Origin of the sequence: Microbacterium sp. NPDC076895, assembly GCF_040687115.1 — a bacterium.
In the GTDB taxonomy this organism is placed as follows: domain Bacteria; phylum Actinomycetota; class Actinomycetes; order Actinomycetales; family Microbacteriaceae; genus Microbacterium.
Genome location: NZ_JBFBMQ010000007.1, coordinates 138212 through 195882 on the forward strand (window position 1 = coordinate 138212; position 57671 = coordinate 195882).

The 57671-nt window shown below is 66.6% G+C and carries 54 protein-coding genes (2 of these 54 running past the window's edge); 34 read left to right on the forward strand and 20 right to left on the reverse strand.

All coding sequences use genetic code 11. The annotated features are described in order from the left end of the window. Together epsC and cysK are read right to left on the reverse strand one after the other, a co-directional pair. Window positions 1–473, reverse strand: the 5' portion of a protein-coding gene (gene epsC / locus AB0O89_RS08135) for a serine O-acetyltransferase EpsC (protein WP_363496076.1). The gene continues 106 nt to the left of window position 1, outside the view; 473 of the gene's 579 nt are visible here — the first part of the coding sequence; it begins with the start codon at window positions 471–473; its stop codon lies beyond the left edge, outside the window. 2 nt (window positions 474–475) lie between these two features. Next, window positions 476–1414, reverse strand: a complete 939-nt coding sequence (gene cysK / locus AB0O89_RS08140; RefSeq protein WP_292711906.1) for a cysteine synthase A — start codon at window positions 1412–1414, stop codon at window positions 476–478. A 111-nt stretch (window positions 1415–1525) separates the two neighbouring features. Here cysK and prmC point away from each other — a divergent pair, with 111 nt between their 5' ends. The 18 genes from prmC (at window position 1526) to AB0O89_RS08230 (ending at window position 21197) form a co-directional block, all read left to right on the forward strand. Further along, window positions 1526–2422, forward strand: a complete 897-nt coding sequence (gene prmC, locus AB0O89_RS08145) for a peptide chain release factor N(5)-glutamine methyltransferase (RefSeq protein ID WP_363496079.1) — start codon at window positions 1526–1528, stop codon at window positions 2420–2422. 69 nt (window positions 2423–2491) lie between these two features. Further along, window positions 2492–3202 carry an L-threonylcarbamoyladenylate synthase gene (locus tag AB0O89_RS08150; protein WP_363496082.1) on the forward strand — a complete coding sequence of 237 codons (711 nt, stop codon included), beginning with the start codon at window positions 2492–2494 and terminating at the stop codon, window positions 3200–3202. Further along, window positions 3199–4353, forward strand: coding sequence for an MraY family glycosyltransferase (locus AB0O89_RS08155; protein ID WP_363496085.1), 1155 nt, complete (start codon window positions 3199–3201; stop codon window positions 4351–4353). Before AB0O89_RS08150 ends, AB0O89_RS08155 begins: the two co-directional genes overlap by 4 nt. Continuing rightward, window positions 4350–4817, forward strand: a complete 468-nt coding sequence (locus AB0O89_RS08160) for a hypothetical protein (protein ID WP_363496088.1) — start codon at window positions 4350–4352, stop codon at window positions 4815–4817. The genes AB0O89_RS08155 and AB0O89_RS08160 overlap by 4 nt, the downstream gene beginning before the upstream one ends. A 166-nt stretch (window positions 4818–4983) precedes the next feature. After that, entirely contained in the window at window positions 4984–5775 is a 792-nt protein-coding gene (atpB, locus tag AB0O89_RS08165) for a F0F1 ATP synthase subunit A (protein ID WP_292711923.1), read from the forward strand. A gap of 43 nt (window positions 5776–5818) precedes the next feature. Then, on the forward strand, window positions 5819–6052 hold the full coding sequence (gene atpE, locus AB0O89_RS08170; protein ID WP_292711925.1) for an ATP synthase F0 subunit C: 234 nt from the start codon (window positions 5819–5821) through the stop codon (window positions 6050–6052). A gap of 28 nt (window positions 6053–6080) precedes the next feature. After that, window positions 6081–6635, forward strand: coding sequence for a F0F1 ATP synthase subunit B (locus tag AB0O89_RS08175; RefSeq protein ID WP_292711927.1), 555 nt, complete (start codon window positions 6081–6083; stop codon window positions 6633–6635). Beyond that, window positions 6635–7423, forward strand: coding sequence for a F0F1 ATP synthase subunit delta (locus AB0O89_RS08180; protein WP_292711929.1), 789 nt, complete (start codon window positions 6635–6637; stop codon window positions 7421–7423). The genes AB0O89_RS08175 and AB0O89_RS08180 overlap by 1 nt, the downstream gene beginning before the upstream one ends. 72 nt (window positions 7424–7495) lie before the next feature. Next, a complete protein-coding gene (atpA, locus tag AB0O89_RS08185) occupies window positions 7496–9133 on the forward strand; it encodes a F0F1 ATP synthase subunit alpha (protein ID WP_363496093.1) in 1638 nt (545 codons plus the stop codon). A 22-nt stretch (window positions 9134–9155) separates the two neighbouring features. Continuing rightward, on the forward strand, window positions 9156–10052 hold the full coding sequence (locus tag AB0O89_RS08190) for a F0F1 ATP synthase subunit gamma (RefSeq protein ID WP_292711933.1): 897 nt from the start codon (window positions 9156–9158) through the stop codon (window positions 10050–10052). A 23-nt stretch (window positions 10053–10075) separates the two neighbouring features. Further along, window positions 10076–11524, forward strand: coding sequence for a F0F1 ATP synthase subunit beta (atpD, locus tag AB0O89_RS08195; RefSeq protein ID WP_292711935.1), 1449 nt, complete (start codon window positions 10076–10078; stop codon window positions 11522–11524). Between the two features lie 2 nt (window positions 11525–11526). After that, window positions 11527–11787, forward strand: coding sequence for a F0F1 ATP synthase subunit epsilon (locus AB0O89_RS08200; RefSeq protein ID WP_228177666.1), 261 nt, complete (start codon window positions 11527–11529; stop codon window positions 11785–11787). Between the two features lie 127 nt (window positions 11788–11914). After that, window positions 11915–12667 carry a peroxide stress protein YaaA gene (locus AB0O89_RS08205; RefSeq protein ID WP_363496098.1) on the forward strand — a complete coding sequence of 251 codons (753 nt, stop codon included), beginning with the start codon at window positions 11915–11917 and terminating at the stop codon, window positions 12665–12667. A 110-nt stretch (window positions 12668–12777) separates the two neighbouring features. Beyond that, window positions 12778–13479 (forward strand): large exoprotein, encoded by a 702-nt coding sequence (locus AB0O89_RS08210; protein WP_347424130.1) that lies wholly within the window; start codon window positions 12778–12780, stop codon window positions 13477–13479. 183 nt (window positions 13480–13662) lie between these two features. Beyond that, the gene (locus AB0O89_RS08215; RefSeq protein WP_363496101.1) at window positions 13663–15396 is read left to right on the forward strand and encodes an ABC transporter ATP-binding protein; all 1734 of its coding nucleotides are present in this window, start codon (window positions 13663–13665) and stop codon (window positions 15394–15396) included. Further along, window positions 15393–17414 (forward strand): ABC transporter ATP-binding protein, encoded by a 2022-nt coding sequence (locus tag AB0O89_RS08220; RefSeq protein ID WP_363496104.1) that lies wholly within the window; start codon window positions 15393–15395, stop codon window positions 17412–17414. Before AB0O89_RS08215 ends, AB0O89_RS08220 begins: the two co-directional genes overlap by 4 nt. Before the next feature lie 106 nt (window positions 17415–17520). Then, window positions 17521–18297, forward strand: a complete 777-nt coding sequence (locus AB0O89_RS08225; protein WP_363496107.1) for a protein phosphatase 2C domain-containing protein — start codon at window positions 17521–17523, stop codon at window positions 18295–18297. A gap of 95 nt (window positions 18298–18392) precedes the next feature. Then, window positions 18393–21197 (forward strand): FtsK/SpoIIIE domain-containing protein, encoded by a 2805-nt coding sequence (locus AB0O89_RS08230; RefSeq protein ID WP_363496110.1) that lies wholly within the window; start codon window positions 18393–18395, stop codon window positions 21195–21197. 12 nt (window positions 21198–21209) lie between these two features. Here AB0O89_RS08230 and AB0O89_RS08235 read toward each other — a convergent pair whose 3' ends face one another. Further along, window positions 21210–22199 carry an asparaginase gene (locus AB0O89_RS08235; RefSeq protein ID WP_363496113.1) on the reverse strand — a complete coding sequence of 330 codons (990 nt, stop codon included), beginning with the start codon at window positions 22197–22199 and terminating at the stop codon, window positions 21210–21212. Window positions 22200–22252: 53 nt separating this feature from the next. Between AB0O89_RS08235 and AB0O89_RS08240 the strand changes: the two genes are divergently transcribed. Next, a complete protein-coding gene (locus AB0O89_RS08240; RefSeq protein WP_363496116.1) occupies window positions 22253–22735 on the forward strand; it encodes an OsmC family protein in 483 nt (160 codons plus the stop codon). A 9-nt stretch (window positions 22736–22744) separates the two neighbouring features. Here AB0O89_RS08240 and AB0O89_RS08245 read toward each other — a convergent pair whose 3' ends face one another. After that, window positions 22745–23461, reverse strand: a complete 717-nt coding sequence (locus AB0O89_RS08245; RefSeq protein ID WP_363496229.1) for a lysophospholipid acyltransferase family protein — start codon at window positions 23459–23461, stop codon at window positions 22745–22747. Between the two features lie 188 nt (window positions 23462–23649). Here AB0O89_RS08245 and AB0O89_RS08250 point away from each other — a divergent pair, with 188 nt between their 5' ends. After that, window positions 23650–24600 carry an FKBP-type peptidyl-prolyl cis-trans isomerase gene (locus tag AB0O89_RS08250; RefSeq protein WP_363496119.1) on the forward strand — a complete coding sequence of 317 codons (951 nt, stop codon included), beginning with the start codon at window positions 23650–23652 and terminating at the stop codon, window positions 24598–24600. 47 nt (window positions 24601–24647) lie between these two features. Continuing rightward, window positions 24648–25733: a 1-deoxy-D-xylulose-5-phosphate reductoisomerase gene (gene dxr / locus AB0O89_RS08255; protein ID WP_363496122.1), complete on the forward strand. Its 1086-nt coding sequence runs from the start codon at window positions 24648–24650 to the stop codon at window positions 25731–25733. On the opposite strand, the gene pflA is transcribed toward dxr, so the two are convergent. From pflA to AB0O89_RS08275, 4 genes are all read right to left on the reverse strand, one after another. Further along, window positions 25727–26539, reverse strand: a complete 813-nt coding sequence (pflA, locus tag AB0O89_RS08260) for a pyruvate formate-lyase-activating protein (protein WP_300591475.1) — start codon at window positions 26537–26539, stop codon at window positions 25727–25729. The two genes, dxr and pflA, sit on opposite strands and share 7 nt — an antisense overlap. Before the next feature lies 1 nt (window position 26540). Then, window positions 26541–28811: a formate C-acetyltransferase gene (gene pflB / locus AB0O89_RS08265; RefSeq protein WP_363496125.1), complete on the reverse strand. Its 2271-nt coding sequence runs from the start codon at window positions 28809–28811 to the stop codon at window positions 26541–26543. Between the two features lie 184 nt (window positions 28812–28995). Further along, window positions 28996–29259: a GlsB/YeaQ/YmgE family stress response membrane protein gene (locus tag AB0O89_RS08270; protein WP_228177678.1), complete on the reverse strand. Its 264-nt coding sequence runs from the start codon at window positions 29257–29259 to the stop codon at window positions 28996–28998. 33 nt (window positions 29260–29292) lie between these two features. Continuing rightward, on the reverse strand, window positions 29293–30939 hold the full coding sequence (locus AB0O89_RS08275; protein ID WP_363496129.1) for a UDP-N-acetylmuramoyl-L-alanyl-D-glutamate--2,6-diaminopimelate ligase: 1647 nt from the start codon (window positions 30937–30939) through the stop codon (window positions 29293–29295). A 64-nt stretch (window positions 30940–31003) separates the two neighbouring features. On the opposite strand from AB0O89_RS08275, the gene AB0O89_RS08280 reads away from it, so the two are divergent. Beyond that, entirely contained in the window at window positions 31004–32323 is a 1320-nt protein-coding gene (locus tag AB0O89_RS08280; RefSeq protein ID WP_363496132.1) for a site-2 protease family protein, read from the forward strand. A gap of 30 nt (window positions 32324–32353) precedes the next feature. Here AB0O89_RS08280 and AB0O89_RS08285 read toward each other — a convergent pair whose 3' ends face one another. Beyond that, window positions 32354–34279 carry a chorismate-binding protein gene (locus tag AB0O89_RS08285; protein ID WP_363496135.1) on the reverse strand — a complete coding sequence of 642 codons (1926 nt, stop codon included), beginning with the start codon at window positions 34277–34279 and terminating at the stop codon, window positions 32354–32356. A 196-nt stretch (window positions 34280–34475) separates the two neighbouring features. On the opposite strand from AB0O89_RS08285, the gene AB0O89_RS08290 reads away from it, so the two are divergent. Next, window positions 34476–34760, forward strand: coding sequence for a 2TM domain-containing protein (locus AB0O89_RS08290; protein ID WP_363496138.1), 285 nt, complete (start codon window positions 34476–34478; stop codon window positions 34758–34760). 80 nt (window positions 34761–34840) lie between these two features. After that, complete coding sequence (ispG, locus tag AB0O89_RS08295; RefSeq protein ID WP_363496232.1) at window positions 34841–35971, forward strand: flavodoxin-dependent (E)-4-hydroxy-3-methylbut-2-enyl-diphosphate synthase; 1131 nt, start codon at window positions 34841–34843, stop codon at window positions 35969–35971. Window positions 35972–35979: 8 nt separating this feature from the next. Here the strand turns inward: ispG and AB0O89_RS08300 are convergent, their stop codons facing one another. From AB0O89_RS08300 to pcp, 5 genes are all read right to left on the reverse strand, one after another. Continuing rightward, window positions 35980–37425, reverse strand: a complete 1446-nt coding sequence (locus AB0O89_RS08300; protein WP_363496141.1) for a phosphotransferase — start codon at window positions 37423–37425, stop codon at window positions 35980–35982. Beyond that, entirely contained in the window at window positions 37422–39188 is a 1767-nt protein-coding gene (gene treS / locus AB0O89_RS08305) for a maltose alpha-D-glucosyltransferase (RefSeq protein ID WP_363496144.1), read from the reverse strand. Before treS ends, AB0O89_RS08300 begins: the two co-directional genes overlap by 4 nt. Before the next feature lie 103 nt (window positions 39189–39291). After that, on the reverse strand, window positions 39292–40311 hold the full coding sequence (locus tag AB0O89_RS08310) for a 1-aminocyclopropane-1-carboxylate deaminase (protein WP_363496147.1): 1020 nt from the start codon (window positions 40309–40311) through the stop codon (window positions 39292–39294). Continuing rightward, window positions 40298–41011, reverse strand: coding sequence for a GntR family transcriptional regulator (locus tag AB0O89_RS08315; protein ID WP_363496150.1), 714 nt, complete (start codon window positions 41009–41011; stop codon window positions 40298–40300). The genes AB0O89_RS08310 and AB0O89_RS08315 overlap by 14 nt, the downstream gene beginning before the upstream one ends. 53 nt (window positions 41012–41064) lie before the next feature. Continuing rightward, window positions 41065–41703, reverse strand: a complete 639-nt coding sequence (gene pcp / locus AB0O89_RS08320; protein ID WP_363496153.1) for a pyroglutamyl-peptidase I — start codon at window positions 41701–41703, stop codon at window positions 41065–41067. 103 nt (window positions 41704–41806) lie between these two features. Here pcp and gtfA point away from each other — a divergent pair, with 103 nt between their 5' ends. Together gtfA and AB0O89_RS08330 are read left to right on the forward strand one after the other, a co-directional pair. After that, window positions 41807–43294 carry a sucrose phosphorylase gene (gene gtfA / locus AB0O89_RS08325; RefSeq protein WP_363496156.1) on the forward strand — a complete coding sequence of 496 codons (1488 nt, stop codon included), beginning with the start codon at window positions 41807–41809 and terminating at the stop codon, window positions 43292–43294. Between the two features lie 66 nt (window positions 43295–43360). Continuing rightward, entirely contained in the window at window positions 43361–45157 is a 1797-nt protein-coding gene (locus AB0O89_RS08330; protein ID WP_363496159.1) for a proline--tRNA ligase, read from the forward strand. Window positions 45158–45163: 6 nt separating this feature from the next. Here the strand turns inward: AB0O89_RS08330 and AB0O89_RS08335 are convergent, their stop codons facing one another. From AB0O89_RS08335 to AB0O89_RS08350, 4 genes are all read right to left on the reverse strand, one after another. Beyond that, window positions 45164–45667: a pyridoxamine 5'-phosphate oxidase family protein gene (locus tag AB0O89_RS08335; RefSeq protein ID WP_363496162.1), complete on the reverse strand. Its 504-nt coding sequence runs from the start codon at window positions 45665–45667 to the stop codon at window positions 45164–45166. A 50-nt stretch (window positions 45668–45717) separates the two neighbouring features. Next, window positions 45718–46527 carry a DUF1206 domain-containing protein gene (locus AB0O89_RS08340; protein ID WP_363496165.1) on the reverse strand — a complete coding sequence of 270 codons (810 nt, stop codon included), beginning with the start codon at window positions 46525–46527 and terminating at the stop codon, window positions 45718–45720. A gap of 88 nt (window positions 46528–46615) precedes the next feature. Beyond that, entirely contained in the window at window positions 46616–47449 is an 834-nt protein-coding gene (locus AB0O89_RS08345; protein WP_363496168.1) for an NADH:ubiquinone oxidoreductase subunit 4 (chain M), read from the reverse strand. Further along, the gene (locus AB0O89_RS08350; protein WP_363496171.1) at window positions 47446–48951 is read right to left on the reverse strand and encodes an alanine/glycine:cation symporter family protein; all 1506 of its coding nucleotides are present in this window, start codon (window positions 48949–48951) and stop codon (window positions 47446–47448) included. The genes AB0O89_RS08345 and AB0O89_RS08350 overlap by 4 nt, the downstream gene beginning before the upstream one ends. Window positions 48952–49081: 130 nt before the next feature. Between AB0O89_RS08350 and nusA the strand changes: the two genes are divergently transcribed. From nusA to rbfA, 4 genes are all read left to right on the forward strand, one after another. Beyond that, window positions 49082–50071: a transcription termination factor NusA gene (gene nusA, locus AB0O89_RS08355; RefSeq protein ID WP_363496174.1), complete on the forward strand. Its 990-nt coding sequence runs from the start codon at window positions 49082–49084 to the stop codon at window positions 50069–50071. Between the two features lie 45 nt (window positions 50072–50116). Next, window positions 50117–50404, forward strand: a complete 288-nt coding sequence (locus AB0O89_RS08360) for a YlxR family protein (RefSeq protein WP_363496177.1) — start codon at window positions 50117–50119, stop codon at window positions 50402–50404. 57 nt (window positions 50405–50461) lie between these two features. Then, a complete protein-coding gene (gene infB, locus AB0O89_RS08365) occupies window positions 50462–53245 on the forward strand; it encodes a translation initiation factor IF-2 (protein ID WP_363496180.1) in 2784 nt (927 codons plus the stop codon). A gap of 92 nt (window positions 53246–53337) precedes the next feature. Then, window positions 53338–53775 (forward strand): 30S ribosome-binding factor RbfA, encoded by a 438-nt coding sequence (rbfA, locus tag AB0O89_RS08370; protein ID WP_300594926.1) that lies wholly within the window; start codon window positions 53338–53340, stop codon window positions 53773–53775. Between the two features lie 19 nt (window positions 53776–53794). Here the strand turns inward: rbfA and AB0O89_RS08375 are convergent, their stop codons facing one another. Next, window positions 53795–54304: a flavodoxin family protein gene (locus AB0O89_RS08375; protein WP_363496183.1), complete on the reverse strand. Its 510-nt coding sequence runs from the start codon at window positions 54302–54304 to the stop codon at window positions 53795–53797. Window positions 54305–54315: 11 nt separating this feature from the next. After that, window positions 54316–55218 (reverse strand): A/G-specific adenine glycosylase, encoded by a 903-nt coding sequence (locus AB0O89_RS08380; RefSeq protein ID WP_363496186.1) that lies wholly within the window; start codon window positions 55216–55218, stop codon window positions 54316–54318. A 96-nt stretch (window positions 55219–55314) separates the two neighbouring features. Between AB0O89_RS08380 and AB0O89_RS08385 the strand changes: the two genes are divergently transcribed. The 4 genes from AB0O89_RS08385 to AB0O89_RS08400 form a co-directional block, all read left to right on the forward strand. Continuing rightward, the gene (locus AB0O89_RS08385) at window positions 55315–55989 is read left to right on the forward strand and encodes a uridine kinase (RefSeq protein ID WP_363496189.1); all 675 of its coding nucleotides are present in this window, start codon (window positions 55315–55317) and stop codon (window positions 55987–55989) included. Next, window positions 55986–56891: a tRNA pseudouridine(55) synthase TruB gene (truB, locus tag AB0O89_RS08390; RefSeq protein WP_363496192.1), complete on the forward strand. Its 906-nt coding sequence runs from the start codon at window positions 55986–55988 to the stop codon at window positions 56889–56891. Before AB0O89_RS08385 ends, truB begins: the two co-directional genes overlap by 4 nt. Continuing rightward, the gene (locus AB0O89_RS08395; RefSeq protein ID WP_363496195.1) at window positions 56888–57256 is read left to right on the forward strand and encodes a hypothetical protein; all 369 of its coding nucleotides are present in this window, start codon (window positions 56888–56890) and stop codon (window positions 57254–57256) included. Before truB ends, AB0O89_RS08395 begins: the two co-directional genes overlap by 4 nt. Before the next feature lie 88 nt (window positions 57257–57344). Next, on the forward strand, window positions 57345–57671 hold the 5' portion of the coding sequence (locus tag AB0O89_RS08400) for a hypothetical protein (RefSeq protein WP_363496198.1). It continues 111 nt past the right edge of the window; the window shows 327 of its 438 coding nt (coding positions 1–327); the start codon lies at window positions 57345–57347; its stop codon lies beyond the right edge, outside the window.

Consider the following 57671-nt stretch of genomic DNA (forward strand, 5'->3'; position numbering starts at 1 on the left):
TCGCGGGTGACCACGGCGTTCGCGCCCACGACCGAGCGGTCGCCGATCGTGATCGGGCCCAGGATCTTCGCGCCGGCGCCGACAGCAACCTCGTTGCCGATCGTCGGGTGACGCTTGCCACCCTCCCGTTGCCGGCCGCCCAGGGTCACCTGGTGATAGAGCAGGACGTCATCGCCGATCTCGACGGTCTCGCCGATGACGACCCCCATGCCGTGGTCGATGAAGAACCGGCGCCCGATCTGCGCTCCGGGATGGATCTCGATGCCGGTGAGCCAGCGCGCCAGCTGCGACCCCGCCCGTGCGAGGAAGCGCACGTTGTGGGTCCACAGCCAGTGGTTGACCCGGTGCGCCCAGATCGCGTGCAGGCCCGAGTAGAGCACCGCGATCTCCAGACCGCTGCGGGCAGCAGGGTCTCGAAGCTTTGCTGCGGCAATGTCCTCACGGACCCGGCCGAGGACGTGGAGGACCCCCACGCTCAGTCCTCGCGCAGGTGCTCGAACAGTGCCGTTGAGAGGTAGCGCTCGCCGTTGGAGGGGATGACCACAACGATGTTCTTGCCCGCGGCCTCGGGTCGCGCGGCGACCTGAAGAGCAGCCCACACTGCCGCGCCGCTGGAGATGCCGACGAGGATGCCGTCCTTCGTGCCCACCGCGCGCGCGGTGGTGATCGCGTCGTCGAACTCGACGTCGATGACCTCGTCGATAACGCCCTGATCGAGGATCTCGGGGATGAAGTTCGGGCCGATGCCCTGGATCTTGTGGGGACCGGGGCGGCCCTCGGTCAGCAGCGGGGAGTCCTTAGGCTCGACGGCGACGACCTTGACGCCGGGGACGCGCTCCTTGAGCACCTGGCCGACGCCGGTGATCGTGCCGCCCGTGCCGATCCCGGCCACGAAGTAGTCCACCTTGCCGTCGGTGTCGCGCAGGATCTCTTCAGCGGTGGTCTTGCGATGGATCGCAGGGTTCGCCTCGTTGGCGAACTGCTTGGCAAGGACCGCTCCGGGCGTGGACGCAGCGATCTCCTCTGCCTTCGCGACGGCACCCTTCATACCCAACGCCGGGTCGGTGAGCACGAGTTCGGCGCCGTAGCCCTTCAGGAGTAGCTTGCGCTCGGTCGACATCGATGAGGGCATGGCCAGGATGACCTTGTAGCCACGAGCGGCGCCGACCATGGCCAGCGCGATGCCGGTGTTGCCGCTGGTGGCCTCGACGATCGTGCCGCCCGGCGGGAGTTCGCCTGAGGCTTCGGCGGCATCCACGATCGCGATGCCGAGGCGGTCCTTCACGCTGGACGCGGGGTTGTAGAACTCGAGCTTTGCCAGCACGGTGCCATCGACGCCCTCGGCGACCCGGTTCAACCGGACGAGGGGAGTGTTGCCGAACGCGCTCGTGATGTCGTTGTGGATACCGGTCATTGCGGGGCCTTTCGGGCGACGTGGGTGACAGCAATTCAGCTTAGGCGAGCCTCATTGCTCCGGCCCCGATTGTGACGAAGAACGTCCCGGGGTCCTAGGCTTGGGGCGCCCATGCCTGCCCACAGTGTCCCTGATGACATCCGCCCCGCCGAGACGATCGCAACGTCCGTCGCTGCCGCGGCCGAGACGTTGATCGCGGCCGGAATCGCCGATGCCCGCGTAGATGCCGAACTCCTTCTGGCGCACGTGCTGGGTGCAAGTCGCGGCGAGCTGCAGGCCGCGGCACTTCGCGGCGACGCCATGGATGCGACATCCGACGCGCACTATCGGGAGCTGGTGGCGCGGCGCGCGGCCCGCGAGCCGCTGCAGCACATCACGGGAAGCGCACCGTTCCGCCACCTTGAACTGCGTGTCGGTCCGGGCGTCTTCGTACCGAGACCAGAGACGGAGACGCTCGTACAGATCGCGCTGGATGCGCTGCTTGCCGCGGCGTCTCCCTCGCCGATCGCCATCGACCTCGGCACTGGGTCGGGCGCGATCGCTCTCGCGCTGGCGACCGAGGCTCCGCACGCCCGCATCTTCGCCGCCGAGAACGCTGTCGATGCCTTCGTGTGGGCCAAAGAGAACTTCGCTCAGGTCGGTGCCCAGAACGCCACCCTCGCCTTCATCGATCTGGCGCATGCCTTTCCCGACCTCGACGGGACGGCTTCCGTGGTCGTGAGTAATCCGCCGTACGTTCCGGATGCCGCGGTGCCGCGTGACCCCGAGGTGCGGTGGTTCGATCCGCCGAGCGCCCTCTACGGCGGGGAGGACGGGCTGGATGTCGTCAGGCAGGTCAGTGCGACGGCGCTGCGATTGGCTCACCCCGGCGCGCTCGTAGCCATCGAGCACGGCGAGAGTCAGGGTGCGGCTATCCGGGAACTGCTGGTGGCTGACGGATGGCGAGCACCCGCGACCCACATGGATCTCACGCGCCGCGATCGGGTCACCACCGCGCTGCATCCGTAACCGCTCCCGCTGCCTGCAACGGTCGCCGCTTCCCGGAACGGCCCGTGGCTTCCGTAGACTGAGCAGGCCATGTCCGACATCTTCGACTGCCGTGACGATGCCCAGCTCTTGCCCGGCATGCGACAGGCGCGCCAAGCGATCGGCCGGGGTGCCCTTGTCGTCATCCCTACCGACACCGTCTACGGTGTAGCCGCCGACGCGTTCAGCGCTGCCGCCGTGCAGCGGTTGCTGGATGCCAAGGGCCGTACGCGTGAATCGCCGCCGCCCGTGCTCGTGGCGGGAACCACCATGGTGCGCGCACTCGTTGCCGACCTACCCGAGCCGGTCGAGCGACTCATCGAGAGGTTCTGGCCCGGCGGATTGACGATCGTCCTTCCCGCTCAGCCCTCGTTGACGTGGGACCTGGGGGAGACCCGCGGCACGGTCGCGGTTCGGATGCCCGATCACCGCATCGCGCTCGAACTCATCGAAGAGACCGGTCCGCTCGCGGTCTCGAGCGCGAACCTGACCGGTGAGGCCGCTGCCGTCGACGTGCTCAGCGCCCACCAGATGCTCGGTGACCGGATCGATGTCTACTTGGATTCGGGTCCCGTCGCCACGGGAGTTCCCTCGACGATCCTCGACGCCACGGGACTCGCTCGGCGCGAGCCGGGAACGGCGCGCATTCTTCGTGTCGGCGCGGTGACGGCTGATGAGATCCGTGAGGTGATCGGCGATCTGCTCGATGACCCCGCTGCGCCGCCCGTCGACACGGATGCCGACGACACCGGATCCGCGTGAAGCAATACCTGTTCGTCGTCATCCTGACCGCGACCATCACGCTCGTGCTGGCGTGGGCGGTGTGGCAGTTGAGCATGCGCTACAAGCTTTACCCCGGCATCCGGGAGCGCGACGTCCACAAGACGCCGACGCCGCGCCTAGGCGGGGTCGCCATGTATCTCGGTATCGTCGCTGCATTCCTCGCATCGTCGCAGCATCCCTTCTTCTCGATTTTCTGGGCGGACCCCGCGGCGGTGTGGGCGATCCTCGGCGCCACGACACTCATCGTGCTCGTCGGTGTCGCCGACGACATCTGGGACCTCGACTGGATGATCAAACTCGGCGCGCAGTTCGCGGCCGCGGGAATCATCGCGTGGTTCGGCAAGCTGCAGATCCTCTCGCTTCCGATCGGCGGGCTGACGGTCGGCTCGAGTTGGATGAGCTTCGTACTCACGGTCTTGTCGATCGTGATCGTCATGAACGCGGTCAACTTCATCGACGGACTCGATGGTCTTGTCGCCGGTGTCGCCCTCATCGCCAATGGCGTCTTCTTCGCGTACTCGTACCTGCTCGTCCGTGACGCCGGAGCAACCACCTACTTCAACCTGGCATCCTTCATCGCGGCAGCGCTCATCGGGGCGTGTATCGGATTTCTTCCACTGAACTGGACGCCCGCGAAGCTCTTCATGGGAGACAGCGGAGCACTCATGCTGGGCCTGCTGATGGCTGTGTCGGCGATCGCGATCACCGGTCAGATCACCCCGTCGCAACTCGATCCCGACAACTTCGGCAGGTCCCAGCTGCTCGGTGCATTCATCCCGATCCTGCTGCCGATCACGATCGTGCTGCTACCGCTGCTCGATTTCGGTCTCGCGATCATCCGTCGTGTCGGGGCCGGGAAGTCGCCGTTCTCGCCGGACCGCAAGCACCTGCACCACCGGATGCTCGACATGGGCCACAGCGATCGCACTGCCGTCCTGATTTTCTATGCGTGGACCGCGATCATCGGCCTGGCCATGCTGCTGATGTACATCGGAACCGCATCCGACTGGCCGGGGGAGTACCTCCTCGGCGTCGGGTTCGGCGTCGTCGGCGCTATCGCCTGCCTCGTCGTCACCCTCATGCCCCCGGGGCGTCGCCCCGACCCCGTCATCGCCCAGGAGGCCTCGTGAGCACCGTGTCAAGCACCCCGATCCTGCGTACGACGGTGATCTGGTCGGCGATCGTGACCGGAGCGCTCGCCGTCGTCGGTGCCCTCGTCGGCTACCTCGCCGCCGGCGAGTCGGGGCTCTGGAGCGCCCTGCTCGGTGTGCTGCTTGCCGCGGTTTTCCTCGGGATCACGAGTATCAGCATCCTGATCGCCAACCGGTGGTTCGGAACCGACCTGTATGTGCCGATCTTCTTCGGCATCGTGCTGGGCGGCTGGCTGCTGAAGTTCATCGTGTTTCTGGTCGTACTGTTCGTCGTGCGTGACCAGCCCTGGGTCAACGAGATGGTGTTCTTCCTCGCCATGGTTGCGGGCATCCTCGCCTCGCTCGCCGTTGATGTCATCGTGCTGACCCGGATGCGGTTGCCCTACGCGAGCGACACGAAACTGCCCACCGCGGATCCCGACGACACCTCCGTAAGGGAGTGACGCGGCGCCGGCACCCCTCCGGGTTTGCTAATGTGGTCTTGCGCCCGCCCGTTCGCCTGACGAGCGCTGCCGGGATCGCCAAACTCATCGCCCATCGTCGCAACGGCTTATCCCCGGTGCCCCGAAGCTGGAGCCAGCGCTGTTTACTCAAGCTGCGAGCCTTATCGTGTCCACTGCCGAAGATGGCGGGGGATTCCACGGACCATCCGTCGATGAGTTCTTCCCGGAGCCGATCTTCCACCTGTTCGGGATCGAGGCGCTCGCGGTTACGCGAATCACCCTGATCCAGTTCGCTGCGACGATCGCGATCGTCCTGATCTTCTGGCTGGGCACGCGCCGCATGCGGGTCGTGCCGGGTCGCTTCCAGAGCCTGGTCGAGATGGGCCTGGACTTCGTACGGGTGAACATCGCCGAGGATCTGCTGGGCAAGAAGGACGGCCAGCGGTTCCTGCCGATCCTCACGACGATGTTCTTCATGATCCTGTTCATGAACATCACGGGAATCATTCCGTTCATGAACATCGCGGGGACGAGCGTGATCGCCGTGCCGCTGGTTCTCGCGATCATCAGCTACGTGACGTTCATCTACGCCGGCATTCGCAAGAGCCCGAAGAACTTCTTCAAGAACTCGCTGTTCCCCTCGGGCGTGCCGTGGCCGATCTACATCATCGTCACCCCGATCGAGCTGATCTCGACCTTCATCATCCGTCCGGTGACGCTGACTCTTCGACTCCTCATGAACATGATGGTCGGTCACCTGCTGCTCGTCCTCTTCTTCGCGGCGACGCAGTTCTTCCTCTTCGACCTCGGCGGCTGGTGGTCGGCTCTGGCAGCTGGCAGCCTCGCCTTCGGGTTCGTCTTCACTCTGTTCGAAATCCTGGTGGCCGTCCTCCAGGCCTACGTCTTCGCCCTCCTCACCGCGGTTTACATCCAGCTCGCGGTGGCGGAAGAGCACTAAGCGGGTCGGCCCGAAAGCCGCCCTCAACCGAAAGGAAAAATCCGTGGACGCAACTACGGTTCTCGCCCAGGTATCCGGCAACGTCGCGACGATGGGCTACGGCCTTGCCGCCATCGGCCCGGCCATCGGCGTGGGCATCGTCGTCGGCAAGACGATCGAGGGCGTTGCCCGCCAGCCCGAGCTGGCCGGTCGTCTGCAGGTGCTGATGTGGATCGGTATCGCCTTCACCGAGGCGCTGGCGTTCATCGGTATCGCCACTTACTTCATCTTCGTCTGATCCGACTCACCAGCCTTAAGGAGACAGGATGCTCACGGCTCTTGTCACGTACGCCGCCGAAGAGGGGGCTGCGCACAACCCCCTCATCCCGGCGTGGTACGACATCATCTGGTCGTCGGTGTGCTTCATCGTCATCCTCGTGCTGTTCTGGCTGTACGCCCTCCCGCGGATGAAGAAGCTGCTCGACGAGCGATCCGCGGCGATCGAAGGCAACATTGCGAAGGCCGACGAGGCACAGCGCAAGGCGGAGGCTGCCCTCGAGGAGTACACCGCGCAGCTGGCTGATGCCCGCCGCGAGGCCGGCGAGATCCGCGACGCCGCCCGCGAGGACGGTAAGAAGATCGTCGCCGAAGCCAAGGAGACCGCGTCTGCCGAGGCCACGCGCCTTACGGCTGCCGCGCACGCGCAGATCGACGCCGAGCGCCAGACGGCGTTCGTGTCGCTGCGCAGCGAAGTGGGCACCCTCGCCCTCGACCTCGCCGGCGGAGTGATCGGTGAGACGCTGTCGGATGACGCCAAGGCCAAGGCCGTGGTCGACCGGTTCCTTGCTGACCTCGAGGCATCCGAGACGGCGGCCAAGTAATGGGCAGCGCGACGAATCAGGCGCTCGCGGAAACGACCGCGGCGCTGGCTGCGGCTCGTGGCGTCGACCTGACCGTCGCCCGCGAGCTGTTCGTTGCCGCGCGTGAGCTCGGCCAGACCTCGCAGCTCAGCGGTGCGCTGGCCGACTCGGCAGCTGCTCCCGCGGCTCGCGCGAAGGTGATCACTGATGTCTTCGGTCCGTCGATGGCACCGGCGACTGTCGGCTTGCTCACCAACGCCGTAACACAGCGGTGGTCGTCGGCATCCGATCTCATCGATGGCATCGAGGAGCTCGCCGTCCGCGCCGCCACCATCGCGTCGGACGCTGACGTCGAGTCCGAGCTGTTCGAGTTCTCCCGCACGGTCGCGGCGAACCCCGAACTCGAACTCGCGCTCGGGAGCCGCCTCGGTGATGCCGCAGCGAAGGGTGACCTGGTCGCGAAGCTCCTGACCGGGCGGGCGAGCGAAGCGACGGTCCTGGTCGCATCCTCGCTCGTGCAGCAGCCGCGCGAACGCCGCGTACGTCAGCTGTTGTCGCGTGCGATCCGCATCGTCGCCGACGAACGCGGCCGCGCTGTCGCCACCGTCACCGCAGCGGCAGCGCTGAGCACGGAACAGGCGAGCCGCCTCACCGAGCTGCTCAGCCGTCGCTACGGCACCAAGATCTCCCTGAACACCGTGATCGACCCGACGGTGGTCGGTGGCCTGCGTGTGCAGATCGCCGATGACGTCATCGACATGAGCGTTTCCTCCCGGCTCGCAGACCTCCGTCAGCGACTGGCCGGCTAACGACACCGCCGACAGGCGCAGACTTCGGGTCCGACGCACGGAACCCGAGAAAGACCTTAACGAAGGAAGACCATGGCAGAACTCTCCATCAGCCCCGACGTCATCCGTGACGCGCTGAAAGACTTCGTCGCGGCCTACGAGCCCTCCGGGGCAGCGGCCAACGAGGTCGGCACCGTCATCGACGCCGCCGACGGCATCGCCCATGTCGAGGGTCTCCCCGGCGTGATGGCCAACGAGCTGGTGACCTTCGCTGACGGCACCGCGGGCCTGGCCCTGAACCTCGACGAGCACGAGATCGGTGTCGTCGTCCTCGGCGATTTCGCCGGCATCGAGGCGGGTCAACAGGTCACGCGTACCGGCGAGGTGCTCTCGGTTCCCGTCGGCGACGGCTACCTCGGCCGGGTCGTCGACCCGCTCGGCAACCCGATCGACGGTCTCGGCGAGGTTGCCACCGAAGGCCGCCGCGCTCTGGAGCTGCAGGCGCCGGGCGTCATGCAGCGCAAGAGCGTGCACGAGCCCATGCAGACCGGCATCAAGGCGATCGACGCGATGATCCCTGTCGGCCGCGGTCAGCGCCAGCTCATCATCGGCGACCGCCAGACCGGCAAGACGGCGATTGCGATCGACACGATCATCAACCAGAAGGACAACTGGGCGTCGGGCGACGTGAACAAGCAGGTGCGATGCATCTACGTCGCCATCGGCCAGAAGGGCTCGACGATCGCCGCCGTGAAGGGTGCGCTCGAGGATGCCGGTGCCATGGAGTACACGACCATCGTCGCCGCTCCCGCATCCGACCCCGCGGGCTTCAAGTACCTGGCTCCCTACACCGGTTCCGCCATCGGCCAGCACTGGATGTACGGCGGCAAGCACGTCCTGATCATCTTCGATGACCTCTCGAAGCAGGCCGAGGCCTATCGTGCGGTGTCGCTGCTGCTTCGCCGCCCGCCGGGCCGCGAGGCCTACCCCGGCGACGTCTTCTACCTGCACTCGCGTCTGCTCGAGCGTTGCGCGAAGCTCTCCGATGAGCTGGGCGCAGGCTCCATGACGGGTCTTCCGATCATCGAGACCAAGGCCAACGACGTGTCGGCGTACATCCCGACGAACGTGATCTCGATCACCGACGGCCAGATCTTCCTGCAGTCCGACCTCTTCAACGCCAACCAGCGTCCCGCTGTCGACGTGGGTATCTCGGTCTCGCGCGTTGGTGGTGACGCTCAGGTCAAGTCCATCAAGAAGGTCTCGGGAACGCTCAAGCTCGAGCTTGCCCAGTACCGCTCACTCGAGGCATTCGCGATGTTCGCGAGCGACCTGGATGCGGCATCCCGTCGCCAGCTCGCCCGCGGTGCGCGTCTGACCGAGCTGCTCAAGCAGCCGCAGTACTCGCCGTACCCCGTTGAGGAGCAGGTCGTCTCGATCTGGGCCGGCACCAACGGCAAGCTCGACACGATCGAGGTCGAGGACGTGCTGCCGTTCGAGCGCGAGCTGCTGGACTTCCTGCGCCGCAACACGACGATCCTCGACCGTCTTCGCGAGACCAACGTGCTGGATGACGACACCGTCGCCGAGCTCGAGAAGGTCGTCGATGACTTCGTGCTGGAGTTCCGCTCCGGCAAGGGGCAGGCGATCTCCAAGCCCGGCCACGAAGAGGTCGGCGCCGCACAGGCCGAGGACGTCAACCAGGAGAAGATCGTCAAGGGCCGCCACTAAGGGCGCGCGAGGGCGATAAACCATGGGCGCACAACTCCGGGTCTACAAGCAGAAGATTTCTTCTGCCCAGACGACCAAGAAGATCACGAAGGCGATGGAACTCATCGCGGCTTCGCGCATTCAGAAGGCGATGGGTCGCGTGCGGGCGTCAGCTCCGTTCGCTCGTGCGGTAACGCGCGCGGTGTCGGCGGTTGCCACGCACTCGAACGTTGATCACCCGCTCACCACCGAGCGTGAGGTCATCCGGCGCTCTGCCGTGGTGATCTTCGCCTCCGACCGTGGACTTGCCGGCGCGTTCAACTCGCAGATCCTTCGCGAGGGTCTCGAGCTCGCGCAGCTACTGCGTGAGCAGGGCAAGGAGCCGGTGTTCTATCTCGTCGGACGCAAGGCCGTCGGGTACTTCCAGTTCCGCAAGATGGCAAGCGCCGGACAGTGGACGGGCGACACCGACACGCCGCACTTCCACACCGCGGAAGAGATTGCGGCAGCCCTGCTGGATGCGTACGACCGTGGCGGCAACGAGGGCGGCGTCGATGAGATCCACCTCGTCTACAACCGCTTCGTCAGCATGATGACCCAGAGCCCCGAGCAGGTTCGCCTGCTGCCGCTCGAGGTCGTCGAGGCCGAGGAGTCGGCATCCGCTCAGGTGTACCCGCTGTACGAGTTCGAGCCGGATGCCGAAACGGTGCTCAACCAGCTGCTGCCGGTGTACATCCAGAGCCGCGTCTTCAACGCCCTCCTGCAGTCGTCCGCCGCCAAGCATGCCGCGACGCAGAAGGCGATGAAGTCCGCGAGCGACAACGCCGACAAGCTCATCACCGACTACACCCGCCTGCGCAACAACGCGCGACAGGCCGAGATCACGCAGCAGATCGCCGAGATCGTCGGCGGCGCCGACGCTCTGGCGTCGGGCAAGTAGACCTGACACGAAAGAGAATGACCATGACTCCCACCGCAACCGCCGAGAAGACCGCGGTCGTCGGCCGCGTCGCGCGCGTGACCGGCCCTGTCGTCGACATCGAGTTCCCGCATGACTCGATTCCCGACATCTACAACGCGCTGACCACCACGATCACGATCGATGGCGAGTCCAGCGAGTTGACCCTCGAGGTCGCACAGCACCTGGGTGACGACCTCATCCGCGCCATCGCACTCAAGCCCACCGACGGTGTCGTTCGTGGTCAGGAAGTCCGTGACACGGGCGGCCCGATCTCGGTGCCGGTGGGCGACGTGACCAAGGGCCACGTGTTCAACGTCACCGGCGAGGTCCTCAACGCCGAGCCGGGCGAGAAGATCGAGATCACCGAGCGGTGGGGCATCCACCGCAAGGCTCCGGCCTTCGACCAGCTCGAGTCCAAGACGACGATGTTCGAGACCGGCATCAAGGTCATCGACCTGCTGACCCCCTACGTGCAGGGTGGAAAGATCGGCCTCTTCGGTGGTGCCGGCGTCGGCAAGACCGTCCTCATCCAGGAGATGATCCAGCGCGTCGCGCAGGACCACGGTGGTGTGTCGGTGTTCGCCGGTGTCGGTGAGCGTACCCGTGAGGGCAACGACCTCATCCACGAGATGGAGGACGCCGGGGTCTTCGACAAGACCGCGCTCGTGTTCGGTCAGATGGACGAGCCGCCGGGGACCCGCCTTCGCGTGGCGCTGTCGGCCCTGACGATGGCCGAGTACTTCCGTGACGTCCAGAAGCAGGACGTGCTGCTGTTCATCGACAACATCTTCCGCTTCACGCAGGCAGGTTCCGAGGTCTCGACGCTGCTCGGCCGTATGCCCTCCGCCGTGGGTTACCAGCCGAACCTCGCCGACGAGATGGGTGTGCTCCAGGAGCGCATCACCTCGACGCGTGGTCACTCGATCACGTCGCTCCAGGCAATCTACGTGCCCGCTGACGACTACACCGACCCGGCGCCGGCGACCACCTTCGCCCACCTGGATGCGACCACCGAGCTCTCGCGTGCGATCGCCTCGCGCGGTCTGTACCCCGCGGTTGACCCGCTGACCTCGACCAGCCGCATCCTCGACCCGCGCTACGTCGGTGAAGACCACTACCGTGTGGCGACCGCCGTCAAGCAGATCCTGCAGAAGAACCAGGAACTGCAGGAGATCATCGCGATCCTCGGTGTCGACGAGCTCTCCGAAGAGGACAAGGTCGTCGTGTCGCGTGCGCGCCGGATCCAGCAGTTCCTCTCGCAGAACACCTACATGGCCAAGAAGTTCACCGGTGTCGAGGGTTCCACGGTCCCGATCAAGGAGACGATCGAGTCCTTCGACGCGATCGTCAAGGGTGACTTCGACCACGTCGCCGAGCAGGCGTTCTTCAACGTGGGTGGCATCTCCGACGTCGAAGAGCGCTGGGCGCAGATCCAGAAGGAGAACGGCTGATCATGCCGCTGCACGTCAGCCTCGTCTCCGCCGACGCCGAAGTGTGGTCGGGGGAGGCATCCCTCGTCGTCGCGAAGACCGTCGAGGGTGAGATCGGCTTCATGGCGGGTCACGAGCCGGTGCTCGCGATCCTCGCCGAGGGCCAGGTGCGCATCACGAAGGATGACGGCAGCAAGGTCGTCGCGAACGCTCAGGACGGCTTCCTCTCCATCGAGAGCGATGTCGTCACGATCGTGGCCGGCAACGCTGCTCTCGTCGCCTGACATCAGCATCCGCCCGGCGTAGGCCTCGGCCGCGTTGAACGGGCGTAGGAAGAATCGCCGAGGTAGGACGAATGCATCGTCATCCGTCCTACCTCGGCGATTTCGCCTTTCTCGGTGAGGAGATGCGGTGCTGATCCTGCTGCCTCCCTCGGAGACGAAGCGACCAGGCGGAGAGGGTGCGCCGTGGGATGCATCCCGTCTGGCGTTTTCTGAACTCACGCCGATCCGCGAGTCGGTGATCGACGCGCTGGTGCGGCTGAGCGATAACCCGGATGCCGCAGCCAAGGTCCTGAAGCTCGGGCCGAAGCAGCGCGGCGAGATCGAAACGAACCGGTCGCTGCGCACCTCCCCGACGATGCCGGCGATCGACAGGTACACGGGGGTGCTTTTCGACGCTCTGGATGCCGCGAGTCTCGACTCGTCTGCCAGGCGCTGGCTCGGCGACCATGTCGTGATCCATTCCGCGCCTTTCGGCCTGGTCGGTGCTCTGGACCCCATTCCGTCCTACCGGCTGGGTGCGGGCATCAGTCTTCCCGGCCTCGCCTCGCAGCGGCGCCTCTGGGCCGGTCCCGTCGCGGCAGCGCTCGCCCGTGACACCCGCGGGTTTGTGCTCGACCTGAGGTCCGAGGCCTACGTTGCGCTCGGGGCTGCACCGGTCGGGCGGAGCGCCTACGTGCGAGTCCTGACGCGGGCTCCGGACGGGCAGACGCGAGCGCTCAATCACTTCAACAAAGCCGCTAAGGGCCGGCTCACCCGCGCTCTCGCGGAGTCCAGCGCCGACCTCGCGGACACAGCGCAGTTCGTGAGATGGGCGAGCGACGCCGGGTTCGAGACGGCCCCCGACGGCGACGTCATGACGCTCATCTTGCCCCCACGCTGAGAATCTGCTGACAGCTACGCTCAAGGATCGCTAGCATGTGGTGCAGCGGGCGAGTGCCCCGTCGCGCACCGGCTCGAGGTGCGAGTCCTGACCGTTCGGGAGGAACGTTCATGTTCGAAAACGTAGGCGCCTCGGTCGTCTATTACAACGACGGCGCGTCGATCGGCTTGCTGATCTTCTTCGCCTTCTTCTGGATCATCTTTGCCGCAGCGGGCTACGTCCTGACCTCGTTCTTCTTGATGAGGATCTTCGACAAGGCTGGCGTGCAGGGCAAGTGGCGCGCGTGGGTGCCCGTCTACAACGGCATGATCTTCCTCAAGCTCGGCGACCTCAGCCCCTGGCTGCTCCTCTACGCGATCGGTGCGGCGATCCTGCTCGGCTGGATCCCCGTCATCGGCCAGCTCATCGGCCTCGCCGCGTTCGTGCTGACGCTGCTCGCTGCCTGGCGCGTTGGCCTCAAGCTGCAGAAAGAGGCAGTCTGGCTCATTCTCTACTTCTTCCTCTCGATCGTCTGGCTCGGTATCGCGGCCTTCGACAAGTCGCGTTGGAACACGGCGATCCCGGCCGCGCCCTGGGCGGGCAACGGGTTCCTGGGAGACCGTACGAACTGGGACGGCATCCCCTCGCAGGTTCCGGCCGGTGGTTACCCCGCGAACCCGGCAACCAGCCCCGCAGCCGGCTACGCGGCACCGCCGGCTCCGCCGACCGGATACGCTCCTCCGGCCGCACCCCCTGCCGCGCCTCCCGCTGCTGCACCGCAGCCCCCGGCAAGCCCGGAGCCGCCCGCAGCGCCCGAAGAGCCCAAGGCCTAATCCCGCTTGACCCCAGAGGCCCCCACCGCACGGTGGGGGCCTCTCACACGTTCGGCTGTTGCAATCTCGGCCGTTCGCTGACGGCGCAGCCGAGTGATTTGCCTGCCGCAGGATGCCGGGCGTAGCGTCAGCGAGGACGTGTCCGCGGGGAGCCGACCGTCCGTTCGGTGGAAGGACCTCCTCGTGCTCTGGACCCTCCTGGTGCGATACCTGCGACCCGCGTGGCCGCTCATCATCGCCGTCATCGTGTTTCAGCTCGCTCAGTCGATCGCGTCGCTGCTGCTTCCGACTCTGAACGCTGACATCATCGACAACGGTGTGGTGACCGGCGACATCGCCTACATCTGGTCGACCGGCGGTCTCATGCTCGTCATCTCGCTCGTGCAAGTCGTGTGCGCGATCATCGCCGTGTACTTCGGGTCGCGACTTGCCATGGGAATGGGCAAGAACCTGCGGGCCGATGTCTTCCACCGCGTCGTCGCGTTCTCGCAGCGCGAGGTCGGGAGCTTCGGCGCGCCGTCTCTCATCACGCGCAACACGAACGACGTGCAGCAGGTGCAGATGCTCGTGCAGGTTTCGGCGACGCTGATGGTCTCGGCCCCGATGCTCGCGATCGGCGGGGTGATCATGGCGATTCGCCAGGACCCCGGCCTGTCGTGGCTCATGGCGGTAGCGGTGCCTGTGCTGCTGATCCTGGTTTCACTCATCGTCGTGCGAATGGTTCCCGCGTTCACGGTCATGCAGCAGCGGATCGACCGCGTCAATCAGATCATGCGCGAGCAGCTGAGCGGCATCCGTGTCGTCCGCGCCTTCGTTCGTGAAGACCACGAACGCCAGCGCTTCGACGTCGCGAGCCGCGACGTGATGGCAACGGGACTTCGCGCGGGCAACCTCATGGCGCTGATGTTTCCCGTCGTCATGCTCGTGCTCAACGTGTCGAGCGTCGCGGTGATCTGGTTCGGCGCCTTCCAGGTGCAAAACGACGGCGTCGAGATCGGCACGCTGTTCGCCTTCCTCACCTACATCATGCAGATCCTCATGGGCGTCATGATGGCGACCTTCATGTTCGTCATGATCCCGCGCGCCGCGGTCTGTGCGAAGCGGATCGGTGAGGTCCTGGACACGGAGCCCTCGGTCGAGCCTCCCGCAGAGGCCGTCAGCGCGCCGGTGCCGCGCGGCAAGGTCGAGTTCTCCCACGTCGACTTCGCGTACCCCGGCGCCCAGGATGCGGTTCTTCACGACATCACCTTCACCGTCGAGCCAGGCACGACGACAGCGATCATCGGATCGACCGGGTCGGGCAAGTCGACGCTCATCGGGCTCGTGCCGCGCTTGTTCGACGTGACCGCGGGGGAGGTGCGCGTCGACGGCGTCGATGTGCGCTCCTACGATCCCGACGACCTGTGGGCGCGGATCGGGCTGGTTCCGCAGCGGGCTTTCCTGTTCTCGGGAACCGTCGCGTCCAATCTGCGCTACGGGGATGCCGCCGCCGACGACGCGAGCCTCTGGCGTGCCCTCGAGCTTGCGCAGGCGCGTTCCTTCGTCGAGGCGTTCCCCCTGGGACTTGACGCTCCGATTGCGCAGGGAGGCACGAATGTCTCGGGTGGACAGCGTCAGCGCCTCGCGATCGCTCGCGCGCTCGTAAAGAACCCCCCGATCTTCATCTTCGACGACTCGTTCTCAGCCCTCGATCTGCGAACGGATGCCGCGCTTCGCCGGGCCCTCGACACCGAGCTCCCCGACGCTACGCGCTTGGTCGTCGCCCAGCGGGTCTCGACGATTCAGCACGCCGACCAGATCGTGGTGCTCGACCACGGCCGGATCGTCGGCATCGGCACCCATGAGGAGCTCGTGGAGACGTGCGAGACCTACCGCGAGATCGTTGATTCTCAGCTCTCGGCGGAGGCAGCAGCATGAGCGCGCCACGTCCCGCTGCAGGTGCAGCTCCCGCGCGCGGTCCGATGGGTGGTGGCCCCATGGGGCGCGGCATGGGAATGCCCGTCCAGAAGGCTCAGAACTTCGGCGCGAGCGCGAAGCGACTGCTCGCGCATCTGCGCCGAGAGAATGCTCTCCTCATCCTGGTCATCGTGTTGGGTGTGTTCTCGGTCGCGCTGTCGGTGATCGGACCGAAGCTCCTCGGGGAGGGCACCAACCTCGTTTTCGCCGGGTTCGTCTCGCTGCAGTTTTCGGATGTTCCCGCGGGAACCACGCAGCAGCAGATCATGGACCAGCTGATCGCGAACGGTCAGCAGGAGCAGGCAGACCTGCTCTCCACGATGACCTTCACCCCGGGCGCGGGTATCGACTTCGCAGCCCTTGGCCAACTCCTGCTGCTCGTGCTCGCCGTGTATGTGGGCGCGAGCCTGTTCGGCTGGCTGCAGGCCCGCATCCTGAACGGTGTCGTCCAGCGCGCGATGCACCGACTGCGCATCGAGGTCGAGCAGAAGATCCACCGCCTGCCGCTGTCGTACTTCGACCGGGTGCAGCGCGGCGAGTTGCTGAGCCGCGTCACCAATGACGTCGACAACATCGGTCAAAGCCTCCAGCAGACACTGTCGCAGGTCGTCATTTCGCTCCTGACGGTGATCGGCGTCCTTGTCATGATGTTCGTGATCTCGCCGCTGCTGGCGGTGATCGCACTGGTGACGATTCCCCTCACGATCGTGGTCACGGTCCTCGTCGCACGCCGCTCCCAAGCGCTGTTCGTCACCCAGTGGCGGGCGACGGGGGTTCTCAACGCCCGCATCGAGGAGACCTTCTCGGGGCATTCGGTGGTCAAGGTCTTCGGCCACCAGCGCGAGGCCGAGGCCGACTTCGCCGCCGAGAACGAGGAGGTGTACCGCGCGAGCTTCGGGGCACAGTTCCTGTCTGGCATCATCATGCCCGCGATGATGTTCATCGGGAACCTCGTCTACGTCGCTATCGCGGTGGTCGGCGGGCTGCAGGTTGCCGGGGGGATGCTCTCGATCGGAGACGTGCAGGCCTTCATCCAGTACTCGCGGCAGTTCACGCAGCCCCTCAGTCAGCTCGGATCCATGGCGAACCTGCTGCAGTCGGGCGTGGCCAGCGCCGAGCGGGTCTTCGAGCTGCTCGATGAGCCCGAGCAGACCGACGATCCGCAGCCCGCGGAGACCGTGCCGAACGACGCGAGCACGCTCGAGTTCCGCGACGTGTCCTTCCGCTATGCCGCCGACACGCCGCTGATCGATGATCTGAGCCTGCGCGCCGCATCCGGAAGCACGGTCGCGATCGTGGGACCCACAGGCGCGGGAAAGACGACGCTCGTCAACCTCGTCATGCGCTTCTACGACGTGGATGAGGGCGGCATCCTGCTCGACACCGCGGCGGGGCTTCCAGGCGGCGGTCTCGATACTCGACGGATGACGCGCGATGACCTGCGGGCGCGCACCGGCATGGTGCTGCAGGACACGTGGCTGTTTTCGGGCACGATCCGAGAGAACATCGCGTACGGGAGGCCGGACGCGACCGAGGAAGAGCTCGTGGCGGCGGCATCCGCGGCATACGTCGACCGGTTCGTCCATGCCCTGCCGGACGGGTACGACACGGTGCTCGATGATGAGGCGACGAATCTCTCGGTCGGTGAGCGCCAGCTCGTCACAATCGCGCGGGCGTTCCTCGCGGATCCGCGCATCCTGATTCTCGATGAGGCAACCTCGTCGGTCGACACCCGCACGGAGCTTCTGATCCAGCGCGCGATGTCTCGACTGCGCCGTGACCGCACCTCGTTCGTCATCGCGCACCGTCTTTCGACGATTCGGGATGCCGACCTCATCCTGGTCATGGAGAGCGGCGCGATTGTCGAACAAGGGACGCACGACGAGTTGCTGCGTGCGCGGGGGGCCTACTGGGCGCTCTATAACGCACAGTTCGAGGCTCCCGCCGATGAGGGCGCCGAGCCCAGCGTGAACGGATGACGGCGCATCGCCGGCGCGGTATGTCCCCGCTCGGGACCTGACGTTCGATTAGGATGTGACGGTCGGTGCCTGGCGCCGATACCGACAACGACGAGGAAAGGGTCGCGTGGCCGAGGTTTCCGCCCATTCCCGCACCGTTGACCTGGCACGCGATCGCCTCGAGCTCGCGTGGGCCGCGGTGACAGATACCGGCCGTCGGCGTGAGATCAATCAGGATGCCGTCCTCGCGGAGTACCCGCTGTTCGTCGTCGCCGATGGAATGGGCGGCCATATCGGTGGTGAGATCGCCAGCGCGAGCGCTGTCGAACGTCTTCACGCGGTTGCCGACACAGGTTCGGTCTCCACCAAAGCGATCGAGAAGGCCCTCGCGCGAGCGGTGAAAGACATCGCAGCTCGCCCGGAAGCAACCGACGAGGCTACCGGCACGACCGTGACCGGGCTGTTTCTGGATGTGTCGGGGGCTGAGGCATCCTGGGTCGCCCTCAACATCGGGGATTCGCGGGTCTACCTGCTGCGCGATGGCGCTATCGTTCAGGTCACGACAGACCACTCGGTCGTGCAGGAGCTCATCGCCTCGGGGCGATTGAGTCCGGAAGAAGCCGAGAACCACCCGTACGGCAACGTCATCACTCGGGCTCTCGGGCCGAGCGAGAGCGTCACACCCGACTACGTCCGACTCGACGTCGTCGACGGCGACAGATTCGTCATCTGCTCCGACGGACTGACCAAGGAGCTCACCGACTTCGGTATTCAGCACTTCCTCGTCGAGCACCCCGAGCCGGCGGCGGCGGTCGAAGCGATGCTGGATGCCGCGCTCGAGAACGGCGGACGAGACAACATCTCGATCGTCGTTGTGAACGTCGCTCGCGTCCCCGGCGCCTGAGGTTCCGCTCCTCCCCAACACGGCGTTCTCTCCGGTCGCGCAGGATGGCGGGCCCGGTACCGTGACCGCGCTGGACCCGATGATGGGCTGGGGCCATGCGTTCATCGTCTGGCACCGCACCTCGCCGGTCATCCGTGAAGAGCGGGCGTCGCCCTGTTCGCGGCGCGACAGGTCTTCCGATTCTCGCGACGGCGGTGCCGGTGCTTGGGGCCGTGGCGCTGTGGGCGGTGACCGGGTCTGTCCTGAGTCTGTGGTTCGCCGCGCTCGCACCGCTGATGGCGGTGGCAGGGTTCGGAGACCGCATGTGGGCGGCACGGCGTGCGGGGCGCCGGGACGATGCCATAGCCGAGGCGGATTCGGCCTCGCTGCGTGCGGCGATCGAGCAGGTGGTGTCTCATGAACGCGACCGTGCGTGGCGGAGCTCGCCCGACATCCGCCGTCTTCTTGACGAACCGGCAGAAGTCTGGCGGGAGGTCCTCGGTCGCCAGGGGCACCTGGTGGTGGGAAGCGGCGACGTGCCGATGGAACTGTCTGCCGCGCAGGTGACCAGCCTCCGCGCCGAGGGCTCCGCGCCCGAGAGCACCACGACGGCGCTGGGCGCGTCCAGGCCGACGATGCGGGATGCTCCGATCGTCGTGCCGCTGCGCGGCAGCCTCGGAGTGGACGGGCCCGAGCCGCTCGTTGCCGGTGTGGTGCGTGCGATGATCGTGCAACTCTGTCTGGTCCATCCGCCGGGTCGGCTCGAGATCGTCGGTGACGTTCCGGAGGGGTTCGCCTGGGTCGAGGAGCTTCCGCACCGCGTCACCCCAGGTCAGTGCCGCGTCGCGCTGGGCCTGTCGAGTGGATGGGAACGCGCCGAGGGAGCGGCCGACGCCGCGATCCTCGTCGGTAACGGGGGTGGCGCTGCGGTTCGGATGCTCGTCGGGCAGACGGACACCGGAGCAGCGCACGCGACACTGGATACCGGTGAGGCCACGCTCGAGGTCTATCCGCAGGTCCTCTCGGAGTTCCAGGCGAGCCTTCTGGCCCGCTCCCTGCGCGCGAAGAGTGCGCCGACGGCGCCGGATGACGGCCAGCTGTCGCTCGGTAGTCTGCTCGACACCCGCCCCGCGGTACCGCCCGTCGCGGGTTCGCGGACGCTCGCGGGTGTCATCGGCAGGTCTGGTGCGAGACCGTTCTGCCTCGATCTGGTCAGCGATGGACCGCATGCGCTGGTGGTCGGTACGACCGGCAGCGGCAAGAGCGAACTGCTACGAACCTGGGTCGCCTCCCTCGCGGCGCATTACACGCCCGAGGATGTCGTGTTCGTCCTCGCCGATTTCAAGGGCGGCACCGCCTTCTCGTCCCTTCGGAGCCTCCCGCACGTCACCGGTGTACTGACCGACCTCGGTGCGGCTGAGGCAACGCGCGGTCTTGAGAGCCTGCGGGCGGAAGTGCGTCGCCGTGAGGGTCTCCTCGCCGCAGCAGGCATCCGTGACATCGCAGAGGCGACGACCGACCTCCCGCGACTGGTCGTGGTCGTCGACGAATTCGCCACGCTGCTGAGCTCTCACGGCGAGCTTGCCAACCTCTTCATCGACCTCACGGCGCGGGGGCGGGCGCTGGGCATCCACGTCATCCTCGGCACGCAGCGCGCCACCGGGGTGTTTCGAGAGGCGCTCCTGGCGAACTGTCTGCTGCGCGTCGTTCTGCGAGCCGCCGATGCCGCCGATTGCCGTCTGATGCTTGGAGATGACGCCGCCGGGCGGATGCCGGCTGGAGCGCACAGCGCCGGCACAGCTCACGTGAGACGGGCGGGAGACGAGCGTCCGGTGCTGATTCGCGTCGCGCTGGCAGACGACGAGTTCGTGTCTGAGCTCGCTGCCCGCGCCCACGGTGCACGGGTGCAGGCGCCGTGGCTCGAACCCCTCCCGGTCGACGCCCCGCTTCCCCGTCGCGATGGAGACGACGAGGTGCTGCTCATCGGCATCGCTGACGAGCCTCACCTGCAGCGCCAGGAGCCTATCGGGCTGGCGCGGTCTGAAAGGGGACTGTGCGTCATCGGCACCGCGGGCTCGGGAGTGACCACGGCGTTGCATACCCTCGCGGCGCAGCTGGATCGGGTGGATGCATGGATAGATGCGGGTGATCTCGAAGCAGCCTGGGACACCCTGAACCGCGTTGCGGTTTCACGGCACGGCGCCGTCGTGGTGGATGAGGCTGACGCCCTGTTGGCGGCGCTTCCGCCGGACTACGCCCACGCAGCCGCCGGCCTCCTCGAAACGATAGTCCGCTCTTCTGGGGACGGACGTCCCTTCCTGCTCGGTCTGGAACGCCTCACGGCGCCGCTCGCTCGCATCGCTGACCTGATGCCGCGCCGGCTCCTGCTTCGCCACGCCCAACGCACCGATTACCTCGCGGCAGGCGGCATGCCGGGCCACTACGACCTCGCCGCTCCGCCGGGTCGAGGCCGGCTCGGCGGGACGCTCGTCCAGGTGTTTCGAGCCCAAGCTTCTGCACTGAGCGGAGACGCGCCGCATCCGTCCTCCTGGCTACCGCCCGCCGGACTGACGTGTTGGGTTACGCGCCCCACCCCCGGCGCTGAGCGCACTCAGGAACAATGGCTTGCTCGTGACGTGGTGGTTATGAGCCCCGATGACGCGCTCGTCGGGGGCAGCCCACCGACGATGGAGCCGGAACGCTCGCTCGTCGTGCGTGCTGAACCCGAGCAGTGGCAGCGATTCTGGGCGGCGCTCACAACCCTGCGCGCACAAGGCCCGCTTCTGATCGATCCGTCATGCTCGGGGGAGTACCGCATCCTCACCGGACGACGAGACCTTCCTCCGCTGTGCCTTCCGGGGGCTTCGCGCGGATGGCTCCTCGAGCCCGGACGCGACGTCAGGCGGGTACGCCTCGGATGATGCAGACGAGGATCAGAAGGCGGGGGAGATCACGCCGACGTCGCGCTCGCCGCCGCGCACCCGCAACGGCAGCTCGTCCCGAGCACGCGAAACCTCGGCGGCGCTCAATGCACCAGCTCGCTCGAGAAGACGCAGCGCGACGATGGAAGTGGCCCGCGCCGAACCATCAAGCATCTTGAGCGCAACCGTCGTCCCATCCGGCGCGACCATGATCATCACGCCCTCGGCACCGCCCTTCGCGAAGACCCCGGTCTGTTCGATCGTGATCGTGTCGGCCCGGCCGGGACCGTCGATCGTCCAGGGATGCCGGCGCACTGCCGCGACCAGCGCCGCCGCATTGCGATGGAGCGCGAACGGCGACCGCTCCGAGGAACCGCCGATCCGGTGCGCTGCCTTGGCAAGGCCCGACAGCGTGAGGGCGAAAACGGGAGCGCCGCATCCATCGACGACGGATGCCTGCACGCGCTCTCCGGTCAGCCGCTCGACGAGCTCGCGAATCTGAACCTGCAGCGGATGCTCGGGGTCGAGGTAGGTGGCAAGGTCCCACCCCTGCGCGACGCACGCCGAGAGCATTGCCGCGTGCTTTCCCGAGCAATTCATGCGGAGTCTCTCGGGCTCTCCTCCGGCGCGGACCAGGGCATCTCGTGTGGTTGTGTCGGACGGCCAGGCAGGCGGGCACTGGAGGCTCCGCTCGTCCAGCCCGGCGGCGTCGAGGATGTCGCGGACGACGGCGACGTGCCGGTCGGTTCCCGCGTGGCTGGCGGTCGCGAGCGCCAGCGTCTCACCTTCGAGCTGTGCCCCCGCCGCGAGACATGCAAGCGCCTGGATCGGCTTCAGGGACGACCGCGGAAGGATGGGTGCATCGGTGTCACCGAGCCTCTCGATGACCTGCCCATCGGGATTCAGGACGATCGCGGCCCCGGCATGGCGTGACTCCACGAATCCGCCTCGCTCCACCCGTGCGAGCTCGACGGCAGCGGCAACAGGGAACGTCTCAGGCACTCCCACAGCCTATCCGGGGCCGCCAGCGTGAACAGCGATGCCAGACTGGGCCCATGCTGGGTGAACACGAGTACACCGTTCGCGCCGAATGGACCGGCAACCGCGGTGTCGGCACCGCTGGTTACCGCGACTACGCCCGAGACGTCACGCTGCAGATCGAGGGGAAGCCGGAGCTTCTGGCCTCCAGCGACAAGCCGTTTCGTGGGGATGCGTCGAGGTGGAACCCGGAGGATCTCCTCGTTGCGGCCCTGAGCGAGTGCCACCTGCTGTCTTACTTGCACGCGGCCGTTCAGGCCGGGGTCGTGGTGGTCGCGTATCGGGACACCGCGACCGGAGTCATGGTGGAGGACGGTCGCGGTGGCGGCAGTTTCCGTGAGGTGACGCTGCACCCCGTCGTTACGGTGGCTGACGAGTCGATGCGATCCGCCGCCGAGGCTGCCCACCATCAGGCCAACCAGTGGTGCTTCATTGCGAACTCGGTGAACTTTCCGGTCCACCATCGCCCCACGACACTCGTGGTAGGGCTCGATACCTGAGCCCGCCGGTCAGCGGCGCTCGTGGGGGAGTGCCTGCTTGATGCGTTCGATCGGCGACTGCGGCTGGACCTCGTTGTAGGCGCCGGCGAGTTCCTGCCCCGACAGGGCATGGATCGCGGCCATGATCTCGTCGGTTGCGCCTCGGCGGGCGCGACCGGAGGAAGCGTGGCCATGGTGGGACAGATCCAGCGGCTCACCGAACTTGACAGTGATGCGGTGCTTCGGGGAGGGCACGGTCGCACCCTTCGGCATGACCTTGTCCGTGCCGATGAGACCTACGGGAACGACGGGTGCGCCGGTCTGGAGCGCCAGGAAGGCGACTCCCGTGCGCCCCTTGTAGAGGCGACCGTCGACCGAGCGTGTGCCCTCCGGATACAGCGCGACGGCGCTCCCCGTCTCGAGGAGGGCGCGCTGCTGATCCAGGGCGTCGAGGGCGGCTTGACCTGCGCCACGACGAACCGGAATCGCTCCGATCGACGTGAAGAACTGGCGAGAAGCCCACCCCGAGAGGCCTGAACCTTCGAAGTAGCTGGACTTCGCCAGGAAGTGAACCTGGCGCGGCGCAGCGACCGGGATGGCGATCGAGTCGATGAAGGAGAGATGGTTGCTCGCGAAGATGACGGGTCCGCTCCGGGGTACCAGATGCTTGCCTTCGACGCGCGGTCGATAGATCAGACGTGCAAGCGGCGTGATCACCGTACGTCCGAGTACGTAAGCGACACCCATGCGTCGACGGGTCCGAGCGCCAGCAGTCACGGGCTCCTCGGCTGCGGGGGCGGTGGGGTCGACGGTCATCCGTCGAGGCTACCGCCGCTTTCATTCCCCGATCGGAATGGCGCGGAGCATGCGATTCCCAGCGGAGACAGAGGAATTGTGCGAAAGGATGAGGGATCCGCCCACAGCAGAGGATCATTGTGCGCTCACGCTCCCTTCTCGCCCTGACCGTCGCCGCGACCGCGGCATTACTTCTCGCTGGTTGTTCATCGGCTGCCGAAAGCGACCCGACGGCGACAACCGTCAATAATGGTGGACTCTGCGCGGCAGCTGCGGAGTCGGGCCCCGTTTCCGAGTCCGTGACAGTCGAGGGCGAGTTCGGACAGGTCCCCACCGCCTCGTTCTCGACCCCGATCGCTGTTGATGCACTGCAGCGGACGGTCGCCATCACCGGCGACGGAACTGCCCTGACTGACGGGGCGTATGTCTCCTACGCCCTTACCGTCTTCGACGGTGACACGGGAGCTCAGGTGGACTCTGCGGGGTATGACGAGGCCGCGCCGCTCGCGCCGATTCCGGTGGAGGTCGGCACGGGTATCGATGAGTTCTTCGGATGCGCAACGGCGGGATCCCGGATCGTTCTGGCAGTTCCTGGCCAGGGCGAGACTGCAGCGCAGGTCTACGTCCTCGATGTGCTCGATGTCACGCCGGCCGATCAGTGGTGCCAGGTCGTGGACGCAGACGCCGCGATGCCGACCGTCGCCTTCGACGAGAGCGGTGCCCCTGCGATCTCGATCCCCGCATCCGACCCGCCGAGCGGTGTCGTCGTCGACGTTCTCACGGAGGGCGACGGCGCCGTCGTCGAGCCCGGTGACAGCGTTACGGTCAACTACACCGGCGTGAAGTGGAGCGATGGCACCGTCTTCGACTCCAGTTGGGAGAAGGGCTCGCCCGCGACCTTCCAGACCACGCAGGTCGTGTCCGGTTTCCAGCGAGCACTTGAAGGGCAGAAGGTCGGCTCGACCGTCCTCGTGTCGATGTCGCCCCTGTGTGGATATGGCGAGGCGTCAGTGACCAACACCAACGCGCTGGCCGGCGAGACTCTCGTCTTCGTCGTGCAGATCATCTCGACCGAGCCCGCGGCGGGCTGAGCACGTCCCGACGCGGCGCAGCGCGAGGCCCTCGATAGGCTGAGCGCATGCGCCGCGTCATCATTCTCGGTTCCAGCGGGTCGATCGGCACACAGGCCCTCGATGTCATTCGGGGCAACCGGGACCGGTTCGAGGTCGTGGGTCTGGCGACCGGGAGTCAGCGCGAGGTCCTCGAGGCACAGGCCCGCGAGTTCGGTGTTGAGAGCACAGCTGTCGGCATCCGTGAGGCAGAGCAATTGGTTCGGGATGTCGAGGCTGATGTCGTCCTCAATGGCATCACGGGATCGGTCGGCCTCGGGCCGACCATCGCCGCGCTGGAGGAGGGGCGGACGCTGGCGCTGGCGAACAAAGAGTCACTCATCGTCGGCGGCGAACTGGTGACAGCGCTCGCGCAGCCGGGGCAGATCGTCCCGGTGGATTCCGAGCACTCTGCGATCGCCCAGGCCCTGCGCTCCGGCGAACGGGCAGAGGTCCGCCGCTTGGTACTGACCGCGTCAGGCGGCCCGTTCCGTGGCCGCTCCCGCGAAGCGCTGGAGTCAGTGACGCCTGCCGAGGCGCTGGCGCATCCGACCTGGAACATGGGCCGGGTGGTCACCACGAACTCGGCGACCCTGGTCAACAAGGGCCTCGAGGTGATCGAGGCGCACCTGCTGTTCGACGTGCCCTACGCACAGATCGACGTGGTGGTGCACCCGCAGTCGGTTGTCCACTCGATGGTGGAGTTCAGTGATGGCTCCACGATCGCCCAGGCATCCCCGCCCGATATGCGCCTCCCGATCTCGCTCGGCCTGGACTGGCCGCATCGCATCGCCGGAGTCGGTGCACCTATCGACTGGAGCGTCGCCACCACCTGGAGCTTCGAGCCACTGGATGAGAAAGCCTTTCCTGCCGTCGCGTTGGCAAAGCGCGTGGGGCGCGCAGGCGGAACGTATCCGGCGGTTTTCAATGCTGCAAACGAGGTAGTTGTGGATGCCTTCCACGACGGGGACATCGGATTCCTCGACATCCTCGTGACCGTCGAGCGGGTCGTCGATGCCCATGATGCGCCGTCATCGCTCACCCGCGAGAGCCTCGCGGAGGCCGAACAGTGGGCCCGGCGCAGGGCGGCCGAGCTCGTGCGGTCAGGTCAGTAGGTCGTCAGGCCGCGCGCGCGGAATTGCCGGCGAACGCGTTCGATCAGCTCCGGTTCCGGGGCGCGGGTCTCAGCCAGGCTGTACGCACGCCCCAGGCGGTCCCACTTCGAGGCGCCCATCTGGTGGAACGGGAGAACCTCGACCCGCTCCACGTTCGACCACCGCGCGACGATACCAGCAACGGCGTCGACGTTGTCTTCGGCATCCGTGAGTCCCGGCACGAGAACGAAGCGGATCCACGTGGGAATTCCCCGGGCGGCGAGGCGATCACCGAAGTCGATGGTCGGTTGCAGCTCGCGTCCGGTGACCGTGCGGTAGGTCTCGGGGATGCCGGATTTCACGTCCAGCAGCACGAGGCTCACGTCATCGAGCATCGCGTCGGACGCGTTGCGACCCAGGTAGCCCGAGGTGTCGATGGCGGTGTGGATGCCTTCCGCTGCCGCTTCGTGAAGGATGCGGGCAACGAACGCGGACTGCTGCAGTGGTTCGCCACCTGAGATCGTCAGTCCGCCGCCGGTGGCCCGGAAGACGCCGGCGTAGCGACGGATGCGGGTCACGATCTCGGCGAGCGTCGTGGGCGTGCCGTCCTTCTGGAGCCACGTGTCGGGGTTCTGGCAGTACTGGCAGCGCAGCGGGCAGCCGGAGAGGAACAGCGTCATCCGGGTACCCGGCCCGTCGACGGCGGTGACAAGCTCCCACGAGTGGACGCTTCCCACCTCGCCGGCGCGGGCCGCCTCAAGACGCGCGTGGTGCGTCTCAAGGCGGCCCGCGTGGACCGTCGGCTGCGGAAGCGCGACGGCGGTCATGTCACACCCCCGCGTGGAAGGTGCGGCTGATCACGTCGAGCTGCTGCTCGCGGGTGAGCCGGACGAAGTTGACGGCGTAACCCGAGACCCGGATGGTCAACTGGGGGTAGTTCTCCGGGTTCTTCATCGCGTCTTCGAGCGTTTCCCGCGTGAGGACGTTGACGTTCAGGTGGTAACCACCTGCAGCCATCTGGGCATCCAGGAGTCCGACGAGGTTCGCGACCCGCTCATCCTCGGTGCGGCCGAGGCCCGCGGGGACCACAGTCGTGGTCAGCGAGATGCCGTCCTGCGCCTGGTCGAAGGGGATCTTGGCGACCGAGAGGGTAGCTGCCAGCATTCCGTGCGTGTCGCGACCGTTCATCGGGTTCGCACCCGGTGCAAACGGGGCTCCGGCGCGGCGCCCGTCGGGGGTGTTGCCGGTGGCCTTGCCATAGACGACGTTCGAGGTGATCGTCAGCACGGACTGGGTGTGGACGGCGTCCCGGTAGGTCGGGTGCGAGCGCAGCATCTCCATGAACTCGGTCACGAGCTCCCGCGCAATGTCATCGACACGGTCGTCGTCGTTGCCGTAGGTGGGGAACTCGCCCTCCACGACGTAGTCGACCACGAGGCCGGTCTCATCGCGGACCGGGGACACCCGAGCGAACTTGATGGCCGACAGGGAGTCTGCTGCCACCGAGAGTCCCGCGATACCGCAGGCCATCGTGCGCAGGACCTCCCGGTCATGCAGCGCCATCTCGAGCCGCTCGTACGCGTACTTGTCGTGCATGTAGTGGATGCAGTTCAGCGCGTCGACGTAGGTTGCGGCAAGCCACTCCATGAGCGTGCGGAACTTGCCGCGCACGTCGTCGTAGTCGAGCACGTCGCCGACCACAGCCGGCATCACGGGAGCGACTTGCTTGCCGCTGACCTCGTCGCGGCCACCGTTGATGGCGTAAAGGAGGGTCTTGGCGAGGTTCACCCGCGCGCCGAAGAACTGCATCTGCTTGCCGACGCTCATGGGCGAGACGCAGCAAGCGATCGCCGCATCGTCTCCGCACAGGCCCCGGATGAGGGCATCCGATTCGTACTGGATGGAGGACGTGTCGATCGAAACCTTTGCGCAGAACTCCTTGAACCCGCGGGGGAGGTCGTTCGACCACAGCACCGTCAGGTTCGGCTCGGGCGCCGGGCCCAGGTTGTAGAGAGTTTGCAGGAAGCGGAACGCCGTCTTGGTGACGAGTGTCCGCCCGTCAACGCCCGTGCCCCCCAGCGACTCGGTCACCCATGTCGGGTCGCCGGAGAACAGGGCGTCGTACTCGGGCGTGCGCAGGAACCGCACGATCCGAAGCTTGATGACGAGGTCGTCGATGAGTTCCTGCGCTCCCGTTTCGTCGAGGACGCCGGCCTCGAGGTCGCGCTGAATGTAGACATCCAGGAACCCGGTGTTCCGGCCGAAGCTCATCGCTGCGCCGTTTTGCTCCTTCACCGCACCGAGGTAGGCGAAGTAGAGCCACTGCAGGGCCTCGCGAGCGTTCGTTGCGGGACGCGCGATGTCGTAGCCGTACGTTGCTGCCATCCGGGTCAGTTCCTGGAGGGCACGGATCTGCTCGGCGTTCTCTTCGCGATCACGGATGATGCTCTCGGTCGAGAAGTGCATGTCGAGCTCGGCGTGCTCGGCCTTCTTGGCATCGATCAGGGCGTCGGTTCCGTAGAGCGCGACCCGGCGGTAGTCACCGATGATGCGGCCGCGGCCATAGGCATCCGGGAGTCCGGTGATGAGGTGACTGCTGCGTGCCCGGCGGACGGCAGGCGGGTAGACGTCGAAGACACCGTCGTTGTGGGTCTTGCGATAGGTCGTGAAGATCTTCTCCAGGTCGGCCGGCACGTCGTAGCCGTACGTCTCCAACGCTCCCTTGACCATGCGCCATCCACCATTGGGCATGATTGCGCGCTTGAGCGGGGCGTCTGTTTGCAGGCCGACGATCAGTTCGTCTTCACGAGCGATGTAGCCCGGTGCGTGCGAGGTGATCGTCGAGGGCGTGGTGGCGTCGACGTCGTACACGCCGCGCTCGCGCTCGGTGGGGAACATCGCGGTCAGCGTCTGCCAGACCCGCTGCGTCCGCTCGGTTGCGCCCGCCAGGAACGAGGCGTCGCCGCTGTAGGGCGTGTAGTTGCGCTGAATGAAGTCGCGGACGTCAATGGCGTCTTGCCATGGGCCTGCGACGAATCCGTCCCAGGCTGCGGGGATCGCGTCTGCCTGGTCGACGGGGGTGGGGGTTACGGTGCTCATGGTGACGCATCTCCTTCGTGGGTGTCGAAGTGTGGGTCACTCGTCTCGGCGACGGGTTACGCCGCCGCGGGAGTGCTTCTGACACCGACGCTAGACCTGTGTCGCAGACCCGTCCGAAAGATGCACGAATCGCTACATCCGTGTGGTCTGACCACACAGATGTTTGTGGTCAGACCACAAGGGGTCAGCTGCGCTTGCGACCGAAGATCAGCCCGAACAGCAGCAGCACCACGATCGAGCCGATCAGGGCGAAGACCCAGCCCGAAAAGTTCCAGAACGTCGTGTACACGTCCAACCCGAACAGCCCCGCGATCCACCCGCCGACCATGGCGCCGAGCAGGCCCAGCAGGATGGCGACGAACCAGCCGCCGACCTGCTTACCGGGAAGGATGATGCGGGCGATGATGCCCGTCAGGATGCCGAGAATGGCGAAGGCAAAGAAACCCACGGGAAGGTCCTTTCGAGTCGGGCGAAGCTGTGGTCAGTCGGGGTAGGGGACAGGCCAGCGCGGCTCGGGAACCGGCCAACCGGCGTCCCGGAGAGCCCGACGTGACAGCTCCCGGGCCGAATAGGGGGTTCGCACGCCGCGGATGTCGCGGTAGTCCTGGTGGCCGGGTCCTGCCCACAGGATCGCGTCGCCGTCGCCGACCAGTGCCACGGCCTCGACGATCGCTCGCTCGGGGGGCGAGTATTCGTAGATCTCGGCATCCGGTCGCGCTCGCCGCGCACCCTCGAGCAAGGTCGCCCGAATCGAATCGGGGTCCTCGAACCTCGGGTGGTGGTCGGTGATGACCAGGATGTCGCTGCCCTCGACGGCGGTGCGGCCCATGTCGTGGCGTTTGCTCTTGTCGCGATCGCCGTCGGCGCCGAAGAGCATGAGGACCCGGCCGGGCGTGACGCGGCGGACAGCGGCGAGGGTCTTCTCGAAGGCGTCGGGAGAGTGGCCGAAATCGACGTAGATGGCGGGCCCGGACGGCCCCGACACGAGCTCAGTTCGCCCGGGGAGGTGGGCGCGGATGACCCCGTCGTCGAGGGTCTGGGTTATGCGGGCCCAGTCGTAACCTGCCTCGAAGATCATGACGATCGCCTGGGCTGCGTTGGCTGCCATGTGGCGGCCGATCACCGGGACCGTGGTCGAGAGCGAACGACCCTCGGGCCCCGAGAGGCGGAATCGGGTGCCGTCGGGCAGCTCGTCGAGGATCTCGACCGTCCAGTCGGCGGCTGTCGCGGCATCCGGATCGGCGGCGATCGCCGGGGTGACGATCGTGACGTACGGTACCTCGCAGGCTGCGACGACGTCCGCACCGAACGCGGAGTCGAGGCAGATCACGGCGCGGCGCGAGCGGTCGGGGCGAAACAGCGGCACCTTCGCCTGGAAGTACTCAGCCATGTCGGCATAGTCGTCGAGGTGGTCATGCGAGAGGTTGGTGAACCCGGCCACGTCGAACACGATGCCGTCGACCCGCTGCCGGCTGAGGGCCTGAGCACTGACTTCGATGGCGACGGCCTCGACGCCGCGTTCGCGCATGAGGGCGAGGAGGGCATGCATCTCGTAGGCCTCAGGAGTCGTGAGGCGGGAGACGATGACATCGCCGGCGATGTGGCGTTCGGCTGTCGATGAAAGCCCCGAGGTGACGCCGAGCTGGGTGAGGATGCCTTCCAGCAGATGCGACACGCTCGTCTTGCCATTCGTGCCGGTCGTGCCGAACAGGATCGGAAGCGTGTCGTCTGCCCCGGTCGCGTAGACCCAGGCCGATAGGGCTCCGAGGATCCCGCGCGGGTCGGGGACGACGATCGTCGGCAGGCCGCTCCCCAGGGCACGCTCGCGACCGGCGGCATCCGTGACGACAGCGACAGCTCCTCGCGCTGCCGCGTCGCCCGCGAACTCCGCGCCGTGGCGCGTCCCGCCCTGGACCGCGACGAACAGGTCGCCGGGCCGGAGGTCGGCTGTCGCGAGGGTGAGGCCGGTGACGGATGCCGAGGCGTCGGCCGCCGCATCCGGAGCTCCGACGTCGCCTCTGCGGCGCTCGATCGAGGCTCCGAGGCATGCCGCGAGGTCCGCGAGGCGGTGCACGGGCGGGTTCTGCGGCCGGAGCACGGGCGGCAGGTTCGCGGGATCTGTCGTCATGGCGCCTCCATCTTCTCACCCGCGCACTGGGCTGACTCAAAGGCAGAGCCGATAGCGTGGCGGCGTGGATGTGGTCGCCTTCATCGTCGGTGTCGTCGTGCTCGTGGTGGGCCTGGCGATCTCGATCGCGCTGCACGAGATCGGTCACCTCGTTCCCGCAAAGCGATTCGGCGTGCGGGTCGGTCAGTACATGGTCGGTTTCGGACCCACGCTGTGGTCCCGTCGCCGAGGTGAGACCGAGTACGGAGTGAAGGCGATTCCGCTCGGCGGTTACATCTCGATGGCCGGTATGTACCCTCCCTCGCCGGCTGCCCGCGCTGCGGCAGCCGAGGGTGCGGCAGTCGAAGGTCGTGCCGGCGGCGGCTTCTTCGCGACGATGGTGCAGGATGCCCGCGCCGCGAACGACGAGACACTCGACGGCGCAGACGATGACCGCGTCTTCTATCGACTGCCGGTGTACAAACGCGTGATCATCATGCTCGGTGGTCCGCTCATGAACCTCGTGTTCGCGATCTTCCTCATGACCATCGTGCTCAGCGGCATCGGTGTGCAGACCGTGACGAACACCGTTGCAACGGTGAGCACGTGTGTCCCCGCCGAGGCTGGCCAAGAGTGCCAGGCCGGCGATCCGCCCTCACCTGCGGCGGCGGCAGGCATCCAACCCGGCGATGTCATCGTGTCGGTCGGCGGACAGGATGTCTCTGAATTCGCCGCGGCAGCTGCCCTCATCCAAGCCGCTCCCGGCCAGAGCGTGCCGATCGTGGTCGACCGCGGAGGCCAAAGTCTGTCCCTCACGGTGACCCCCGACACCGTGACCCGTCAGGTGGTCGATGAGGACGGTCAGACCGTCGACACCCAGGTTGGAGTCATCGGCGTCACCGGGACTGTCGACTACGTGCGCCAGCCGGTCTGGTCCGGCCCCATCGCCGCGGTCGACAACGTCGGCGCAGTCGCCGGGATCATCGTGCAGCTTCCCGTGAAGGTCTACGAAACGGCTGCGTCCCTGGTGACCGGCGCGGAGCGCGATCCGAATGGGCCACTCAGTATCGTCGGTGCTGGCGCGATCGCGGGTGAGGTTGCGGCAACCGATGCGCCGGTCGTCAACCGCGTCGCGGTGATCCTCTCGCTCCTGGCATCGCTGAACATCGCGCTGTTCGTGTTCAACCTCATCCCGTTGCTCCCGCTGGACGGGGGTCACATCGCCGTCGCGCTGTGGGGCGGCATCCGCAGCTGGTGGGCGCGCGTTCGCGGTCGCGCCGAACCCGCACCGATTGACGCGACCAAACTCGTGCCGCTGACCTTCGTCGTTGTCATCGCCCTGATCGTGATGGGCGGCATCCTGATCATCGCCGACCTGGTCAATCCGATCTCCCTCTTCGGCTAAGAGAGTCGCGCCGTGGGTCAGCCGCGGATGTCACTCCGGGTCCAGTGCCCATCCGATCAGCTGATGCAGGGTCGACATGCCGTCGCGCGAGAGGATCGATTCCAGATGGCCCTGCACAGACGCGAATCCCGCGCCGCGCAGGGCGTAGACATCGCCCGTCGCAGGATCCGCGGCGATCTCGAGACCGGCGATCGTCGTTCCCGGGGCGCAGCGCGCGGTGAACGTGTTGTAGAAACCGATCGAGGCGGGCTGGCCAAAGACATCGACGGTCAGCTGCAAGCCCTGATGAGGCTGCGCCAGCGGAGCGAGTTCGATGCCCAGTTCGCTCGCGAGGATCTGATGGCTCAGGCACACCGCGAGAAGCGGTGCGGATGCTGCGCGGCGTCGCGCGATGATCTCGCGCAGCCGCGCCATCCGCGGCGACGAGGGATCCAGCGGATCACCGGGCCCCGGGCCTGACACGAGCAGCTCTGCAGCGTCCACCTCGTCATCGGTCACGGCATCCCAGGGGACGATAGCGACATCCAGGCCGAGGTGGCTCAACTGGTGCGCGAGCATCGTCGTGAAGCGGTCTTCGGCATCGACGACCAGCGCCCGGCGCCCCGCAAACGGCCCCGAGCCCACCGGCTCCTGCGGGTTCAACCAGAACGGAGCGAGCCTCGCGTTCCGGGATTCCAGGAGCGTGGCGATCGTCGGATCGTCGGCCAGCCGCCTGGGCGCAGCAGTGGGTGCGTCCTCGTCGAGAGTCACGACAGCGGGCTGGGCTTCGCGGGGGATCGCTCCGATCGCACCAAGCACACCGGCTGCCTTGCCGTGCGTTTCGCTGACCTCGCCGTACGGGTCCGAGTGGCGCACAAGCGTGGCGCCGACGGGAACTCGCAGGCGTCCGTTCTCGATGTAGGCAGTGCGGATGAGGATCGGGGCGTCGAGGTCGTGGGTGACCGTCCCTGCGATCGCGCCGACTCCTGCATCCGTGCGCGGCGTGAACAGGGCGGCGACCCCGGAGTAATAGCCGCGCGGAGTCGTCTCGTGCCGCGTGATCACGGTGCACGCGTTCTGCATGGGGGACCCGGTGACCGTGGGTGCGAACATCGTCTCGCGCAGGATATCGCGCGGGTCCAGCTTGCTCGACCCGCGCAGCATGTACTCGGTGTGCGTGAGGCGCGACATCTCTTTCAGGTGAGGGCCGGTGATGCGCCCACCGTCGGTGCACACGGCGCTCATCATCTTGAGCTCTTCGTCGACGACCATGAACAGCTCCTCAGTCTCCTTGGTGGAGCGCAGGAACTCGCTGAGGTTGTCGACGGTCGCCCCGCCGTCGGGATGGCGGAACGTTCCCGAGATCGGATTCATCGTGACGATGCCGGCCTCGGCGCTGACGTGAGCCTCGGGACTTGCTCCGACCGCCACGTGGCAGTCGGTCACCACCGCGAAGGTCCAGTAGGCGCCGCGCTCGTGCTCCAGCAGGGCTCGGAACCAGGCGAGCGCCGCGACCCGGGGGTCAGCATCGACGTCGGCCGTGAAATCGCGACGGATGACGAAGTTGGCCCCCTCGCCGCGCCCGATCTCATCGGCGATGACCCGGCGCACGATATCGGCATACGCCTCGTCGTCGATGTCGAACCCGGCGTTTCGGAGCGGAATCTCGTCGTGAGGAAGGACGGCCAGCGCCTCGTCACGCGGATACCTGGCACGCTCGGTGATCACCAGGCACCGCAGCGGGGCGTCGTCATCGTGGCAGGCGAATCCGCGCTCTCGCACCTGCCGGAAGGGAACGAGCGCGAGTACCTCCCGCGGAGTCCCGTCTGCTGACAGGAGCGGGATGTCGCGCAGCAGCTCGACATCGACCACGTCGCCGGTGAGCACCTCGACGGTGTCAGCGTCGCGGGCGAGAATGGCGAACGGGAGGTCGCTGGCTGCAAGCCCAGCGAGCGGGGGAAGGGCGGTGCCGGTCATGGTCGGTCTTTCGTCGTGGGGCGGCCACCCTCACAAAGAAGACCGCCCCGGGGGCGGTCTCAGGATCAACGAGCACACCGCCTCAGACGGTGGGCCACCATGCGGTGCTCGCGAACATGCGCCGAAACTATCACAGGCGGGCTTAAGACAGCCGCGCTCTCTAGTGCCGTGACCTCCCGGGCACTAGATTCTGGACATGACGGACTCTCAAGATCCCACCAGCTCCGACGACCTGCGCCAGCGTGCTGTTGCGAGCCTTCGTGCTAAGCAAGGCTTCTGGTACAGCCTGGCCACCTGGGTCGTGCTTTCTCTCTTCTTCGTGTTGATCTGGGCTCTCACCGGAATGGGTGGCTTCTGGCCCGTGTGGCCCATCGCCGGCATCGCCATCGGTGTGGTCTTTGCAGGCATCCGCGCCTACGGACCGTCGCGCGGCGCCCTCACCGAGAGCAAGATCCAAGACGAGATGCGTCGGCTGCAGTAGCGCCGACCCACCTGGGAGACCTCGGCCTGCCACCCAGCCGGAATGCGTAGGCTGGTCCCGTGCCAGCTGTGAACATCGGAATGCCGAAGGTCCCCGAAACCCTCGCTCCGCGCCGCAAGAGCCGTCAGATCAGGGTGGGCAAGGTTCTGGTGGGCGGAGATGCGCCCGTCAGCGTCCAATCGATGACGACGACGCCGACGACCAACATCAACGCCACGCTGCAGCAGATCGCCGAGCTCACGGCATCCGGATGCGAGATCGTGCGTGTGGCAGTGCCGTCCCAGGATGACGCCGATGTGCTGCACATCATCGCGGCCAAGAGTCAGATCCCGGTGATCGCCGACATCCACTTCCAGCCGAAGTACGTCTTCCAGGCGATCGACGCCGGTTGCGCGGCGGTTCGCGTCAATCCCGGCAACATCCGCAAGTTCGACGACCAGGTCGGGGCGATCGCGAAGGCCGCGCAGGCGGCGGGGGTGTCCCTCCGGATCGGCGTCAACGCGGGTTCGCTTGACCGACGACTGCTGGAGAAATACGGCAAGGCCACTCCCGAGGCGCTCATGGAGAGTGCTGTCTGGGAGGCCTCGCTGTTCGAGGAACACGACTTCCACGACTTCAAGATCTCGGTCAAGCACAACGATCCTGTCGTGATGGTCAAGGCCTACCGGCTCCTCGCCGAGCGCGGTGACTGGCCGCTCCACCTCGGTGTGACCGAGGCGGGACCCGCCTTCCAGGGCACCATCAAGTCGGCCACAGCCTTCGGCATCCTGCTCGGCGAGGGGATCGGTGACACCATTCGCGTCTCGCTTTCTGCTCCGCCGGCCGAAGAAGTGAAGGTCGGGCACCAGATCCTGCAGTCGCTGAACCTGCGTGAGCGAAAACTCGAGATCGTGTCGTGCCCGTCGTGCGGGCGCGCTCAGGTCGACGTGTACTCGCTGGCCGACAACGTCACCGAGGGACTCAAGGACATGACGGTGCCCCTGCGCGTCGCGGTCATGGGCTGTGTCGTCAACGGTCCCGGTGAAGCCCGGGATGCCGATCTCGGCGTTGCGTCGGGCAATGGCAAAGGTCAGATCTTCGTCAAGGGTGAGGTCATCAAGACCGTTCCCGAGTCAGAAATCGTTGCCACCCTGATCGAAGAGGCCAACCGGCTCGCCGATGAGATGGGGCCCGACGCGCCCCTGGGAACCGCGCAGGTCGTCACGAGCTGATCTGCGCGCTACGACGTCGCAACCCGTTCCAGTGCCTCGAGCGGGATCGAGACCCAGGTCGGTCGGTTCCGAATCTCGTACATGACCTCGTACACCGCCTTGTCGGCAACATAGGCGTCGAGCAGTACCCGCTCGGGCCCAGTGAGGTCGATGCCCGGGTCGCCCTCGCTGCCGTCCACGGATGAAATGGCAGCGACGTATGCCGCGACGAAGTACTCGCGAGCGCGCGCAGACCATTCGCGGGCCCGCTCTGCCCGCAGGGCCTGCCCTTCATCGGTGTCGGCATCCGTCGCCCACGACATCTCGATCATCGCGGCGGCATAGTCGAACGAACGCAGCATTCCCGCCACATCCCGCCACGGGGAGTCCGGAAGAGAGCGTTGCGCGAAGGGCCTGCCGGGCTCGCCCTCGAAGTCGACGATGCGCCAGCCGTGCGAGGTGCGCAGAGTCTGGCCGAGGTGCAGGTCGCCGTGCACGCGTTGGACGTCGAGACCGTCCAACGCCGCTACCGCGTCGTAGAGACGCAGCAGCTGCGGTACGTGAGTCTCAAGTCCGGGCACCGACCTGCGAGCTTCCTCGAGGCGACCGCGCATGGCGTGTGCGAGGTGGGCGGCTGTGTCGCCGCCACGGGTTCCGGCCGGAAAGCGCGACCGCATCAGTGCATGGACACTCGCAAGGGCTTCACCGAGGCGCGCGGCCTCGCCGGCGAAGTCGCCGCCGGAGTCTTCGACACGCTGCTGCGGATCAGCGAGAAGCGTGCGAACGCTGGCCACCGCGAGCTCGAAACCGTCGGTGGCTGTGGCCAAGAACTCCTGCAACATCGCCGTCTGCAGTAACTGCCCGTCGACGTCGATCTCTACCCAGCCGTAGAGCTGCGCGATGTGCTCCGATCCACCCCGTGTGAGTTCCTCATGGATCTCGATATCGGGATTGATCCCCGGGCTCAGCTTGCGGAAGAGCTTCATGATCGCGGTGTCATCGAACCGTGCCGACGAGTTGGACTGCTCGCCGGTCATCGGCGCCGAGACGAGCGAGTTGTCCAGAGGTCCGCCGCCGGGGACACGGTGGAAGCGGAGCCGATCGACCTGCGCAGTTCCCGTGGCCTCTGCCGCGATGAACCCGTCCAGCCAGATGCGCATGGCCTCGCGGTCGTGCACCGCGTCGTAGAGGTGGAGCGGACCGGACTCCGTGCCGACCGCCCCGACGTAAGCGTGGCCGATCCGCTCTTCCATTTCGTCGTATCCACTCAGCGGAACCTGATACACCTCGCTGCCGGCATCCTGATCTCGATAGACCACTGTGACGAGAAAGACGGTCAGGGACGGCCCGCCGTGCTGTGCCGGCACCTCGGCGACGCTGCGCACCTGTTCGACGTCGAACGGTCGCCCCTTGCCCCCGAACCAGCGGGTTCGTACCAGGTAGCTCTCCAGGAGAGCGGCGTCGGGCGCGCTCACAGCAGCCCCACATCCTCGGCATCGTCAGCCGGTGCGTGCAGCTGGAACCAGAAGAACCCATGGCCCCCCAGTGTCAGCAGGTAGGGCAGCTCCCCGATCCGGGGGAAAGGAACGCCGCCGACGAGCTCGACCGGTACGAGCCCCTCGAAGCGACGGAGGTCGAGTTCGACCGGCTGCGGGAACTGCGACAGATTGTTGACGCAGATGATGACATCCACGGTTCCGTCGTCGTTCGTGTGCTCACGCGTGTACGACAGCACCGACGGATTCGACCCGCCCAGGTCGTTGAAGCTGCCGAGCCCGAACGCTGGATGGCGCTTTCGGGCCTGGATCATCTGCCGGGTCCACTGCAGCAGTGACGATCGATTCTCTTGCTGCGCTTCCACGTTCACCGCGAGATACCCGTGCACCGGGTCCTGCACGATCGGCAGAGCGAGCTTGCCCGGGTTCGCCGTGGAGAACCCGGCGTTGCGGTCCGAGGTCCACTGCATGGGTGTGCGCACGCCGTCACGGTCACCGAGCCAGATGTTGTCGCCCATCCCGATCTCGTCGCCGTAGTACAGCACCGGTGCGCCAGGCAGGGAGAGAAGCAGCGCCGTGAACAGCTCGATGCGATCGATGTCGTTGTCCAGCAGAGGCGCCAGGCGACGACGGATGCCGATGTTCGCCTTCATGCGCGGATCTTGCGCGTACTCATTCCACATGTAGTCGCGGTCTTCGTCGGTGACCATCTCGAGGGTCAGCTCGTCGTGGTTGCGCAGGAAGATTCCCCATTGGCATCCGGCTGGAATCGGGGGAGTCTCGGCGAGGATGTCGCTGATGGGGTAGCGGGACTCGCGACGCACTGCCATGAAGATGCGCGGCATGACCGGGAAATGAAAGCACATGTGGCACTCGTCGCCGCCGACATCCGGATCTCCGAAGTAGTCGACGACATCCGCAGGCCACTGGTTGGCTTCTGCGAGGAGCACGCGTCCCGGATACTCGCGGTCGACGATGCGGCGCACCTTCTTCAGGAAATCGTGAGTCTCGGGGAGGTTCTCGCCGTTGGTACCGGGGCGCTCGTAGAGGTAGGGGACGGCATCCAGACGGAACCCATCGAGCCCCATGTCAAGCCAGAACCGCATCGCATCCAGGACAGCGTCGTGGACACGCGGGTTGTCGAAGTTCAGATCGGGCTGGTGTGAGAAGAACCGGTGCCAAAAGTACTGCTGCCGCACCGGATCCCAGGTCCAGTTACTCGGCTCCGTGTCGACGAAGATGATGCGGGCATCCTCGTAGAGCTCGTCGGTGTCGCTCCACACGTAGAAGTCGCCGTAGGGTCCGGCCGGGTCGCGGCGGCTCTCTTGGAACCACGGATGCTCGTCGCTGGTGTGGTTCATGACGAAGTCGATGATGACCTTCATGCCCCGCTCGTGCGCGGCGTTCAGGAACGCCTGGAAGTCTTCGGTGGTTCCGAGGCCCGGCTGGATGCCGGTGTAGTCGGCGACGTCGTATCCCCCGTCGCGCAGGGGCGACGGGAAGAATGGGGGAAGCCACAGGCAGTCGACGCCGAGCCATTCCAGGTAGTCGAGCTTGTCGATGAGGCCCCGGAAGTCGCCCGTGCCGTCGCCGTCGCTGTCTTTGAAGGATCGGACGAGGACCTCGTAGAAGACCGCCGTCTTGAACCATTCGGGTTCGGCGCTTCCCGGGGTGTCGGGGAATGGCTCCTGCGTCAGGATCGGGATGGAAACGGTGTTGGTCGTCGGTTCCACGGCGGTCATCTGTTCCTCCCGTGGTTCCGGATGTCGGCGGGTATGTGGCCTGGTCGTCTGCCTAACCTGCCACAGGTGCCCGAGCGACGCTATCCCCTTGCGCGCGGGTGGTTCAGTCCCATAGGCGCCAGTAGGCGTTGATCGCGGGCTGGCCGCCGAGATGGGCGTACAACACCGTCGAGTCCTGGGGAATGTCGCGGCTGCGTACCAGGTCGATGAGCCCGGCCAGCGACTTTCCTTCGTAGACCGGGTCGGTGATCATGGCCTCCAACTGTGCACCCAAAGCCATGGCCTCCATCGTGGATTCGACCGGGATGCCGTACAGATCGCCAGCCCAGCCTTCGAGCACCTGGATCTCGTCGTCTCGGAGGTCGCGACCAAGCTCGATGAGGCTCGCGGTGTTGCGCGCGATGCGGGCTACCTGATCGCGTGTCTTCTCGAGCGTCGCTGACGCGTCGATCCCGATGACCCTGCGGCGCACTCCGGTCAGGTCTTCGAGGGCGGCGAAGCCAGCGATCATGCCGGCATGGGTCGACCCGGTCACGGTGCACACGATGATCGTGTCGAAGAAGACTCCGAGCTGCTTCTCCTGCTCGGCGACCTCGAAAGCCCAGTTGGCGAACCCGAGGCCCCCCAGGGGGTGCTCCGAGGCTCCTGCCGGAATCGGGTACGGAACACCTCCGGCATCCTCGACGTCCTTAAGCGCCGTCTTCCACGAGTCGCGGATGCCGATGTCAAAGCCTGCGTCGTCGAGGCGGGAGTCTGCCCCCATCATCCGGGAGAGCAGGATGTTGCCGACCTTGTCGTTGGTCGGGTCCTCCCACGGCACCCACTTCTCTTGCACGAGCCGGGCTTTCAAACCGAGGTGGGCAGCAACGGCGGCGACCTGTCGCGTGTGGTTGGACTGGTATCCGCCGATAGAGACGAGGGTGTCTGCGCCCGAGGCGATGACGTCCGGGACGATGTACTCGAGCTTGCGGACTTTGTTGCCGCCGTACGCGAGACCGCTCGAGACGTCTTCGCGCTTGGCCCAGATCTGCGCACCACCGAGGTGGCTGCTCAGGCGCGCGAGATGGTGGACCGGGCTCGGCCCGAAGGTGAGCGGGTGGCGGGGGAACTCACGAAGCTTCATGCGGGGCGGTCTCGTTTTCCTCGGTGGCGGCGGTATGGGTGGTGGGGGCACTGATGTCGGACTCGGTGAGGAGGTGCGTCCAGATCGACTCGGCTATCTCGGCGGCTCCAGCGGCATCGCCGCGAGCACAGCGGGCGATGAGCTGCTCATGTCGCAGCGTTGAGAGTTCGGCGCGCTCCGACGAGAACTGCGCCCGCTCGGCACGGAGCAGGACGGGTTCGTAGAGACGCAGAACTGTTCGCACCGCGTCGCTGTCGGCTACCTCGACGAGGACGCCGTGAAACAGCTCATCCGCTGCGATTGCTCCATCGATGTCGCCCCGCTCGACCGCGGCGCTGAACCGGCGGTTGGCTGCCCGCATCCTTTCAATCGCTTCCCGGTCGAGGCGGGGCACGGCGCCAAGCGCGGCCAATCGGTGCATGGCGGCCACGACATCGCGGGCCTCGCGAATCGCCCGCGGCTCGATCGGTGAGATGATCGTCGCTCGCCCCGGGGTCGTGTGCACTAATCCGGCGCCTGCCAGTTCGAGCAACGCTTCGCGCACGGGGGTGCGGCTGACCCCCAGCCAGTGAGCGATGTCTGCATCGCGGACCTGTTCGCCGGGCGCGAGGGTGCCGTCCACGATGGCCGCTCGCAGGCGCGCCTGTACCTCGTCGCGCAGGAGGGGGCGGTGGGTGCCTGCTGTCGAGGGGACCGGCATGCAATATATTGCATACGCATCGGCGATTGCTTGTCAAGTTCGACCCGCGCGGCTCAGGCCAGGTGTCCGCCGGGGACGTGGAGATCGCTGGTGTGCGTGAGCGTCGTCCTCACGGCGATCTCGAGCGCGCGCGTAATGTCGGCCTGGGGGAGCGAGGATGCGCCTGCTGGTGCGTTCTCGGCATCCCACGGCACATGGATGAAGCCGGCTCGCAGTCCCGGCGTGGTAGCGCTCAGGTGTGCAAGCGTAAAGAAGACGTCGTTGCAGACGAACGAGCCTGCCGATAAGGACACGGAGGCGGGGATGCCGCTTGCCGCGATCTCGTGGGCGATCGCCTTGACGGGGAGCGAGGATGCGTACGCCAGGGGCGCCCCGGGGACGCAGGCAGTGTCGACGGGTTGGTGCCCCGCGTTATCGGGAATGCGCGCGTCGCGCAGATTCACGGCGATACGCTCCGGCGTGATGGCATCGCGACCGCCGGCCAGGCCCGTGGCAATGACGACGTCGGGTCGGTGGGTGGACACCAGCTCGATCAGCTCCGCGCTCGCGCGCGTGAAATCGACGGGAAGTACTGCCGTGACCAGTCGAGCCGGCCCCGTCCACGCAGTGGCCATTCGAACTACAGCGTCGCCTGACGGGTTCGTCTGATCACCAGCGAAGGGTTCGAAGCCGGTCAGGAGCACGGTCGCCATATCTTCACGCTACGGGGACGAGGCCGGTAGAATATGCTGACACGATTTAGCAAGCGGAAGCGGTTGTCGAGACCGAGCCGCAGACGCAACCGGAGTGCTGCTCATGACCCATCCGATCCAGCTCATCGCCTATGCCGATCGCCTGGGAGGGACGATTCCCGCCCTCGGTGAGATCGTGCGTGACCGATTCGCTGGAGCCTTCGGTGGCGTCCACATCCTTCCCTTCTTCACGCCGTTCGACGGGGCCGATGCCGGATTCGATCCCGACGATCACACGACTGTCGATCCACGGCTGGGCACGTGGGACGACGTGCGCGCCCTCTCGAGCGACCTCGACGTGATGGTGGACGTCATCGTCAATCACGTTTCTGCCCGCTCGCCACAGTTCCGTGACGTCATCGAGCGCGGTGACCAGTCACCGTATGCCCAGATGTTCCTGACGATGGGCACCGTGTTCCCGGAGGGCGCGACAGAGGCCGATCTGCTGCGGATCTATCGACCTCGTCCCGGGCTCCCCTTCACCCCGTACCCGTGGGGTGCGTCCACGCGGCTGGTGTGGACCACCTTCACCGCCGCGCAGGTCGACATCGATGTGCGCAGCACCGCGGGATCGGCGTACCTCATCTCGATCCTCGATGCCTTGCGCGATGCCGGCACTCGGATGATTCGCCTGGACGCTGTCGGTTACGCGGTGAAAACCCCGGGAACCTCGTCGTTCATGACACCCGAGACCTTTGCGTTCATCGATGATTTGACCGCGCTGGCGCACGAGAGGGGACTCGAGGTGCTCGTCGAAGTGCATTCCTTCTATCGGCGCCAGATCGAGATCGCCCAGCGTGTCGACCGCGTCTATGACTTCGCGCTTCCGCCCCTGGTGCTGTTCGCTGCCGCGACAGGAGATCACGCGCCGCTGTCGCGCTGGATTGCCGAGCGACCCGAGAACGCCGTGACAGTGCTCGACACCCACGACGGCATTGGCATCGTGGACGTGGGTCCTGACCCGGCGACGGGGGAGCCTGGACTCTTGGATGCCAGCCAGCTCGACGCTCTGGTCGAGGCGATCCACGATGCCACGGGCGGGCAGAGCCGGGCGGCAACGGGGGCGGCAGCCTCGAACCTTGACATTTATCAGGTCAACAGCACCTTTTACGAGGCCATGGGCCGTGATGATCGGGCCTACCTCGCAGCGCGTGCGGTGCAGTTATTCCTGCCCGGCATCCACCAGATCTATTACGTCGGCGCCCTCGCCGGCACCAACGACATGGAGATGCTCGGACGAACCGGGGTCGGACGCGACATCAACCGTCACCACTACAGCGACGCCGACCTCGACCGTGACCTTGAGCGGCCGGTCGTTGCCGCCCTGTTGGATCTCTGCCGATTCCGCGCCGGCGCCCCCGGATTCGACGGGGCCTTCCAGTCGAGCCTCGACGATGACGGATGGCTCCAGTTGCGGTGGGAGGCGGCATCCGGGTGGTCCGAACTGCGGGCGCGGCTGGATCGCGGCGAGGCCCAGCTGCGCTGGGCGCGCGCGGGTGGCAGCGAGCACGCGACCGTGGATCTGCTCGAGAACCCGCCCGCCGATGGGTGAGGCGCCTGAGGGCGTGGTACAGCCCGCACCGAGCAGGTATCGCGGCGCGGCCTAGACTTGACGCTCGTGGTCACCCGTCTCTCGCATTACTTCCTCCGCACGCTTCGCGAAGACCCCGCCGATGCCGAGGTCACCAGTCACAGGCTCCTGGTGCGCGCCGGCTACATCCGGCGTCAGGCTCCCGGCATCTTCGCCTGGCTGCCGCTGGGCCTGCGCGTGAAGGCGAAGCTCGAGCAGATCATCCGCGACGAGATGGCAGCCGCGGGAGCCTACGAAGTGCACTTTCCCGCGCTCCTGCCGCGCGAGCCCTATGAGGCGTCGGGGCGCTGGGAGTCCTATGGTGACGGCATCTTCCGCCTTCAGGACCGCAAGGGCGCCGACTACCTTCTCGCACCGACCCACGAGGAGATGTTCACGCTCCTGGTCAAAGACCTCTACTCGTCGTACAAGGACCTGCCGCTGGCGATCTACCAGATCCAGGACAAGTACCGCGACGAAGCGCGCCCCCGAGCGGGGCTGCTGCGTGGCCGCGAGTTCACGATGAAGGATGCCTACTCCTTCGACTACACGGATGCCGGGCTCGACGCGTCCTACCAGGCTCAGCGTGACGCGTACGAGCGAATCTTCCAGCGGCTGGGACTCGAGTACGTCATCGTCAACGCCGACAACGGACTCATGGGCGGCGCTCGCAGTGAGGAGTTCCTCCACCCCACACCCGTCGGCGAAGACACCTTCGTGCGCAGCGCCGGGGGATACGCCGCCAACGTCGAGGCATTCACGACGATCGCCCCCGCGCCGCTTCCGATCGAGGGCCTTCCCGACCCGGTTATCTTCGATTCGCCGGACACCCCGACGATCGCCACGCTGGTCGATCACCTCAACGCGAACGAGGCTGCGCCGGCTCCCGGCATTGCAGGTCCCGCCACGGATGACCAGACGACGTGGACGGCAGCTCACACGCTCAAAAACGTCGTGCTGGCGCTGACCCACCTCGACGGCACGCGCGACATCGTTGTGGTCGGCATCCCCGGAGACCGCGACATCGATGACAAGCGCGCAGAAGTTGCCTTCGCGCCGGCTGCTGTGGAGGCTGCGACAGCTGACGACTTCGAGAACAACCCGCTTCTTGTGAAGGGCTACATCGGTCCCTGGTCGCCGACGGGCGCGGTACTCGGCGAGGAGTCGGCGACCGGCATCCGGTATCTGCTCGACCCCCGCGTCGTGGACGGAACGTCCTGGGTCACCGGCGCCAACATCGACCAGAAGCACGTCCACTCACTCGTGGCCGGCCGCGACTTCACAGCCGACGGCTTCGTCGAGGTGGCGAACGTTCTGCCGGGCGACCCGGCGCCGGATGGCTCTGGTCCTGTTGAGCTCGCGCGCGGAATGGAGATCGGTCACGTCTTCCAGCTCGGCCGCTTCTTCGCCGAAACCCTCGGGCTGAAGGTGCTCGACGAGAACGGCAAGCTCGTCACCGTGACGATGGGTTCGTACGGCATCGGTGTTACGCGAATCCTCGCGATCATCGCTGAACTTAGCAACGACGAGAAGGGTCTCATCTGGCCCTCAGCGGTGGCTCCCTTCGACGTGCACGTGGTTGCCGCCGGCAAGGATGCCCTCGCGTTCGACCTTGCCGAGCAGGCCAGTGCGCGGCTCGAGGATGCCGGTCTCGAGGTGCTCTACGACGATCGACCGAAGGTGTCTCCGGGAGTGAAGTTCGGCGATGCGGAACTTATCGGTGTGCCACGCATCCTCGTGGTCGGCCGAGGGGCGGCAACCGGCGAGGTCGAGTTGTGGGATCGCCGCACCGGCGATCGCGAGACGATGCCGCTCGACGAGGCCATCGCTCGCCTCGCCGCGTGAGAGGACTCAGTAACTGATCTTCGCGTGCCGGACGATGTCGTCGTCCGGTGTGTCGCGGGTCACGAGCGCCTTCAGCATCCCGGCGGCCTGCGCCAACCGGTTCTGTCCGGGCTCCCAGAACTCCACCTCGACCGGGCTGACCCGCAGCAGCGTGATGCCGGGAGTGTCGAGCCCGTCTTCGAACCACACCTCCAGCGACGGCGAGTACAGCTCACGCATGAGTGCATCGTCGTGGACGATGCCGGCGCGACCTGCGACCGACACATAGCGCATGGCCTTCGGGTCGCAGTACGACAGTCCGACCTCGTCATCTGCCTCGGCCTCATCGACCTTTTTGGTGTGCTCGGCCGTGAAGAACCAGATGTCGCCGTTCTCGTCCATGCGGCGGGTGCTCATCGGCCGGCTCACGAGGTTGCCGCTGTCATCGCGTGTCGTGAGCATCGTGATGTCGATGTCTTCGACGAGTTCCTTGGCGCGGGCGCGGGCTTCGGTTCCTGTCAGTTCCGTCATGCCAGCAGGATGCGTGTCAATCCCCACGCGCGCGAGGGGATTGACACGCATCACAGGTCTGCATAACGGGCGCGGAAGAAGCAGAAGAGCCCGTAGGCGGCGAAGCCTGCTCCGACGCCGATGACGAGTGCGGGACCGGCGGGAAGCGCGAGCAGCGACCGGATCGCTTCATCCAGTCCTCCGGCGGCCTGTGGGTCCGTGGTCACCGCGGCGATCAGGATCAGCACTCCCACGACGGCAAGGGCCAGGCCCTTCGCCACGTAGCCCACGATTCCGAGCACTGTCACCGTCATCCCGAGCCCACCGCCTGGGTATGACATCTTCTTCTGGAAGCGGCGGGTCACGCCGATACCCGCGTAGGCAACGCCGGCAAGGAAGATTCCGGCCCCCACAATGCCGAGCACGAGGGGTCCGGCAAACAGGGAGAGCACGCCCGCGCTGGCATCCTCTGCGCTCTGTTCACTGTCTGGTCGGGCGCCGAGTGCGATGGCCGCCGCCAGCGCGGCGAGCACGAGATAGACCGTTCCACGCCCCCAGGACGTGAGCCTGCGCCGCCATCGGTCGGAGTCGTCTGTGCCGCGCGCGAGAAGGCCGTCGGCTAACTGATACGCGCCGAGAGCAGCGAGCAGCGCGGCGATCACCCAGACGAGGATGACGCCGAACGGGGCCCCGGCAAGGGCGGCAAACGCGCCGCTCTGGCTGGTCTGTTCGCTCGCTCCGCCCAGAGCCACAGTGATGATGAGCACGGCCAGGAGCAGATGCACCAGGCCCATTGCGACGTACCCGCCGCGGGCCAGTGCTCGAACAGCGGGATGAGATTGCGCAGCGCTCGCGGTCTGCTTCACACTGCCCGGGGCCATGGGGGTGAGCGTAGCCGCGGTCAGCGCGGTCGCAGAGACGGTTGACGCCGACGCTGGGCGATGCAGGAGCCGATTGACGCTCGTGCGCTCAGAGGCCGAACTCCGCGCGTACGTGGTCCCGGATCTCGACGTACTCCGGCCGATCCCAGAAGAAGAGCAGTTTCTGCGCGATCATCGTGTCGCTGTCGGGCTCAGGCTCCAGGACGAAGGTCATGAAGCTCTCGGCGAAGTCCTCGACGACGTTGGTCGCGGCATAGTCGCTCACGAAATCGTCCTCGTGATCAAGGTAGAACTCGTATGCGAGATCGGCGTCCGCATTGGCGGGATCCGGAGCATCCGAACCGTACTGTGCCCAGAATTCCTGGTCAAAGGCCCACAGCGCCGAATCCGGCTCCGCGCACCCTTCATCCAGCTGGAGCGTGTCGCAGCTCCAGGCTTCGGGGTCGGTTTGGCCCGGAGAGAGGCTCAGGATGTGCGCGTACTCGTGGATCAGGGTTGACAGCAGCAGATCTTCGTCTGACGCGTAAGCGAGGTTGACCACGAGTGTCCATTGCTCGGGATCATCAGTCTGCAGGACGTAGGCGAGCGTGTCGCTCGATTCCGAATCCCCGACGCGGAAGTCGCGGATGACGCTACCTGCCACCTCGGGGGTCACGATCCTCACGAACATGTCCCAGACCGACTCGGTGGTTTCGTCGCCGGTGGGGGAGAGGGAAGCATCCGGCTCGACGGTGTACACCTCGACAACGCCGAGATCCTCGTCATCCTCGGTGTAGACCTCGCCGTCGTCGTACTGGCCGAATCCGTCACTCTGATCGATGGTGTCGATGTCGGTCAGCGCGGTCAGCGAGCATCCCGACAGCGCCAGGACGAGGGCGACGAGGGCGGTTGAGAGGGCGGGTGCTGTCAGGCGGCGTGTCACTGCTGTGCTCCGTGGAGGTGGTCGCGGTGTTTCTGGGACTGCCGCTTCTTGGTGATGAGATCGAGTGGACCGGTCACGGTGAGCTCGTCTTCCCAGCACTCGACCCCCGTCACGCCGGGAAGCAAGTCACGGGTGAAGACCGGATCGCGGCCCTCTCTGCGCTGGCGCGTGTAGTCGCGAAGCAGCCGGAACGCGATGCCCGACAGCAGCGCAATCGCGACAAGGTTGACAAGGGCCATGACTCCCATGATCCCGTCCGCGAAGCTCCAGACCAGGTCGGCGGAGGCGAGCGAGCCGACGAGAACCGCGAGCACCACGGCAACGCGATAGGCCGGGAGCACCCCGCGACGTGTGGTGATGAACTCGATGTTGGACTGGCCGTAGTAGTAATTGCCGAGGATCGACGAGAACGCGAGCAGGAAGATGATGATGCTGAGCGCAATGTTCGACCACTCGCCGAGCGTGGAGACCAGCGCCCCCTGCGTGAGTGCGATTCCTCGCGATGCGCCCGCAAGGTCGGGGACCGACACCAGGATGATGAAGGCCGTGATCGAGCACACGAGGAACGTGTCGAAGTAGACGCCGAGCGACTGGACGAGGCCCTGTTTGACCGGGTGGGTGACGGCGGCGCTCGCGCCCGCGTTTGGAGCTGAACCCAGGCCCGCCTCGTTCGAGAACATGCCGCGACGCACACCCGTGAGCACGATGTAGCCAAACGTCGCTCCCACGACCTCGTTGAAACCCCAGGCCTGGGTAAAGATCTCAGCGAAGACGACCGGAAGCTGATCGATGTGGATGGCGACCACGGCAAGGCCCAGCAGCAGGTAGGCAAGTGCCATCAGGGGCACCAGGGTCTGGGTGACTGAGGCGATGCGACGGATGCCTCCGAAGACGACGAGCGCCGTCAACAGCGCCACCACCACACCGGTGACCGGCCCCACCCATCCGGCATCCGTCCCGAAGCTCGATGAGACAGTGTCAGCGATCGTGTTCGCCTGCAGGGAGGAGAACGCGAAGGGGAAGCAGATCAGCAGGATGACGGCAAAGAGCACGCCCATCCACCGCGCGCGGAGCCCCCGCTGCATGTAGTACGCCGGCCCGCCACGGAAGCCGCCCTCGGCATCCCGCACCTTGAACAGTTGCGCGAGCGAGGACTCGATGAAGCTCGAGGATGCCCCGATCAGCGCCATGAGCCACATCCAGAACACTGCCCCCGGCCCGCCGAGCGCGATCGCGGTTCCGACCCCCGCGATGTTGCCGACGCCCACCCGGGATGCCGCCGAGATCGTGAAGGCCTGGAACGAGGACACGGACTGCGGTGCGCCGTCGGTCGTTCGCGGCGTCTTGTCGGTCAGGGTTCGGAACATCTCCGGGAAGAGCCGGATCTGCACGACGCCCGAGCGAACCGTGAAGTACAGGCCCAGCCCGACGACGATCGGCAGGACGATCCAGGTCCACAACAGGTCGCCCCACTCGACGATGAGGGAATTGACGGCATCCACGGCATCAGTATGTCGGTTCGGGGATGGAATGAGCGAGCACACGGGACGAGCAAAGGAGCGATCGGGTAACGTGGGATGATTCCGCGCGGCGTGTGATTCGCGACGGGTAGAGCTGAATAGGGAGGTCACGATGGACATCGATCTGACGCTGCTCAGAACGGTCGAGCGCGAGAAGGACATTCCGTTCGACGAACTCGTGCGCATCATCGAGCAGGCGATTCTGACCGCCTATGCCAAGCACACTTCGCCCACCGGCGAGGCTCCGGAGGGTGCGCGCGCTCAGCTGGACCGCAAGACGGGTCACGTCGCGATCTTCGTGCCGCTGGTGGATGACGAGGGCGCAGTCATCGGCGAGGAGGAGACCACTCCCGAGGACTTCGGCCGCATCGCGGCCTTTGCCGCCAAGCAGGTCATCAGTCAGCGCCTGCGGGACATCGCGGACGACGCCGTGCTCGGCGAGTTCCGTGGCAAAGAGGGCGACATCGTCGCAGGTGTCGTCCAGCAGGGGCCGAACCCCCGGATGGTGCACGTGGACCTCGGCACGGTCGAGGCGATTCTGCCGCCCGAAGAGCAGGTCCCCGGCGAGGATTACGCACACGGCTCCCGCCTGCGCGTCTACGTGACATCCGTCTCGAAGGGAGCAAAGGGTCCGTCGATCACGGTTTCGCGAACGCACCCGGGGCTGGTGCGCAAGCTCTTCGCCCTGGAGGTTCCCGAGATTCCCGCGGGCCTCGTCGAGATCGTCTCCCTCGCCCGCGAGGCCGGGCACCGCAGCAAGATCGCGGTGAAGGCCAACGATCCGTCGATCAACGCCAAGGGTGCGTGCATCGGGGAGCTCGGCCGGCGCGTGCGCGCGGTCACCGAGGAACTCGGCGGCGAGAAGATCGACATCGTCGACTACAGCCCCGACCTCGCGACGTTCGTCGGCAACGCCCTCTCGCCCGCGAAGGTCACCTCCAGCTTCGTGCTGGATGCCAAGACCAAGGCTGTACGAGCGTTGGTGCCGGATTACCAGCTGTCTCTTGCCATCGGCAAGGAGGGGCAGAACGCGCGTCTGGCCGCCAAACTCACGGGCGCCAAGATCGACATCCAGCCCGACAGCATCCTCGACGAGTCCTGATCAGCCCTCGCCCTGCGTGGGCTGGCCCGGGAGGGCAGGTGTAGGATGGAACCCGTACGAACGTGCGTCGGATGTCGCACGCGTTCTGCTCGATCGGCGCTCCTTCGCGTCGTGGCCATCGAATCCGCACTCGTCTGGGACGAGCGGGCGTCGATGCCGGGGCGGGGGGCGTGGGTTCACCCGACCGGAGAGTGCATCGACGCGGCACTGAAGCGTCGAGCTTTCGTACGCGCGCTCCGCGCCCAGGGTCCCCTGGATTCGCAAGCGCTCACGAAACGGCTGAACGAGAAACGGCTGAATGGCAATGGACACAAAGTGAACGGCTCGAAATGAGACCCGTCCGCAACTAGTGGTCCGCCCCTGTCTGGGCGGGCCCCAGACAGGAGAACTGTGGCAAAACCACGCGTGCACGAGATCGCATCCGAACTCGGCATTGACAGCAAGGTCGCTCTCGCAAAGCTGAAGGAGCTCGGCGAGTTCGTCAAGAGCCCTTCCTCGACGATTGAGCCGCCGGTCGCGCGTAAGCTCCGCGCGGCGTTTGAAGGCCAGGCTGCTGGCGCGTCCGCGTCCAGCGGTCCCGCTGCGCCTTCGGGCACAGCAGGAGCGCGCCCCGCGCCGCGTCCCGGTGCGGCATCGGGCCGCTCGGCATCGCGCCCTGCAGCTACCCCCGGGGCAGCAACTCCGGGACCACGCCCCGGACCGAAGCCGGCAGAAGAAACCGTGGCTCCGGCTCCTGCTGCATCTGCCGCCCCCGCCGCGCCCACCAAGCCGAGCGCGCCGGCATCCGAAAGCGCCCCGGCCGAGGCGGGATCTTCCGCCGCGCCGACGCCGCAAGCCCCGCGTCCTGGCGGCGCACCGCGTCCGGGTAACAACCCGTTCGCGTCGCAGCAGGGCATGGGCCAGCGCCCGGCGGGTCCCCGTCCGGGTAACAACCCGTTCGCGTCGCAGCAGGGCATGGGCCAGCGCCCGACTCCCGCCAACATTCCGCGGCCTCAGGCCCCGCGTCCCGGATCGCCCGGACGCCCCGGTGGCCCCGGCCGTCCGGGCGGCGCGGGTCGTCCCGGTGGCGGCGGTCGGCCCGGCGCCCCGTTCCAGCAGCGTCCCGGTGGCCCCGGTCGTCCCGGCGGCGCCGGCGGTGGCTTCGCCCGTCCGGGCGCTCCCGCCGGTGGTGGCGGTTTCCCCGCCCGTCCCGGTGGTGGCGGCCGCGGCCGTGGCCCCGGCGGTGGTACCGCTGGTGCGTTTGGTAAGGGCGGCGGCAAGTCCAAGCAGCGCAAGTCGCGTCGGGCAAAGCGTCAAGAATTCGAGATGAGGGACGCGCCGCAGGTCGGTGGCGTCAACGTCCAGAAGGGCAACGGCGAGATCATTCGCCTGCGCCGGGGCGCATCGATCTCGGACTTCGCCGACAAGCTCGAGGCAATCCGCGGTTACACGGTGCAGCCCGGCACGCTCGTGACGATCCTGTTCAACCTCGGTGAGATGGCCACAGCAACCGAGTCGCTGGATGAGGCGACCTTCGAGGTTCTCGGTGAGGAACTCGGCTACAAGATCCAGATGGTTTCGCCCGAGGACGAGGACAAGGAACTGCTCGAAGGCTTCGGTCTGAACCTCGAGCAGGAGCTCGCCGATGAAGACGACGAAGACCTCGAGATTCGGCCTCCGGTTGTCACCGTCATGGGTCACGTCGATCACGGTAAGACCCGTCTGCTCGACGCCATCCGTCAGACCAACGTCGTGGCGGGTGAGGCCGGTGGCATCACGCAGCACATCGGTGCCTATCAGGTGTGGACCGAGCACGAAGACATCGAGCGGGCCATCACCTTCATCGACACCCCGGGTCACGAGGCGTTCACCGCCATGCGTGCCCGTGGTGCGCAGGTGACCGACCTCGCGATCCTCGTGGTCGCCGCCGACGACGGCATCATGCCCCAGACGGTCGAGGCGCTCAACCACGCACAGGCCGCCGGGGTGCCGATCGTCGTGGCAGTCAACAAGGTCGACAAGCCGGATGCCAATCCGCAGAAGGTCCGCCAGCAGCTGACCGAGTACGGTCTGGTCGCCGAGGAGTACGGCGGCGACGTCATGTTCGTCGACGTGTCGGCGCGCCAGGGGACCGGTATCCAGGATCTGCTGGACGCTGTTCTGCTGACCGCGGACGCCGGCCTGGACCTGCGTGCGAACCCGAACAAGGATGCCCGCGGTGTCGCGATCGAAGCCAAGCTCGACAAGGGCCGTGGTTCGGTTGCGACAGTGCTCATCCAGTCCGGGACGCTGCGTGTCGGTGACGCAATCGTCGCGGGTACCGCCTATGGCCGCGTGCGCGCGATGGTCGACGAGAACGGCGACCCGGTCGAGGAGGCAGCGCCCTCGCGTCCGGTCCAGGTGCAGGGTCTGAACTCCGTGCCGCGCGCCGGTGACGTCTTCATCGTCACCGACGAGGACCGCATGGCTCGCCAGATCGCTGAGAAGCGTGAAGCCGCGGAGCGCAACGCTCAGCTGGCCAAGGCACGCAAGCGCATCTCGCTCGAGGACTTCACCCGGGCGCTCGAAGAGGGCAAGGTCGAATCGCTCAACCTCATCATCAAGGGCGACGTGTCCGGTGCTGTCGAGGCGCTGGAAGAGTCGCTCCTCAAGATCGAGGTCGACGATTCGGTGCAGCTGCGCATCATCCACCGCGGTGTCGGTGCGATCACCGAGTCCGACGTGAACCTGGCGACGATCGACAACGCGATCATCCTCGGATTCAACGTCCGACCGGACTCGAAGGCGCGCGAGCGCGCTGCCCGCGAGGGCGTCGACATCCGGTTCTACTCGGTCATCTACAACGCGATCGACGACGTCGAGCAGTCCCTCAAGGGCCTTCTCAAGCCGGAGTTCGAAGAGGTGCAGTCGGGTGTTGCCGAGATTCGCGAGGTGTTCCGCTCCTCGAAGTTCGGCAACATCGCCGGATGTATCGTCCGCAGCGGCACGATCACCCGCAACGCCAAGGCGCGCGTCATCCGCGAGGGTGTCGTCATCGCCGATGGCCTGGCAATCGAGTCGCTTCGCCGGTTCAAGGATGACGTCACCGAAGTTCGCACCGACTACGAGTGCGGTATCGGCCTCGGCAAGTTCAACGACATCCAGGTCGGCGACGAGATCGAGACGACCGAGCTCGTGGAGAAGCCGCGCGGCTAAGAACCGCTACACGCTGTGATTCAGGATGTCCCGCCCGCTCAGGTCGGGGCATCCTGAATCTCGGTGGTTATGCAAGCGCAAGGAGAGATGACATGACTGGGGAACGTCAGGCACGCATGGCCGACCGGATCAAGGTGCTCGTTGCCGAGCGTCTGGAGAAGGGGCTGCGCGATCCTCGCATGGGGTTCGTCACGATCACTGACGTTCGCGTCACGGGTGACCTGCAGCACGCGTCAGTCTTCTACACCGTCCTGGGCAGCGAGGAGGAGCGGACCTCGACAGCTGACGCGCTGCGAGCCGCGACCGGGATGCTCCGGAGCGAGGTCGGGCGAAAGCTCGGCGTGCGGCTGACCCCGACGCTGGAGTTCATCCACGACGGTCTGGCCGAGGATGCCGGACACATCGAGGACCTGCTTCGTGAGGCTCGCGAACGGGATGACGCCGTCGCGGGCCTTGCTGCATCTGCAACCTACGCCGGCGACGCCGACCCGTACGTGGCGCCGCGCGCTCTCGCCGACGACGAGGACTGAGTTCTCAGCCCCGATCAGTTCAGCCGCGCACCGGAGTGCGCACGGCTGATTGGAGTGAGCGACCCCAGTGGCGAGCGCGCTCCAGTTCACCGGCCACGAGCGGTCCCTGGATGTCGGAGACATAGAAGCTCCGTGAGGCGACCGGGACGAAGCCGCGCGCTCGGCCCTCCTTGGCCGCAGCCCGACTGGCAGAGCCCGGCACCCACCGCTGCTTGGTGTGCGTGTCGAACGTTGCAAGCGAGACCGGCGTGGTCACGCTGACAGCGCCCAGCCATTCGCGAAGACCGCGGGAGCTGGCTCGCACGGCCCCGCGTGAGACGGCGTCGTACCGCGTTGCTTGGCGCGACATCGAGAACGCGTGAGTCGGGCCACCGGCGACGACGAGCGCGACATCCGTCGGCACCGTCAGCAGCGCGCTGTCGACATCCGTGATCGACACATCCGACCACTCCGCCAGGCCTTCGGCCGTCGCGCGGGCGATGTCTCGGGTGTTGCCGAACATCGACTCGTAGATCACCACTGTCTTCACGAGACGTGAGGCTACGGTGTCGCGGAGACCTCGGATAGGGACCTTCGCCCCCGTGGGAGACAGGCGGCACCGTCCTCGAGCTCGATGAGTCCATCGGCGATGAGGGAATCGATCGCCCGGTCGCGCTGCCCCCGATCCGGCCAATCCGGTGCAAGGTCCTCAGCCGCGACGGGGGAGGGCGCGACCTGCCGGAGCGCTCGCAGGACGAGCCCGCGAACCTGGCGGTCGCTTCCCTCGTAGGTGCCCTGTCGCGGGCGTCGGTCTCCGGTATCGGGATAGCCGGCAGCCCGCCACGCGCACCTCTGCGCGATCGGACACGCGTCGCACCGCGGACCTCGCGCCGTGCAGACTGTCGCGCCGAGCTCCATCGTCGCGGCATTGAAGAGTGCAGCATCCGCGCGCTCGTCGGGCAGGAGGGCCGCCATGGCGTCGAGGTCTCGCCGGGACGGGGGCCCCGGCTGGGATCGGGCGTCGATCGCGCGCGCGAGCACCCTGCGCGTGTTGGTGTCGACGACCGGATGCCGATCGCCGTATGCGAAGACCGCCACCGCGCGAGCCGTGTAGTCGCCGATGCCGGTCAGAGCCAAGAGGTCGTCCACGTCTCGGGGAACCACGCCTCCGTGCCGGGCGGTGATCTCTTCGGCCGCGCGGTGAAGCCACAGGGCTCGCCTCGGATATCCCAGGTTCGCCCACTGGGTGACTGACTCGGCGGGAGAGGCATCGGCAAGGGCGGCGGGTGTCGGCCAACGCTCAAGCCACGCTTGCAGGTGCGGGATCACCCGATTCACCGGTGTCTGCTGCAGCATGAATTCGCTGACAAGGATCGCCCACGCGCCGACGCCAGGCCTGCGCCAGGGCAGATCTCTCGCGTTGTGTCCAAACCACTCGTTGAGGTCGGACGCGAGCGGATGCACGACCTTCAGCCTATGCCGCGCGCGCCGCGCTTCGGTCGGAGAGACCGTATCGGCCGGTCCGCAGGGGAGCGGGCTCGTGCGGAATAGGCTGGGAGTATGCGTCTGCCCGCCACACCGCCAGTGACGCTGATGCGTGAACTGGTCAGCGGGCTTCCCCGGCGGCAGCTGGCAGGCCGCTCGATCGTCGCTGTGGACGGGGCCGACGGCGCCGGGAAGACCGTGTTCGCCGACACCCTCGCGGCTGTCATGAACGACGTGGGCATGGTGGCAGTGCGCGCGTCGATCGACGGCTTCCACCGCCCTCGTGCGGAGCGCTACGCGCGCGGCAGGCGCTCGCCCGAGGGGTTCTACCTCGACTCCTATGACTACGCGACCTTCCGCCGGGTGCTGGTCGACCCGTTTCGTGAGGGCGGGCTGACCGGCGCGACCACCGGCTTCCAGGTGGCGGCGTTCGATCTCGAGCGAGACATCCCGGTTGAAGCAGAGTGGACGACAGCGCCGCAGGATGCCGTCCTGGTCGTCGACGGCATTTTTCTGCACCGGCCCGAACTCATCGACATCTGGGATTGGTCGTTCTGGCTGGAGGCACCCGCGGCGGTGCGCTTCGCCCGGATGGCGCAACGCGACGGCACGGACCCCGACCCGGCTGCGGCCTCGAACGAGCGCTATCGCGTGGGCCAGGAGATATATGTCGACCGCGTAAGTCCCGCAGCTCTCGCCGCCGTTCGCATCGACAACTCCGATCCGGTGGACCCGAAGGTCATTCGATGAGCGATCCGAGCGGCATCCTGCTCGTGGACAAACCCGGCGGCATGACCAGCCATGATGTGGTGGCCCGCGCCCGCCGCGCCCTCGATACGCGCAAGGTCGGCCACGCCGGAACCCTGGATCCGATGGCAACGGGACTCCTCGTGCTCGGTGTCGGCGCTTCGACACGCCTGCTGACCTTCATCGTGGGCCTGGACAAGACCTACGAGGCGACAATCCGCCTCGGGGTTTCGACCGGCACCGACGACGCCGAGGGCGAGATCACCGCGGTGGCGTCTGCCCAGGCGGTGACGGATGCCGACATCCGTGCCGGCATCAACGCGCTCACCGGAACGATCGATCAGGTGCCCAGTGCCGTCTCTGCGATCAAGGTCGACGGGCGCCGCGCGTACGACCGCGTCCGCGCGGGGGAGCAGGTTGAGCTCGCGGCGCGTACCGTGACGGTGTCGCGATTCGAGGTTCGTCACGCGCGCCGGGGCGCGACGGATGCCGATGGCGCGCCGATACCGGTGATCGACCTCGACGTTGTGGTCGATTGCTCCAGCGGAACCTATATCCGCGCCCTCGCTCGAGATCTCGGCGCCTCGCTCGGGGTCGGAGGACACCTGACCGCGCTGCGACGCACCCGCATCGGCCCGTTCCTCGTCACCGATGCGGCGGGACTCGACGACATAACTGCCGTCCGGCTACTGGCGCCGGCAGCAGTCGCGACGGCGGTTCTCGGCGCAGTTCCGGTCACCGAGGAGGAAGCCCGCGACCTCCGCCACGGCAAGCGGATCCTCGGTGCCGCGGACCGACTGTCGTCAGGGACAGCGGCCATCGACCCCGACGGGCGGCTGGTCGGCATCCTGGAGCGGCGCGGCAACGATCTGAAGAGTGCGATGAACATGGCGGAGGGCTCATGATCCTGTGGTTCACCTACGTGCAGGTGGCAGTGGCGGTCCTGGGAGGTCTGCTCTGCGTCATCCTGGGTCTTGCCGGGCGTCGTCCGAGCGACTACACGGTCGGAGCTCTCGCGCTGCTGGAGCTGCTGCTGGTGGCGCAGGTCGTCATCGCGATCGTGGCTCCTTTCGTCGGCAACCTGCCGACCGGGAGCGTCCTCGAGTTCTGGGTCTACCTCGTCTCGGCGGCGCTCCTGCCCCCGGCAGCGGTGATCTGGGCGCTGCTCGAGCGCAGCCGATGGAGCACGGTCATCATGGGGATCGCTGCGCTGTCGGTTGCCGTGATGGTGTGGCGGATGCAGGTCATCTGGACGATCCAGATCGGTTGAACGTCTCGCGCGGGTCGCTGCTCGCCCCGAGACCGGCCGCGTGGGACGTAGGATGAATGCCGCTATGACTACGCCTTCCCGACCCCGCATGACAGGAATCGGACGGGTACTCGTGATCGTCTACGCGATCATGGCCCTGGCGGCCACCGGTCGCTCGTTCGTTCAGATTGCGCGCGAGTTCGACGAGGCCCCTGTCGCTTACACACTGTCGGCGCTTGCCGCTGTGGTCTACATCGTCGCGACCCTCGCGCTCATCTTCGCCGGACGCCGTGGCTGGTACCTGGTCGCGTGGATCGCGATCTCGTTCGAACTCGCCGGCGTGCTCATCGTGGGGACGCTGAGCTACCTTGTCCCCGAGATCTTCGGGCACCCGTCGGTGTGGTCCTATTTCGGGGGAATCGGCCCGGGCGGCTAT

Bases quoted from the DNA above. Each gene is read 5' to 3' on its own strand.
- gtfA (WP_363496156.1), top strand. From the start codon at position 41,807: ATGACCCATCCGATCCAGCTCATCGCCTATGCCGATCGCCTGGGAGGG.
- dxr (WP_363496122.1), top strand. From the start codon at position 24,648: ATGCGCCGCGTCATCATTCTCGGTTCCAGCGGGTCGATCGGCACACAG.
- pflA (WP_300591475.1), bottom strand. From the start codon at position 26,539: ATGACCGCCGTCGCGCTTCCGCAGCCGACGGTCCACGCGGGCCGCCTT.
- AB0O89_RS08240 (WP_363496116.1), top strand. From the start codon at position 22,253: ATGCTGGGTGAACACGAGTACACCGTTCGCGCCGAATGGACCGGCAAC.
- AB0O89_RS08150 (WP_363496082.1), top strand. From the start codon at position 2,492: ATGTCCGACATCTTCGACTGCCGTGACGATGCCCAGCTCTTGCCCGGC.
- pflB (WP_363496125.1), bottom strand. From the start codon at position 28,811: ATGAGCACCGTAACCCCCACCCCCGTCGACCAGGCAGACGCGATCCCC.
- AB0O89_RS08180 (WP_292711929.1), top strand. From the start codon at position 6,635: ATGGGCAGCGCGACGAATCAGGCGCTCGCGGAAACGACCGCGGCGCTG.
- AB0O89_RS08310 (WP_363496147.1), bottom strand. From the start codon at position 40,311: ATGAAGCTTCGTGAGTTCCCCCGCCACCCGCTCACCTTCGGGCCGAGC.
- cysK (WP_292711906.1), bottom strand. From the start codon at position 1,414: ATGACCGGTATCCACAACGACATCACGAGCGCGTTCGGCAACACTCCC.
- atpD (WP_292711935.1), top strand. From the start codon at position 10,076: ATGACTCCCACCGCAACCGCCGAGAAGACCGCGGTCGTCGGCCGCGTC.
- AB0O89_RS08230 (WP_363496110.1), top strand. From the start codon at position 18,393: ATGCGTTCATCGTCTGGCACCGCACCTCGCCGGTCATCCGTGAAGAGC.
- AB0O89_RS08245 (WP_363496229.1), bottom strand. From the start codon at position 23,461: ATGGGTGTCGCTTACGTACTCGGACGTACGGTGATCACGCCGCTTGCA.
- AB0O89_RS08385 (WP_363496189.1), top strand. From the start codon at position 55,315: ATGCGTCTGCCCGCCACACCGCCAGTGACGCTGATGCGTGAACTGGTC.
- AB0O89_RS08335 (WP_363496162.1), bottom strand. From the start codon at position 45,667: ATGACGGAACTGACAGGAACCGAAGCCCGCGCCCGCGCCAAGGAACTC.
- AB0O89_RS08315 (WP_363496150.1), bottom strand. From the start codon at position 41,011: ATGCCGGTCCCCTCGACAGCAGGCACCCACCGCCCCCTCCTGCGCGAC.
- AB0O89_RS08220 (WP_363496104.1), top strand. From the start codon at position 15,393: ATGAGCGCGCCACGTCCCGCTGCAGGTGCAGCTCCCGCGCGCGGTCCG.
- AB0O89_RS08190 (WP_292711933.1), top strand. From the start codon at position 9,156: ATGGGCGCACAACTCCGGGTCTACAAGCAGAAGATTTCTTCTGCCCAG.
- nusA (WP_363496174.1), top strand. From the start codon at position 49,082: ATGGACATCGATCTGACGCTGCTCAGAACGGTCGAGCGCGAGAAGGAC.
- AB0O89_RS08275 (WP_363496129.1), bottom strand. From the start codon at position 30,939: ATGACGACAGATCCCGCGAACCTGCCGCCCGTGCTCCGGCCGCAGAAC.
- ispG (WP_363496232.1), top strand. From the start codon at position 34,841: ATGCCGAAGGTCCCCGAAACCCTCGCTCCGCGCCGCAAGAGCCGTCAG.
- truB (WP_363496192.1), top strand. From the start codon at position 55,986: ATGAGCGATCCGAGCGGCATCCTGCTCGTGGACAAACCCGGCGGCATG.
- prmC (WP_363496079.1), top strand. From the start codon at position 1,526: ATGCCTGCCCACAGTGTCCCTGATGACATCCGCCCCGCCGAGACGATC.
- AB0O89_RS08395 (WP_363496195.1), top strand. From the start codon at position 56,888: ATGATCCTGTGGTTCACCTACGTGCAGGTGGCAGTGGCGGTCCTGGGA.
- atpA (WP_363496093.1), top strand. From the start codon at position 7,496: ATGGCAGAACTCTCCATCAGCCCCGACGTCATCCGTGACGCGCTGAAA.
- AB0O89_RS08340 (WP_363496165.1), bottom strand. From the start codon at position 46,527: ATGGCCCCGGGCAGTGTGAAGCAGACCGCGAGCGCTGCGCAATCTCAT.
- treS (WP_363496144.1), bottom strand. From the start codon at position 39,188: ATGACCGCCGTGGAACCGACGACCAACACCGTTTCCATCCCGATCCTG.
- AB0O89_RS08290 (WP_363496138.1), top strand. From the start codon at position 34,476: ATGACGGACTCTCAAGATCCCACCAGCTCCGACGACCTGCGCCAGCGT.
- AB0O89_RS08175 (WP_292711927.1), top strand. From the start codon at position 6,081: ATGCTCACGGCTCTTGTCACGTACGCCGCCGAAGAGGGGGCTGCGCAC.
- AB0O89_RS08200 (WP_228177666.1), top strand. From the start codon at position 11,527: ATGCCGCTGCACGTCAGCCTCGTCTCCGCCGACGCCGAAGTGTGGTCG.
- rbfA (WP_300594926.1), top strand. From the start codon at position 53,338: ATGACTGGGGAACGTCAGGCACGCATGGCCGACCGGATCAAGGTGCTC.
- AB0O89_RS08360 (WP_363496177.1), top strand. From the start codon at position 50,117: ATGGAACCCGTACGAACGTGCGTCGGATGTCGCACGCGTTCTGCTCGA.
- AB0O89_RS08285 (WP_363496135.1), bottom strand. From the start codon at position 34,279: ATGACCGGCACCGCCCTTCCCCCGCTCGCTGGGCTTGCAGCCAGCGAC.
- pcp (WP_363496153.1), bottom strand. From the start codon at position 41,703: ATGGCGACCGTGCTCCTGACCGGCTTCGAACCCTTCGCTGGTGATCAG.
- AB0O89_RS08210 (WP_347424130.1), top strand. From the start codon at position 12,778: ATGTTCGAAAACGTAGGCGCCTCGGTCGTCTATTACAACGACGGCGCG.